Here is a 55676-nt window from a genome sequence, read left to right as displayed (position 1 = left end):
CGACGGGACGGCCACCGCAAGCGCACCAACCGCCGCAAGAAGAAAGCCAATCTTTTTCATCTCATCCTCCTCAAATAAGTGAAGAGAAAACCGTGCGAACTTTGAAACGTTCCTCAGGAACCAGAGGAGTTTTCTGAACAGTTGTTCAGCAACAACAGCCGTTGCGGCGCTCGCCGCGAGCAGGCTGCATAACCGACAGCGAGCGCCGCCGCCCCCTCTCGGCGGCCTTGCCTAACTTCGGCGTCCGACGCATCATCGCGTCATAAAAATCAATGTTCGGGGGGACGTTGCCGTGAGCGAATTTTCACGCCGGGATTTTTTGAAAGTGACGGGATCGGCCGCTGCCGCCGCCATCGCCGGGCCGGCCGCTGCGGCGATGGGGCCGGACGACAAGTTCGACCTCGTGATCAAGAACGGCGATGTCATCGATCCCAGCCAGTCGCTGCGCGGCAAGCGGGACATCGGCATCCGCTGGGGCATCATCGAGGCGATCGAAGACGAGATCCCGGCTGCCCGCGCCGCCAAGACCATCGACGCCTCGGGCAAGGTCGTGATGCCGGGCCTGGTCGATCTGCACTGCCACGTCTACCCGTATGGATCGGCGATCGGCATTCCCGCCGACGAGCTGGTGCAATTCCAGGGCACCACGACGGTGGTCTCGGCGGGCGACGCCGGTGTCAACAACCTCGCGGCGCTGCGGCGCTTCATCGTGGCGCAATCGCGGGCCCGGATCTACGCCTTCGTCCATATCGTCAACAACGGCCTGTCGGCATTCCCGGTGGCCGAGCTCTACAACATCGACAACGCCCAGGTCGAAGCCTGCGCGATGGCGCTGGCCGAGAACGCCGACTTCCTGATCGGGGTCAAGGTGCGGATGTCGGAAAACGTCATCTTCAAGCATGGCCTCGAGCCATTGAAGCGCGGCATCCAGGCCTGCGAGATGTGCGGCTGGCCGGCGCGGATGATGGTGCATATCGGCGGCGTCGAGACCAGGGAGCTGATGGCCGACATCCTCAATCTGCTGCGGCCCGGCGATATCCTGACCCATGCCTATTCCGGCGCGCCGAACATGTCCGGCGCTTTCACCAATATCGTGCAGGAGGGCAAGCTGTTGCCGGCTGCGCTCGCGGCCAAGCAGCGCGGCGTGCTGTTCGACGTCGGCCATGGCGGCGGCAGCTTCGATTTCACGGTGGCCGAAGTCGCGATCCCCGCCGGCTGCACGCCCGATACGATCTCCTCCGACATCCACGTCTTCTCGGGCAACTCGCCCGGCATCCCGTTCCTGCCGAACGTGATGAGCAAGTTCCTCGCGATGGGCTCCTCGCTGGATCAGGTGGTGGCGATGGCGACCTCGGTGCCGGCGCGGATCATCAACCGCACCCCGAAGATCGGCACGCTGCAGCGTGGCGCGCCCGGCGACGTCGCGATCATGGACCTCGTCGAAGGCCCGGTCTCCTTCGTCGACACCCGCAACAACAAGCGCGACGGCAATCTGCTGCTGAAGCCGGTGCAGACCGTGGTCAACGGCGTGCCGTTCGGCCGGCCCTATCAGGCGCCGTTCTCGGTGAGGTAGGCGCGCGGATCGGTAGAGCATGATGAGATCAGATCGAATGGCGACCGCAAGCGCGCTGCGCTCCCTCGCCCCGTTCTTACGGGGCGAGGGTTGGGGTGAGGGGCTGCCTCCGCGTATCCGGCGATAGCTGAGGTTGCGGAGGCTCCCCCTCACCCGGAACGCATCTGACGATGCGTCATAGCCGAAGCTCTGCTTCGGCGTTCTTGAGAACGGCCGCCAAAGGCGGCCTGCGCCTCTCCCCGCACGCGGGGCGAGGTGAAGCGGAGTCCGCAGCTCACTTCAGCGCAAAGTCATCATGATCTAGCCGCGCTTCTCCACATTGCTGCTGCGCGCCGGCACGCCGAACTCCTTGCGGCATACCTCCGCCAGCACGGCGACGCCCTCGCGGATCTGCTCGTGCGAGGGGCTGGCGAAGCAGAGGCGGAGCCGGCTGCCGGAATGGGCCTTGCTGGTCGACCATTCCGGTCCCGGATTGATCGAGACGCCGGCGGCAAGCGCCGCCTGATAGAGCTTCAGCGTGTCGACATTGTCGGGCAGCTTGACCCAGAGGAAGATGCCGCCCTTGGGCGCCGTGAACTCGGCCGCGGTGCCGAACTGCTCGTTCAGCGCCTCCATCAGCGTATCGAGCTTGGCGCGCAGGCCCTTGGTCAGGCGCGGCACGTGGGTCGAAAAATGCGGCGCGCAATATTCCGCGAGCACCATCTGCTCCAGTGCGCCGGAGCCGGCGTCGGTCTTCAGCGGCAGCATTCGCGACATGATCTCCCAGGGCGCGACGATGAAGCCGACCCGCAGCGCAGGCGCGATCGATTTGGAGAACGAGCCGATATGGATCACGCCGCCATGCTTGCTCATGGCATAGATCGCGGGCGGCCGTTCGCCGCTCCAGATCAAATCGGCATAGCAATCGTCCTCGAAGATCGGCACGCCGTATTCCCTTGACAGCTTCAGCATCTCGGCGCGGCGGCTCTCGGGAAGGATCGAGCCGGTCGGGTTCTGCACCGTCGGGATGGTGTAGATGTATTTCGGCGTGATGCCGCGCCGCTTGTGATCGGCGAGCGCCGCGGCCAGCGCATCGATCCTTATGCCCTCGCCATCGAGGGGAATGCCGACCGCATTGACGCCGAGCCGTGTCAGCCGGTTCAGCGAGCCCTGATAGGTTTCCTGCTCGATCAGTACGGTGTCGCCCTTGGCCAGCAATGTGTGATTGACCAGGTCGAGCGCCTGCAGCGAGCCGGAGACGATCATGATCTCGTCCGCCGTGCAGGCGATCCCGGCGTCGCGCTTCAGCTTCTCGGTCAGGAACTGGCGCAGCGGCAGATAGCCCTGCGGCCCGTGCGCGAGATTGTAGGTCGCGAGATTCCTGCCCTCGCGCTTCAACACGGCGTTGACCGCCTCCAGCAGCCCGTCGACCGGGACCTGATCGGGATCGTTGTTGCCGCCGACGAAGCTGTATTTGGCGAGCCCGGTCCAGCGTGCGGCCGGCGCAGGCAGGCCGGCCGGAAACAGCGGTGCAAAGTCGAACTGGGCTGAGGTGGACATGGACGTTTCGCTCCGTGTTGTTATCGTTGAGAAGGCCGCGGCAAGCGGCCTTCCATGAGGTTAGTTCTTGCCGACCAGGCGGATCGGCCGGCCCTGGCTGACGAAGGCGTAGTGCCCCGCGCCGACACTGCCGACCATCAGGGCCTCGACCGCCGGTTCCGCGATGTCGCCGGCGGCCGCCCAATCGACCACGAAATTCGCGCCGGTGCCGCCGCGGGTATCGGTCGTGGCGATCGCGACCTCGACCGTCGCAAACGGTTTTAGCGCGACCGGCGATTTGAGGTAGCTCTCCACCATCTTGCCTGATGTGTCGAAATAGGCGATCCGCTTCAGCACCAGCGGCTTCGTCTCGGAGGCGTTGTGCACGCTGAGCGTCACCGAAAAATCGGCCCTGAGCTTGCCCTGGCTCATCGACACGCTGGAATACACCGGCACGTAGAATGCACCGGACGCGGTGAGGCCCTCCGATGGCACCGCCGTCAACGAGTTCGCGAAATTTTGTTCAATACTTCCGGGGGATTGTGCTAGCGCCTCTGACATGCGCACGGTGAGCAGGCAGAGCAAAACTGCGAGAAAAATGCCGCCTGCGCGGATGTGACACATTGCTCGGTTGATCCTCACGCCCGGCCCTCTAGGTTGCGGCAACAGGAAGTCTTTGACGCATGCATGAACTGATTCCCGATATCACGCTCTGTATTCTCTTTGCTTGGGGGATCGGGCTGTTGGCCCACTTCTCCCGGCAACCGCTGATACTGGCGTACCTTATCGCCGGCTTTTTCATTGGTCCATTCGGCATGGGCTGGGTCAAGTCCCAGGAATCGATCAGCGTCATCTCCGAGCTCGGCCTGATCTTCATGCTGTTCATGATCGGGCTGGAAATCGACCTCAAGAAGATCATCCGTGCCGGCAAGGTCATCCTGTTCGCCGGTGCCGGCGAGCTGATCGGCGGCTGTCTGATCGGCGTGGCGTTCTTTGCCGCTATCGGGCTTGCGGTCGGCGGCGGCAAGTTCGACGCAATCTATCTCTGCGTCGCCTGCGCGCTGTCCTCGACCGTGATCATCGTCAAGGTGCTCTACGAGAAGCGCGAGCTGGACACGCTGCCGGGCCGCATCACGCTCGGCGTGCTGGTGCTGCAGGACATCTTCGCGATCCTGTTCCTGGCGGTGCAGCCGAGCCTGGACAATCTGCAGATCAGTGTCGTGCTGCTGTCGATTGCCCGCGTCGCGGTGCTGGTCGCGACCGCGCTGGTGCTGAGCCGCTACGTGCTGCCGCGGCTGTTCCACCAGATCGCGCGGCGGCCCGAGCTCGTGCTGCTCGGCGCGCTCGCCTGGTGCTTCCTGATCGGCGAGATCGCCGAGCGGCTGCATCTGTCGCGCGAGATGGGTTCGCTGGTCGCCGGCGTCTCGATCTCGACCTTTCCCTACGCGCTCGACGTCACCGCCAAGGTCACGACGCTGCGGGATTTCTTCATCACCCTGTTCTTTGTCGCGCTCGGCATGACGATCCCGATTCCGGGCCTCTCGGTGATCTGGCTTGCGCTTGTCATCGCGGCCTTCACGGTGGCGAGCCGCCTGATCACGACATTCACGCCGCTCTATCTGATGAAGCAGGGGCTGCGCGCCAGCCTGCTGCCGGCGATCAACCTGGCGCAGATCTCCGAGTTCTCGCTGGTGGTGATCCAGACCGGTGTCGCCGCCAACCACATCGGAACCGAAACCGCGAGTGCGGTCTCGTTCGCCTTCGTGGTGCTGGCGGTGCTCTCGACCTTCGCGATGGGACGCAGCGACCAGATCGTGCGCGGCCTGATCGGTCCGTTGAAGCGGATCGGGCTGCGCGACCTCGACCAGGAAGGCCAGGGCCGCGGCGAGGCTGGGCACGAGGGCGGACATGGCGAGATCCGGCGCATCGTCATCCTCGGCTTTTTCCGCGCGGCGAGCGCGCTGATCAGCCAGATCGAGCGGCAGAACCAGTCGCTGCTCGAGCAGATCAGCGTCATCGATTTCAACCCGCTGGTGTTCCGCACGCTGTCCGACCGCGGCATGCATGTGATCTATGGTGACATCAGCAATGTCGACACCCTGGTTCATGCCGGCATCGGCAAGGCCGAGATCATCATCCTGAGCGTGCCGGACTTCCTCTTGGTCGGCGCCGACAATGAGAAGCTGGTGCGCCACGTCCGCGCCCTCAATCCGACCGCGCGGATCGTTGCCACCGCGGACCTCCTGACCGGCGTCGACGACCTCTACAGCGCCGGCGCCGACTACGTGACCGTGACCCGGCTCAGCGACGCCGGCGAGCTCTATTCGGTGATCGAAGCGGCCGACGCCGGCCTGCTCGACGACAAGCGCGCCGAGCTGGACGTCCAGCTCAGCGACCGGCGCGAGGTGCTGCCATAGGGCGAGCCAGTTTTGTAGCCCGGATGGAGCCAACGGGTCGCGCGAACGCGCGCCCGATGACAGGCTCCGCGAAATCCGGGGATCGTGCACGCGGAAATGTCCCGGATTGCGCTTCGCTCCATCCGGGCTACGGAAGCCGCCGTCACCGCCCTGGTATGCCTGCCGGATGCATGGCGGGTTGCATAATGATACTGGCGCTGACATCGGAACCCGGCTAATCCACTGCCTGCATATAGCGAGATGTCAGGACAATGGCCGATACGATCCAGGAAGTGCTGCAAGCCTTTGCGAAGGGTGAACTCGTCGTCGTCACCGACGATGACGATCGGGAAGGCGAGGGCGATCTGATCGTCGCGGCGTCGTTCTGCACGGCGGAGAAGATGGCCTTCATCATCCGCCACACCTCCGGCATCGTCTGCGCGCCGATCACCACCGAGGACGCCCGCCGGTTGCGGCTCGACCCGATGGTGGCGCACAACGAGTCCAATCATACCACCGCCTTCACGGTCTCGATCGACTACAAGCCCGATGGCGGCACCGGCATCTCGGCCGAGGAGCGCGCCTCCTGCTGCCGCGCGCTCGCCAATCCCAACGCCGGCGCCAATGATTTTGCGCGCCCCGGCCACATCTTCCCGCTGATCGCGCGCGACGGCGGCGTGCTGCTGCGCTCCGGCCACACCGAGGCGGCGGTCGATCTGTGCCGGCTCTCCGGGCTGCCGCCGGTCGGCGTCATCAGCGAGCTGATGAACGACGATGGAACCGTGATGAAGGGCGAGCAGGTCGCGAAATTCGCCGCCGCCCACAAGCTCAAGCATGTCACGATCGCGGACATGATCGCCTATCGCCAGGCGCGCGAGAAGCTGATCGAGCGGGTCGCGACCTTTACCACCGAAAGCCCGATCGGTCCGCTGCAGGGCTACGCCTATCGCTCGCCGTTCGACGAGATCATGCACGCCGCCTTCGTCTATAACGGCATCGGCGACGGCCGGGACGTGCTGACGCGGCTGCACAAGCCCAACATCGTGAAAGACCTGTTCACCGGGCCGGCGCGAATGGAAGCCGTGTTGCGGCACTTCAAGGACGCCGGCCGCGGCGTGCTGGTATATCTGCGCGATGGTGCCGCCGGTGTTCCGGTCGAGCCGGTCGGCGAGCAGAAGACGGCGGAGGCCGATCGCCACAGGCAGTGGCGCGAGGTCGGCGTCGGGGCACAGATCCTGCGCGATCTCGGCGTTACCTCGATCCGGCACCTGACTTCGTCGGTGCACGACTATAAGGGATTGTCAGGTTTCGGCATCGAGATCGTGTCGAACGAGAAGCTGGAGACTTAACGTCAGTCATTCGGGGGATGCACAGCATCGAACCCTCGGGTGCGCGATTGCGCACCAGAATCTCGAAATTCCGGGTTCGCGCCAGTGCGCGCCCCGGAATGACGGTGAGAGGATCACCAATTGCGCTTCGCAGCATAGCGCTTTAATTTACCCGCCAATTTCCGATAGACGATGCGAAAGGATGTTTCATGAGCGTGCGCCCCCAGGCCAAGGACAAGCCGGCTGCCGCCAGCTTCCAGTGGGATGATCCGTTCCTGCTCGACGACCAGCTCACCGAAGACGAGCGCCTGATCCGCGACACGGCGCGGGCCTATGCGCAGGACAAGCTGCTGCCGCGGGTCACCAAGGCCTATCTGGAAGAGAAAACCGACCGCGAGATCTTCAACGAAATGGGCGAGCTCGGCCTGATCGGCGTGACGCTGCCCGAGGAGTATGGCTGCGCCAATGCGAGCTACGTGGCCTATGGCCTCGTGGCGCGCGAGATCGAGCGCGTCGATAGCGGCTATCGCTCGATGAACTCGGTGCAGTCGTCGCTGGTGATGTATCCGATCTATGCCTATGGTGACGAAAACCAGCGCAAGAAATATCTGCCCAAGCTCGCGACCGGGGAATGGGTCGGCTGCTTCGGCCTGACCGAGCCGGATGCCGGTTCCGATCCCGGCGGCATGAAGACCCGCGCCGAGAAAGTCGCTGACGGCTACAAGCTGAACGGCGCCAAGATGTGGATCTCGAACGCGCCGATCGCCGACGTATTCGTGGTGTGGGCCAAGTCGGCTGCGCACGACAACCAGATCCGCGGCTTCATCCTCGAGAAGGGCATGAAGGGCCTGTCGGCGCCGAAGGTCGGCGGCAAGCTCTCGCTGCGTGCCTCGATCACCGGCGAGATCGTGCTCGACAATGTGGTGGTGCCGGAAAGCGCGCTGCTGCCCAACGTCTCCGGCCTCAAGGGCCCGTTCGGCTGCCTCAACCGCGCCCGCTACGGCATCTCCTGGGGCGCACTGGGCGCTGCCGAGGACTGCATGCATCGCGCGCGGCAATACACGCTCGACCGCAAGCAGTTTGGCCGGCCGCTCGCCGCCACCCAGCTGGTGCAGAAGAAACTCGCCGACATGGAGACCGAGATCGCGCTCGGCCTGCAGGCCTCGTTGCGCGTCGGCCGCCTGATGGACGAGGGCAAGATGGCCCCCGAGATGATCTCGATCGTCAAGCGCAACAATTGCGGCAAGTCGCTCGACATCGCCCGCATGGCGCGCGACATGCACGGCGGCAATGGCATCCAGATCGAGTATCACGTGATGCGTCACGCGGCGAACCTCGAGACGGTGAACACCTATGAGGGTACGCACGACGTCCATGCGCTGATCCTCGGCCGCGGGATCACCGGCATCCAGGCGTTCTCGTAAATCCTTTCACAGTCATTCCGGGGCGATGCGTCAGCATCGAACCCGGAATCTCGAGATTCCGGGTTCAGCCCTGTCGGGCTGCCCCGGAATGACGTCGGAGTGAAATTCCAAAATGGCCGACAACGACGACATCCCGTTCAACCGCGATTTTCCGCTGAAGCCCGGCGTGGTCGAACAGGTCCGCCCCGGCGTTCGCCGTGTCCTCTGCAACAATCCGAGCCCGTTCACCTTCACCGGCACGGTCAGCTACATCGTCGGCGAGGGCAAGGTCGCGATCATCGATCCCGGTCCCGACGACGAGGCGCATGCCAGGGCGCTGCTCGATGCGGTCAAGGGCGAGACCGTGACGCATATCCTGGTCACCCATACCCATCGCGACCATTCGCCGAACACGCCGCGGATCAAGGCCGCGACCGGCGCGCCGGTCTATGCCGAGGGACCGCACCGCGCCTCGCGCCCGCGCTTCGAGAGCGAGAAGCACAATCCGGAATCCGGCGCCGACCGCGATTTCCGGCCCGATGTGCAGGTCAAGCATGGCGACGTCATCGAGGGGGCGGGCTTTGCGCTGGAGGCGGTCGCCACCCCCGGCCACACCGCCAACCATCTGGCGTTCGCCTGGGCCGAGCGCAGCATCAATTTCGTCGGCGACCATGTGATGGGTTGGTCGACCTCGATCGTGGCGCCGCCGGACGGCTCGATGATCGACTACATGGCCTCGCTGGAGCGGCTGGAGCAGCGGCCCGAGCAGCTGTATTTCTCCGGCCACGGCCCGGAGATTCCTGAAGGCCCGCGCTACGTCCGTTTCCTGGCGCGGCATCGCCGGGCGCGCGAGGCGTCGATCCTGCATCGTCTCGGCAAGGGCGAGGCCGACATCCCGACCATGGTGCGGGCGATCTATATCGGGCTCGATCCGCGCCTCGCCAATGCCGCCGGCTATTCGGTGCTGGCGCATCTGGAGGACCTCGTTGCACGCGGCATCGTGGCGACGGATGGCGATCCCGTGATCGGCGGGACGTACCGGATGGTCTAGTTCGTCATTCCGGGATGGTACGAAGCACCAGACCCGGAATCTCGAGATTCCGGGTTCATCGCTGCGCGATGCCCCGGAATGACGCTACCGCGTCACTTCTTCACCGTCTTCGCCGGCGGTGCCTTTGGCGCGACAGGAGCGGCCTTCTTCGCCGGCTTGGAATTGTCGCTCTCGGCGGCGGTGTTGAGGTCCTCGATCAGCTTCTTGACGCGAGCGGCGTTGCTGCCGAGATCGGTGTCGAAATAGCGCGATGCCGAGCGGATATCGACGCGGGAGTCCTCGTCGTCAGGCGTGACCCGGATCGAGACGTCCTCGCGGAAACCCATGATCGGCGTGCGCGCCACCGCCTCGATGCGGCCGATGCGGCGCGGCGGCTGCGGCGCGCGGGCGTCGATGACGAGCCATTTGCGGCGGTTCACCAGCCGCAGCGTCAGCTCATAGGCGCGGTCGACCGGGGTTTCGAGCTCGACGGTTTCGATATCGGGATAGGCCGCGCGCTGCTTCTCGGCCGAATAGAGGCCGGCATAGGCGGCAGGATTGGTGCCTTCCCCGGTGCGCAGCCGCGCCAGCGCCTCGAACCTCGGCGGGTCGATCGCGTCGGTGGTGACGTCGTAGATCCGCGGCAGCTTGCGGTACTGATAGATGAGGTAGGCCGGGTAGGCGAGGATCGCCGCGTCGATCAGCAGCGCGAGCAGGATCCGGCCCATGCCGCGGGTGCCGTTCTGCCAGATCGCGGCAAAGGCGGCCAGCCCAAGCAGGATCGACAGGCCGGCCAGGCCCAGCGCGCCGAAGAAGGTCGCCAGCGCCGGTTTGACCTCCAGGAACCCGAAGCGGACGATCAGGATCGAGACCACCACCGCGACGACGGAGAAGATGGCAAGGTTGCGCGACCAGGTGGCGAGACCGGACACGGGCTCCTGCTGGTAGGGAGCGGAAAACCTGCGCGCCATCGTCGAAAAATCTGCCGGTTGAGATGTCCTCAGGCGACCTCGGCCGCCGCGATCAGTCGTGTGAGACCACGGACCTGCGGCGAATTCAAGGGATTTGGGTGTCGAAGCGCCTTGGATGGGCCGTCGTGCCCGGGCCAACTGGCCGAAGACGCGCTTCACGCTCCTGCCGGGCTGCGGCGTCAACCCGGATCGTTCACGCCGCAGCAATTGTGTAGCCCGGATGGAGCCAACGGGTCGCGCGAACGCGCGCCCGATGACAGGCTCCGCGAAATCCGGGGGCAGGTCTTTCCGTCGATCGCCGAACCCCGGATTGCGCTTCGCTCCATCCGGGCTACGATCTCTCGTGTTGCCTCACGCGGCGGCGGTCGGGAAAGTGTAGTCCTTGAACTGGTCGCGCAGCGCCGTTTTCAGGATCTTGCCGGTCGCGGTGTGGGGGATGCCGTCGACGAAGGCGACGTCGTCGGGCATCCACCATTTGGCGATCTTGCCGTCCATGAACTTCAGGATGTCCTCGCGCGTGGCGCTCTGGCCCTGCTTGAGCTGCACGATCAGCAGCGGCCGCTCATCCCATTTGGGGTGATGGACGCCGATCACGGCGGCTTCCGCGACCGCCGGATGGCCGATCGCGAGGTTCTCGAGATCGATCGAGGAGATCCATTCGCCGCCGGACTTGATCACGTCCTTGGAGCGGTCGGTGATCCGCATGTAGCCGTGCTCGTCCATCGTCGAGACGTCGCCGGTGTCGAAATAGCCGGTATCGTCGAGGATGTTGCTGTCGACCCGGAAATAGGCCTTGGCGATCGCCGGGCCCGAGACCTTGAGACGGCCGAAGGTCTTGCCGTCCCACGGCAGCTCCTTGCCGGCATCGTCGGTGATCTTCATCTCGACGCCGAACGGCGGATAGCCCTGGGTCTGCAGGACGTCGAGCCGCTCCTCGCCGGTGCGCTCGGTGAACGGCGGCTTCAGCGTCGCCAGCGTGCCGAGCGGGCTCATCTCGGTCATGCCCCAGGCGTGGCGCACCTGGCTGCCCATGTCGAGGAACGCCTTGATCATCGAGCGCGGCATCGCCGACCCGCCGCAGATCACCATCTGCAGATCCGGCAGCTTGACGTTGTTGGCGGCCATGTATTGCAGCAGCATCAGCCACACCGTCGGCACGCCGGCGGTGTGCGTGACCTTCTCGGTCGACAGCAACTCGTACACCGAGGCGCCGTCGAGCTTCGGGCCCGGCATCACGAGCTTGGTGCCCATCGACGGCGCGGAGAAGGCGATGCCCCAGCTGTTGGCATGGAACAAGGGGACCACCGGAAGCATTGTGTCCGACGCGGAGGTGCCGAGCGCGTCCTTCGAGTTGGCCATCAGCGCGTGCAACACGTTGGAGCGGTGCGAATAAAGTACACCCTTGGGATCGCCCGTCGTGCCGGAGGTGTAGCACATCGCCGCCGCGGTGTTCTCGTCGAAGGTCTTCCACTCGAACTTGCCGTCGGATGCCGCGATCCAGTCCTCATAGGCGACCGCGTTCTTCAGCGTGGTCTGCGGCATGTGCGCCTTGTCGGTCAGCACCACGTAGCGCTCGACGCTCGGCAGCTGGCCTGCAATCTTCTCCAGCACCGGAACGAAGGTGAGGTCGGTGATGACGATGCGGTCCTGGGCGTGGTTGACGATCCAGGCGATCTGCTCCGGAAACAGGCGCGGATTGACCGTATGGCAGATCGCGCCGATCCCCATGATGCCGTACCAGACCTCGAGGTGGCGCCAGGTGTTCCAGGCGATGGTGGCGACGCGGTCGCCGAGCTTGATGCCGTCGCGTTCCAGGCTCTGCGAGACCTTCAGTGCGCGGGCATGGATTTGAGCGTAGGTGGTGCGATGAATGGGGCCTTCGACCGACCGCGTCACGACTTCCTGCGTGCCGTGATATTTGGCGGCGTGCTCAATAATCTTGTGACACAGCAAGGGCCAATCTTGCATCAAACCAAGCATACGCAAATCCCTCCTCGATCCTCACGCATGATCCGCCGGCATCTTGGACGGCCGGCAGTAAAATCATGGAACTGACATGAACTTTAGCGCGGAGAAAGCAAGCCGAAAATGGCCTGTTGGCGCGTTTCGTCGCGGGGGCGCGGCAATGGTTACCGCCGCCGCCCTGCTGCTTTGCCTTGGCATGCAAGCAGGCCCCGCCGAGGCCGCCCGCCGCGCGCCCAGCTTTCCGTGGGACGATCTGTTCGGCACCCGGCCGCAAAGGCCGCACAAGGCAGTCCGCCGCTCGGCGGTGCCGCTGCCGAAGCCGCGCCCGGCGCAGGCGCCAACCCACGCGCCGGCGGCAACCGAGCCCGAGCCGCCCGCGGCCGAGACGCAGTCTCCGGCCGCGCCTACTGAGGCGGCCAGGCCGAGCGAGAGGGCCAAGCCGGTTGAGGCGGCAAAGCCGGCCGAGCCCGCCGCGCCGCAGCTTTCGGCCTGCCGGCAGGCCCTGACCGAGGAGATCGCGATTGCCCCGAGCGTTCCGGATATTCACGGCGCCGGGGGCTGCGGCGGCGAGGATCTGGTGCGGCTCGAGGCGATCGTGCTGGCGGACAAGCGCAAGGTCGCGGTCAAGCCCGCGGCGATCCTCCGCTGCAAGATGGCCGCTGCGGTCGTCGACTGGGTCCGCACCGATATCGCGCCGCTCGCGCAGAGCCTCGGGGGCGGGATCAGCAATCTCGACAATTTCGACTCGTTCGAATGCCGCGGCCGCAATCGGGTCGCCGGCGCGCAGCTCTCCGAGCACGGCCGCGCCAATGCGCTTGACGTGCGCGCCCTCGGTCTCGCCAACGGCAAGTCGATCTCGCTGACTGACCGCAGCGTGCCGCGTGATCTGCGCGAGACGGTGCTGCACTCGGTTTGCGCCCGCTTCTCCACGGTGCTCGGGCCGGGCTCGGACTGGTACCACGAGGACCACATCCATCTCGACCTGATCGAGCGTCGCAACAATTACCGGATCTGCCAGTGGAACGTGGACGACCCGCTGCCGCAAGTCGCGCCGCTGTTGCCGGCCGAGCGCCCCGAAGAGGCGCCGCCGCGCGAGGTCGCCACCAAATCCGACGCGTCGAAGACGGACGCACCCAGAATTGACCAAGGCAAGGCTGACCACGGCAAGTCTGACGCTGGCAAGAAGCCGGACGGCACAAAATCAGATGATGCGGCTGCGCCTGACCGCAGCGCCGAGACCAAGACGCAGCCAACAAAAAAGCGCCGGCAAAGCCGGCGCTTTTGATCGCGATTGCGATGTGATCAGTAGGTCGTGCCGCCGCCGCCCTGCAGCGCCATCTGCGGCTTGTAGGGCGAGTCGCCGTGCTTCGGCTCCAGCACCACGACGATGGTGCCGAGCTTGACCCGGTTGTAGAGGTCGATGACGTCCTCGTTGGTCATGCGGATGCAGCCCGAGGAGATCGACGCGCCGATATATTCCGGCTGGTTGGTGCCGTGGATGCGGAACAGGGTGTCCTTGCCGCCCGAATAGAGATACATCGCGCGCGAGCCCATCGGATTGTCCGGGCCCGGGGCCACGAAGGTCGGGACGCCGAGGCGCGAGATTTCGCCGGGGGTCGGGTGCCAGGCCGGCCATTCGGTCATGCTGCCGACCTTGGCGATGCCGGACCAGGCCATGGCTTCCTCGCCGACGGTGATGCCGTAGCGGATCGCCTTGCCGTCGTTCAGCACGTAATAGAGGTAATGGTTGTCGGAATCGACCACGATCGAGCCGGGGGCTTCCTTGCGGTGATACTCGACGATGGCGCGGCGGAACGGTTCAGCCACCGGCGTCTTGACGTAGGTGGTCTTGGCCAGGAGTTCCTTGTCACGCGGCTTGAAGTTCGAGGTATTGGTTGCCTCATAGGTTGTGGCCTGCATGCAGCCTGACAACATCAGGCCCGCGGCCAGAATCCCGAAGGTAACTTTGAGCGACGACATGATTACATTCCAATCGAAAATCCGCGCCCGAAAGCGCCACTATTACGCCCCAAACGCCACGATTCCATGAGGGCAGTATTGCTGAAACGCGCCATTATTCCCAGACTTTAGATGCCTTTCCCGCATCGCGGGACGTCGTCTGTGGCTTTTTTGCCGCAACTGTTCTGGCGCCGGGTTGGTTTTTGTGCAAACAGGCAACGGTCGACGAGTCGGCGCACGTCACTGCCGCCTGGCCGCCACAAGTATGGATGCCCGGTTAATGCCCCGGTCATGAAGCGCCCCCCAGAATCGCGCTAAGTCGGCGGGTCCTGCCAGCCCTGTTTCGTGGAGTTCGTGATGCTGTCGGTGTTCGTTCCGTCCGAGTTTTCGCTCAAGAAGGCCACCGCGACCGACCTCGGCGCGCTGCCCGAGGGAGCGGTCTGGGTCGATCTGGTGAATCCGACGGTGGAGGAGGACCGGGCGGTCGAGAAGCTTGCGGGGATCGCGGTGCCGACCCGGGAAGACATGCAGGAGATCGAGATCTCCAGCCGCCTCTATATCGAGAACAGCGCCCGCTACATGACCGCGACGCTGATGTGCCAGTCCGACACCGACATGCCGCGCACCACGGCGGTCACCTTCATCCTGACCAGCCATCGCCTGGTCACGGTACGCTACGACTTGCCGAAACCTTTCGCGCTGGTCGAGAACAAGCTGGCGCGCGCCTGTGCTCCCGGCATCACCGGCGAGCAGGTGCTGATGGAACTGCTGGACGCTGTGATCGACCGTTGCGCCGATCTCCTGGAGCGCTGCGGAGCCGATATCGACCAGGTGTCTCACGACATCTTCGAGCCGGAGAGCGAGCGCCACGGCCACGCCAAGCAATATTCGCAGATCCTGATCGCGATCGGCCGCAAGGGCGACCTGACCTCGAAGGTTCGCGAAAGCCTGGTCTCGATCGGCCGCCTCGTCACCTTCCTCTCCGCGGTGGTCGAGGGCGTGAAATGGTCCAAGGACATGCGCGAGCAGCTCAAGACCATGCAGCGTGACGTGGCCTCACTGACCGACCACGCCTCCTATCTCTCCAACAAGATCACCTTCGTGCTCGACGCCATGCTCGGCGTGGTCAATCTGGAACAGAACAACATCATCAAGCTGTTCTCGGTGATGGCGGTGGTGCTGATGCCGCCGACGCTGATCGCCTCGATCTACGGCATGAATTTCAAGATCATGCCGGAACTCGAATGGGCGCACGGCTATCCGTATGCACTGGTGCTGATGCTGATTGCGGCCGTTGTGCCGTACTGGATCTTCAAGTGGAAGAAGTGGCTGTAAGCCGGTTCCACGCGTCGCGTTTTGGGACGCGTTTTCTGCCTTATTTCCTCTGCTAAAATTTGAGCGTTGCGCTGAACGTTTGGGCGAAACTTGTCTGCGATAACGCCCGCCTCGAAGCCGGAGGACAGCAATGGTTGAGAAGATCATAACGCCACGGCGTAACGTCATCGACTTTGCGCGCTATCAACAGGATCGCGCAGCAGGCAAGGTGCAGGCGATCTCGCCGACACTCTGCCGTTACTGTGGCGCTGCGTTGCTGGATGGCGAGGACGAAGACGAATGCTCCAGCGCGCTGAATGACGTCGCGCTGCGGCAGCCCGAGAAGAAGTCGCGTCGGTTCTACGCAGACTAGAGGCCGAAGCCTCGGAGGCAGAAGCCTCGTTTGCGTTTGTTACGCCTGCAAGTGAAGCAATCCCAATGACGGCCGCGGCGGCGGCCGGGATCGCCTCAAAACTTCCTTCCCCGAAATACGGCTCTTCCCAGCTTCAGACGTGCTGACCACCGTTGATGTGGATCTCCGCACCGTTCACGTAAGAGCTGGTTTCCGTGCAGAGAACGTAGATGATCTTGGCGACCTCGTCCGGCGTGCCCAGGCGATGCATCGGGATCTGCTGGTCGACGATCTTCTCGGTGCCCGGCGACAGGATCGAGGTATCGATCTCGCCCGGCGCGATCGCGTTGACGCGGACGCCGACGCGACCGAAGTCCGATGCCATCTCGCGCGTCAGCGCCGCGAGCGCCGCCTTCGACGTCGCATAGGCCGCGCCGGCAAACGGATGCACGCGCGAGCCGGCGATCGAGGTGACGTTCACCACCGCGCCCTTGGCGTGTTTCAACTCCTCGAGCAGCCCGCGCGCGATCATGATCGGTGCGAAGAAGTTGACGTGGAAAACGTGGGTCCAGGTCTCGATGTCGGTGTCCATGGTGCCGAGCCGGCCGCCGCCCGCAGCCTTCGGCGAGATCGCGGCGTTGTTGACCAGCGCGTGCAGTTCATCGTTCTCGAGCCGCCTGCGGATCTCGGAGATCGCGCGCACGGTGTCGTCATGGCTGCCGAGATCGACCTCGATGTGGTCTTCCGGCCCGGCGCCCCACGGGCAGACCTCGGGAAACGCATGCCGCGACAGCGTGATGACGCGCCAGCCGGCGGACGAGAACCGGATCGCGGTGGCATGGCCGATGCCGCGGCTTGCGCCGGTCAGGAGCAGCGTGCGCCGCGGCGCATTGGATGGGTGGGGCATCGGCGGTTTCTTTCGTTTTCGTCATGCGCGGCGGCGTGCTGGGCATCCACGCCTTCGAACGACTTGGGATGACTTGGGATCAAGACGTCGATGGCCGGGGTCATCCTATACGAAGACACGCTTCGCGCTTTCGCCCGGCTATGACGGTCGCAGCTTTCAGGGATAGAGCCGCACCTTCGACCAGGCGCTGCCGGCGCCGTCGCGGCGGAATTCGATGCGATCGTGCAGGCGGTACGGGCGGTCGTGCCAGAACTCGAAGCGCTGCGGCGTGATCCGCCAGCCGCTCCAGCCCGGCGGCCGCGGCACCTCGCCGATGACATATTTCGCACCGGTCTTGGCGATCGCCTGCTCGAAGGCGAAGCGGCTCTCCAGCTGCTGCGACTGTTTGCTGGCCCAGGCGCCGATCTGTGCCTGCTTCGGCCTCGTGGCGAAATAGGCGTCGGCCTCGGCATCGGTCACCGGTGTGACCGGTCCGCGGATGCGCACCTGGCGGCGCAGCGATTTCCAATGGAAGAGTAAAGCGGCCTTAGGATTTGCGGCCAATTCGCGGCCCTTGGCGCTCGCAATGTGGCTGTAGAACACGAAGCCGTCGGCATCGAAGCCCTTCATCAGCACCATCCGCACGTCGGGCAGGCCGTCGGGATCGACGGTCGCAAGCGCCATCGCATTCGGATCGTTCGGCTCGGACTTGACCGCCTCCGCAAACCATTCGGCGAACAGGGCGAACGGCTCCTCCGCCGCGGTGAAATCACCCGATGTTAACGGTGTCGGGTGTTTGATGGAGGTCGTGTCGGTCATGTCAGGAGTCCCGATTTGCATCCGCCCGCGTCCGAAAGCGCGTTACTAGCCCTATATAGGGCATGGGGGCGCGTTGGCCTATCGGCGATCCACCCCGCAGGCGCGGTGGTGACATTGGTCCTGATCGGCGTCGGCGCAAGCGGCTGCAGCCTGTCGCGCAGCGACGCCTTCGCCAAGATCGACGACAAGGATGTGACGGGCTCGATCAGCCCGACCCAGGTCAATGCGGTGATGCCGACCGACACCGATCTCGCCTTCGCCCGCAATGCCGCCTCCGACGTGCTGACCAAGGGCGACAAGGATTCCAGCCAGCCCTGGGAAAATCCGGAAACCGGCGCGCGCGGTTCGGTGACGCCGCTGGCCCAGGCCTATTCGGGCGAGGATGGCAAGACGTGCCGGGATTTCCTTGCCAGCTACGTCAATGGAGCCACCGAGAGCTGGCTGCAGGGCGCCGCGTGCAAGGCTGGACAAGGGCGGTGGGAAATCCATAGCCTGAAGCCCTGGAGAAAATCCTGAGAATTCCGGCGAAGCCGGACTAGTTGCAAAAATGCCACTGAGCCCCCACATGAAGGCAAAGTGGGCCCGGACGGGTTCCCGGCCAGGACTGATTTTTCCCGTGAAGGAGACGTGACGGATGCGCGACCCCTATGAGGTCTTGGGGGTGCAGCGGAGCGCCAGCGCTGCGACGATCAAGAGCGCCTATCGCAAGCTCGCCAAGAAGCATCACCCTGACAACAACAAGAATGATCCGAAGGCGGCGGCCCGCTTTGCGGAGATCAACACGGCCAACGAGATCGTCGGCGACGAGGACAAGCGCAAGCAGTTCGATCGCGGCGAGATCGATGCCGAAGGCAAGCCGCGCTTCCAGGGTTTCCCTGGTGGCGGCGCCGGCGGCCGTGCCGGTCCGGGCGGCTTCGAGTACAGTTTCCGCTCTGGGCCCGGCGGCGGCACGGGCGGCGGCAGCTTCGAGGACATCCTCAACAGCATGTTCGGCAATGCCGCTCGCGGCGGCGGCGGCGGCGGCGGCCGCGCGGGCCGGGCCAGTCCGTTCGAGTTTGACGGCGGCGGGGTCGGCGTCGACCTCGATCTTTCGGTCGCCATGACGGTGTCGCTGGAGGAATCGGTCAGGGGCGGAGACAAGCGCGTCCGCCTGCCGACCGGCCGCGAGCTCAACGTCAAGATTCCGCCCGGGGTCGCTGCGGGCCAACAGATCCGGCTAAAGGGGCAGGGTGAGACCGCGCAAGGCCATCCGCCCGGCGATCTCCTGATCACGATCTCGATCGCCCCGCACCCGTTCTTCAAGGTCGACGGCAACGATCTCCGGATCGACCTGCCCATCACCCTCTACGAGGCCGTGCTGGGCGGCAAGGTCCGCGTGCCGACGCTCGGCAGCGCGGTCGAACTGTCGATCCCCAAAAACACCTCGAGCGGCCGTACTTTCCGCGTCAAGGGCAAGGGGCTATCGAAGGCAGGCGTTGTCGGCGATCTCTACGTCACGACCCGCATCATCCTTCCCGACGGGAACGATGCCGAGCTTGAGGCATTGATGCAGACGTGGCGGGAGCGTAACCCCTATAATCCGCGCAGCGATCTCGGCTGACCGCCGAGAGCGCGCCCCAAAGACGCGAAGACGCGAAACTGCAACTACCCCGGAGTCTATCGGGGTAGACGCGGGCACTGCGAGCGCGTCACAAAGGATAACTGGCCGTCCGAGGTCTGCGGCGTGCAGATCGGATGACGGAAAAGGAGTGCGGCCTCGAGAGGGGGACCAGCGCGGTACACAAAACCCCAATCGAGGCCGCGTGCGCCGATCGGCGGATCGGGCGCGGATCATCTTCGCGTGAGCATCCGGTGCGATAATGAGACGCGTCGATGACGCGAATCGAAGTTTTCGATGTCGGAATTGGGACGCTGAGTGAGGCTGGATTCACTTACTCGAAATGAAGCAATTTCGACGACCTGATCTTCCGTAAAATTACGGAAGATCACCCGCCGCTCTTCTCCATCTGATCGTAGACGGCCTGCGCGACCTGGGTCAGGCGCGTGCGATCGGCGCCGCCGCTGACGACATAGGCGACGCCTCGATCGGCCCAGAACAGTGCGCCGTCGCTGCCCTGCACGGCATAGCGCATCTGGGTCGTCTCGGTCTTCACCTTGGCGGTGTAGACCGTGAAGCGCTCACCCGACGTGCTCTCATACATCAGGAACGATGCTGGGCCGCTCGGTCCGGGCAGCAGGCGGCCGCCGACCAGCTTCAGCCCGGTCAGCTCCGGCGCGCGGACGTCCCAGCCGCAGCGCTTGGTCAGCCATTGCTGCAGGTGGTCGCGCTCGCTGCCGGGCACCTCGACGGGATGCCGGACCTCGACCACGTAGAGCCGATGCGCATCGAGTGCATCGACCGTAAAGCTCTGGAACGTCGACGGCGTCGCCGCCGCTCCGCGCGCGATCCAGCCAGCGCCGCCGCCGGCGACGAAGGCCATGACCGTCGCCGCCACCGCGCCATAGATCCAGCGGCGCGGCTGGCGCACCAGCCGCTCGAGCTCGAGCCGTTTCGGTACCGCCTCGTCCAGCACGGTGTCGTAGCGTGCATGCAATGTCTCGGCCATCGCGCGCCATGACTGCACCCGCGCCGCGTCGTCAGGATGCGTGGCAAGCCACGCCTCGACATCACCACGGCGTTCGGCCGGCAGCTCGTTGTCGACGTAAGCGTGCAACTCGTCTTCGGTGACGGGAATGTTCGGGTCGGTCATATCAGTCGTCTCTGCCAAATCTTGTTCGAAAATCGTTCATGCATGATGCCGGCCATCGCGCACATTATCATTTCACCCGTCGCAGCGCCGGGCGCTGGCCCTCGATCGAAGCCCGGACATGGGCGCGGGCGCGGGCGAGGCGGGACATCACCGTGCCGATCGGCACGCCCTGGATATCGGCGACCTCCCGGTAGCTCATGCCCTCCAGCATGACGAGCAGCAGCACCGAGCGTTGCTCCTCGACCAGCGTCGACAGCGCGCGCTCGATGTCGCGTCCCTCGGCCTCGGTGCCGCTGGCGTCGGCATTGTTGTCGAGCAGCGGCACGAACGCCGGCCGCCGCGCCAGCGAACGCCGGCGATTCTTGTTCAGATTGGTCAGGATCGTGTAGAGCCAGCTCCTGACGTCGCCGCCGAGAAACAGCCGCTCCGAGCGCAGCGCCCGCACCAGCGTGTCCTGCACCAGATCGTCGGCGATATCCGTGTCACGCGCCAGCGCGCGCGCATAGCGGCGCAGCGCGGGAATCATGGCTTCGACACTTTGACGAAACGCGGTCATGCATCCCAGTCTTCGATGGTCGCGGCGATAGCCGCCTTGTCCAACATAACACCCTGGCGGCGTGGCTATTCCGTCTGCGCCGATCTGCGCGCATACCGCCCAAGCTGCGGCCGATTTGGGCTTGTCGCCGGCCGAAGTGCTGGTGTACCTCCGGGCCGAAAAAATTCGAAGCGTGGAAGCCTTGAGGCGGCCGACATCTCTCACTCAGCAGGGACCAGCCGTTACTGGAATGCCGGTACCGACGATCTATTACATCCGCCACGGCGAGACCGAGTGGAACGCCGAAGGCCGGCTCCAGGGCGTGCAGGACATCGCCCTCAATGAGCGCGGCCGCGCCCAGGCCGCGCATGCCGGGCGCATCCTCGCCGATCTCCTGGCGCGCGACGGCCGTGACAAGACGACGGTGCCGTTCGTCGCGAGCCCGCTGATCCGGGCGCGCGCCACCATGGAGCTGGTGCGCGCCGAGCTCGGCCTGCCGCCCGGCGACTACGCCCTCGACAGGCGACTGCGCGAGATCGGCTACGGGACGTGGGAGGGCTCGACCTTGGCGCAGGCGCAGGCTGCGGATCCCGCGCTGTATGCCCGCCGTTTGGCCGAGAAGTGGACGGTGTCGCCTGCCGGCGGCGAGAGCTACGTCGACGTCCAGGTGCGGATGACCGACTGGTATCGCTCGGTGACGGCAGACACGGTCGCGGTTGCCCATGGCGGCACGGCGCGGGCGCTGATGGTGGCGCTCGGCTTCGAGACCACGGCCTCGGCCGCCGAGCTCACTATCGAGCAGGGGGCGGTCTATGTGTTCGGCGCGGCGGGGTTGCGGAAGTATAGTTAAGGGCGCGCCGTGTCCCCATCTGTCATTCCGGGGCGATGCGGAGCATCGAACCCGGAATCTCGAGATTCCGGGTTCGCCCTTCGGGCGCCCCGGAATGACGGACGCGAAGTTTGACCCCGCTGCCTCTGCGCGTTACGACACGCCATGTCCTTCAATACTTTCGGCCATATGTTCCGCGTCACGACCTTCGGCGAGAGCCATGGGGTCGCGATCGGCTGCGTTGTCGACGGGTGCCCGCCGCTGATCCCCCTGACCGTGGAGGAGATCCAGCACGACCTCGACCGCCGCAGGCCCGGCCAGTCGCGCTTCACCACCCAGCGCCAGGAGCCGGATGCGGTGAAGATCCTGTCCGGCGTGATGGCGCATCCGGAGAGCGGGGTGCAGGTGACGACCGGCACGCCGATCGCGCTGCTGATCGAGAACACCGATCAGCGTTCGAAGGATTATTCCGAGATCAAGGACAAGTTCCGCCCCGGCCACGCCGACTTCACCTATGAAGCGAAATACGGCCTGCGCGACTATCGCGGCGGCGGACGCTCCTCCGCGCGCGAGACCGCTACTCGCGTCGCGGCCGGCGCGATCGCGCGCAAGGTCCTGCCCGAGGTGAAGGTGCGCGGCGCGCTGGTGCAGATGGGGCCGCACAAGATCGACCGCGAGAAGTGGGACTGGGACGAGATTGCGAACAATCCGTTCTTTTGTCCCGACAAGGACAAGGCCGCGTTCTTCGAAAGTTATCTCGACGGCATCAGGAAGAGCGGCTCCTCGATCGGCGCCGTCATCGAGGTCGTCGCCGAGGGCGTGCCGGCCGGGCTCGGCGCGCCGATTTACGCCAAACTCGACAGCGACCTGGCGGCGGCGATGATGAGCATCAACGCGGTCAAGGGCGTCGAGATCGGCGCCGGCTTCGGCGCCGCCGAATTGTCGGGCGAGGAGAACGCCGACGAGATGCGGACCGGCAACAACGGAACGCGTTTCCTGTCCAACCATGCCGGCGGCGTCCTCGGCGGCATCTCGACCGGCCAGCCGGTGGTGGTGCGCTTTGCGGTCAAGCCGACGTCCTCGATCCTGACCACGCGCCGGACCGTGGACCGCAAGGGTGCCGATACCGACATCCTGACCAAGGGCCGCCACGACCCCTGCGTCGGAATCCGGGCGGTGCCGGTCGGCGAGGCCATGATGGCCTGCGTGCTGGCCGATCATTTTCTGCGCGACCGCGGGCAGACCGGGCGCTGATCCCCTATATAGTGGCGGTCGCCAGACCGCCCTGGGGGAATGCCATGAATGCGTCGGAGCTTCGGGACATCATCGAGTGGATGATCGGCGGCGCGCGGTCGGCGCCGACCCCGCCGCAGATGATGGCGGAATGCTGCGAACGGCTGGTGCGGGCCGGATTGCCGCTGTGGCGCATCGGCGTCTTCGTGCGCACGCTGCATCCGGAGATCTATGGCCGCCATTTCTTCTGGAAGCCCGGCGCCGAGGTCGAAACCGGCACCGTCGATCACAACATCCTGGACTCTCCGGAATTTGCCGTCAGCCCGCTGTCGACCGTCTTCAGGCAGGGCATTGAGGTCCGCGCGCGGCTCGACGATCCCGCAAGCGCCCGGTTTCCGATCGTCGTGGACCTGCAGGCCGAGGGCGTCACCGACTACATCGCCGTGCCGCTGGTCTATACCGACGGCTTCGTCAATGCCTCGAGCTGGACCACCAGGCAGCCGGGCGGCTTCACCGACGAGCAGGTCGATGCGATCCGGTCGATCGCCGTGCCATTGGCGCGCTATATCGAGATCATCACCCTGCGCCGCACCGCCTCGCTCTTGCTCGACACCTATGTCGGCAACCGTGCCGGCGAGCGCATCATGGGCGGCCAGATCCGGCGCGGCCATGCCGATACGATGGATGCCGCGATCTGGCTGTCGGACCTGCGCGGCTTCACCGCGCTGTCGGACCGCTTGCCGGCCGAGACGGTGGTGGAGATCCTCAACCTCTATTTCGATTGCCAGGTCACCGCGATCCGCGACCATGGCGGCGAGGTGCTCAAATTCATGGGCGACGGCCTGCTCGCGGTGTTCCCGGTCGACGAATATCTCGGCGACGAGGTGCAGGTCTGCTCACGCGTGCTGGAAGCCGCGCGCGCGTCCCGCGCCGGCGTCGAGGCGCTGCAATTCGCCAATGGTGATGCCGTCGAACGCTTCCGTTTCGGCCTCGCGCTGCATCTCGGGCGCGTGCTTTATGGTAATATCGGCGGCGGCAACCGGCTCGACTTCACCTGCATCGGTCCGGCGGTCAATCTCGCCGCGCGGCTGGAGAAGATCGCCGGCCGTCTCGGCCGCACCGTGGTGGCCTCGGAGCGCTTCGCCGGCATCAGCGACGGCGGCTGGAGCGATCTCGGCGAGTTTCCGATCGCGGGATTTGCCAAGGCCGAACGGGTCTACGGCCTGTTCGACGAGGCGCCGGTCGCTGCTGCGAGCTAGCGGCGGCGGGCGTAAGACTGCTTCAGGCCGAAGGTCAGGATCGACAGCGTGATCCACAGCCGCAGCATGGCGAAGCCGAAGATGAAGACGACGTAGATCAGGTTCTTGAGCGGCTGCTCCACCATCGAGATTTGCCAGAAGTGCCAGATCGCGGTGCGCACAAGCGCCTGCCCGTAGCCCAGCGCAACGTTGATCGTGCCCAGCACGAGCACCGCCGCGCCAAGCCAGAGCGCGTGCCGGCCAAAGTCCTTGACGGCGGCAAACAGCGCGACGCGACCGCCATTGCCTTCCGCATTGACGATGATCAGCAGCACCAGCGCCGCGATCGCCGCACTCCAGAACCGGCCGAGATGGGTGACCTGATCGAAGGCCATGCCGTCGAGGCCCGACAAGAGATACGGTGCAAACGACGAGAAGCCGATCGCGGCGGTGCCGAGTGCCGCCATGATCATCACGAGCACGATCCGCCACAGGATCGACAGCGACAGTCTGATCTGCTCGGCCAGCGTCAATTCGCGGAGCGACGATCGGCCGCCGGAAGCCTGGATCGAGTCCCGTGCCGTCGCGAAGAAGGCGAGCAGCACGCAAGCGTTGGCCAGCGCCAGCGCGGGCACAATCAGGCCGAGATTGCCGTAGCCGACGATCCGCAGCGCCGCCGCCATGATCAGCCAGGGCAGGGCGGGCAACGGGCGAAACGGCCCGAACGAGGTCTCCGGGCGAGTTTTCCGCAGGGACAGTTGTTGGCGCAGCGCGACGGACATGCCGCGTAGGTACCATGCGATCCCTAAAGCACCGGTCGCCGCGATCGCTAAAATACTGGCAAGGCCCGCGGCAATCTGGCGCCGGCGCGCTATTCCTCGGGTTCGGTGGTGAACAGCAGCGGATAGCCCTTGGCGCGGCCGGCGTCGGTGGCGCGCGTCGCCTTGGTCTCGGCGATGTCCCTGGTGAACACAGCGACGACGCAGACGCCGCGCTGATGCGCGGTCAGCATCACCTTGTAGGCCTGGTCGTCGGTCATGCGGAATTCACCCTTCAGCACGGTGACGACGAATTCGCGCGGCGTGTAGTCGTCGTTGACCAGGATCACCTTGTGCAGGCGCGGCCGCTCGACCTTGGTCTTCGTCCTGGTATTCGGCTTGACGACGGTATCTGGCATCGCACTCCCTCGCGATTGCCCCGTAAGAATACCGTCTTCGGGCGCGGCTTGGAACCGTTCGATTTGCACGGCGTCATTGCGGCAACGGCACGGCGCGTGTCGCCGCATTCGAGACAAGCGAAGTCTGACTTGAGTGTGGACGTCTAACCTGAATGTGAAGGACAGCTGATATCTGCGCTTTTCGCCGCCTGAATTGCGTGTCACGATGACACTCATACGACGGGAGGGCCGCAATGCGCTGGTATGTCTCGATCGGAGCGGTGCTTGTCGCGGGCATGCTGGCCAGCGGCGATGTGGCCGGTGTTGCCGCGCCCGGCCCGGGAACCCAGCCCGGCCATCGCCTGGCTGAAAAGGAATCCACACCGAGCGTCGACATCGAGTTGATCATCGCGGTCGACGTCTCCTATTCGATGGACATGGACGAGCTCGCGATCCAGCGCGAGGGCTATGCGCAGGCCATCGTTTCCAAGGATTTCCTGCAGGCGCTGAAGGCCGGTCCGAACGGCAAGATTTCGATCACCTATTTCGAATGGGCCGCCTCCAACGATCAGAAGATCATCATCCCCTGGCGGGTGATCGACGGCCCTGAATCCGCCGATGCGGTCGCCGCCGAGATCATGAAGACGCCGGTGCGCCGCGCCTCGCGCACCTCGATCTCCGGCGCGATCTATTTCGCGATCCCGATGTTCGACGAGAATCCGCATCGCGGCCTGCGCCGCGTGATCGATATTTCCGGCGACGGGCCCAACAACAACGGCACGCCGATCACGCCCGCGCGCGATGCGGCGCTCGACAAGGGCATCGTCATCAACGGCCTGCCGATCATGGTGAAGGAGCCGTCCTACTCGACGATGGATATCGAAAATCTCGACTATTACTACGAGGACTGCGTGATCGGCGGACCGGGCTCCTTCGTGGTGACGATCAAGGATCGTGAGAAGTTCAAGGAGGCGATCCGCACCAAGCTGCTGCTCGAAGTCGCCGGCCGCACCCCCGAGCGCCCGATCATGCGGACCGCCGAGAAGGAGCCGCGGGTCAATTGCCTGATCGGCGAGAAGATCTGGCAGGACCGCTGGGGGCGGTAGCCGATCATATGGATCTCGTAGGATGGGTAGAGCGAAGCGAAACCCATCAATTGATATCCGCGGCGCGAATGATGGGTTTCGCTGCGCTCTAGCCATCCTACGGTTCTAACTCGTCCTACAGATCTTCTGGAGCTCACTCTCCAGCATGCGCAACGTCTGCAACGCGGCGGCGTGCTCGGCCGCGCCGATCTGCCGCCAGACCTCCGTGGCGCGGCCAGCGAGACCGCGAACCGTCACCGGAAAATTCGCGGCCTGCGCCAGCGCGCCCTTTTCGTTGATCAGATACGCCCCGTTCAGCGCAAACAGCACCTGCGCGATGCAGGCCAGCGCGCGATAGGCGCAGCCGGCGATATGCGTGCTGTCGCCGCGCGGCAGGGCAAGCTCGGCATTCTCGATGCTGAACAGGATTTCCCATTGAAAGCGCCGCACCAACGCATCGCGCAGGGCCGGCGGGTAGGGCGCGGTCCTCGCCTTCAGCGCCGCGACGAGGCCGTCGGGATCGTGCAGCTGATAGCACAGCGCGACCTCGCCCATCCAGATCGCCGAGCAGAAGCCGTGCGGATGGCCCGGCTGATAGTGCATGCTGATCTCGCCGTTCCGGCAAGCATCGATGACAGCGGAGACCTGATCGATGCTGCGGTAGAGCAGGTCGACCTTGCGGCCGCCGATCGTGAGCCAGGCGCCGCCGACGATCCACGGTCCCCATTCGCCGACCGGCGTGACATGCGCAGCAGCGGGATCGTCGACCAGACCCGTTACAGCTTCGCGCAGCCGATCGATATCCGGCGCGGCGCCATCCCGATAGTAGAGGCCGATATCGGTGTCGGAGGCGTCATGCGCCGTGCCGCGCGCCCGCGAGCCGCCGAGCACGATGGCGGCGACGCCCGGTACGGCGGCGAGAACGGGAATGATGCGTGCGAGCAGCGGATCGTCGGACATGGAGCGCAGACTATAGCGGGAGCGCCCGCGCTCAGCGATCGTCGCTGCGTCCTGTCAGCGCGCGAACCGCGCCACCAGCTCGACATGCGCCGTGTGGCGGAACTGATCGACCGGAGTGACATCCGCGATCTTGTAGCCGCCGTCGATCAGGATTTTCGCGTCGCGCGCAAACGTTGCGGCGTTGCAGGACACCGCGACGATCACCGGCACCTTGCTCGCCGCCAGCTGGGTGACTTGCGCCTGTGCGCCTTGCCGCGGCGGATCGAACACGACGGCGTCGTAGTCGCGCAATTCCTGCGGCATCAGGGGGCGGCGGAACAGGTCGCGCGCCTCGGCCTTGAGCGGCTTCAGCCCCGACGTCGATTGCGCGGCCTTCTGTAGTGCCGTGATGGCGCCGGCATCGCTGTCGAAGGCCGCGATCCGCGCCTTCTCCGCGAGGCGCAGCGCGAACGGACCGACGCCGCAAAACAGGTCGGCGATATGCTTGGCGCGTCCGCAATGCTCGCGAACCAGCGCGGCCAACGTCTCCTCGCCCTTGACGGTCGCTTGCAGGAACGAGCCGGGCGGCAGCACGACCTTCGCCTTTCCGATCGCAATCTCGGGGGAGCCGCGCTGCAGCACCAGCTCGCCGTGGCGTGTCAGCCGCGCCAGCCGGTGCTTCTGCGCGACCCGCGACAAAGTGGTGATCAGGCTGGTCGGCAGCGCGCCGGAGCCGCGCACATCGATGTCGAGGCCGTTGACGGTTGCGGTGACCTGGATGTCGAGCGGCTTGCCGATCGCAATCAGCGGCTCGGCTGTGGCCCAGGCCGCCTCGAGCGCACCGTCGAGCGCAGGATCGAGGATCGGGCAGCGATCGACCGGGATGATGTCGTGCGAACCTGCCGCGGCGTAGCCGACCTTGAGGACCTCATGGGTGCCCATGCGCCCGTGCAGCGTGATGCGGCGACGGCCCGCGCCATGGGCATCGACCAGTGCTGTGACGTCCGCCGCAATCTTCGCCTGCGCCAGCGTCTCGACCACGATGTTGCGCTTCCAGGCGTCGTAGGACGCGTCGTTCCAGTGCTGGATCGCGCAGCCGCCGCAGACGCCGAAATGCGGACAGAACGGCGCGATGCGCTCGGGACTTTCCTGCGCGACCCGCAGCAGCCGCCGCCGGTCGGGATGATTGCCCGGGACGTCGTCGACCTCGACCGTTTCGCCGGCCAGCGCATAAGGCACAAAGATCGATTGCGATCCCTCGATCGCGACGCCGTCGCCGCGGTGGCCGACATGGTCGATGGTGAGAAGCTCAGCCACGGCGCGCGCCGAGGAAGAATTCGATATTGCCGTCGCCGCCCGAGATCGAGGACGGGAACACCTGAATGTCGGTGCAACCCTGCGAGGCGGCAAAGGCGGCGATATCGTCGCAGATCTCCTGGTGCACCATCGCGTTGCGGATGACGCCGCGCTTGGAGTGTTTGCGCGCCGCCTCGAATTGCGGCTTGATCAACGCCAAAAGATGCATCGGGGCGGCCGCCAGCGACAGCGCAACCGGCAGCACCAGCTTCAGCGAGATGAAGCTGACGTCGATCACCACGATGTCGGGCCGCGCCGGCAGGCGCTTGCCCTCGAAGCTCCTGATGTCGGTCGCCTCCATGGAGACGATCTTCGGATGTCCCTGCAGCGAGGGATGCAGCTGGCCGTGGCCGACATCGATGGCGAACACGAGGCTTGCGCCGTTGGCGAGCAGCACCTCGGTGAAGCCGCCGGTCGAGGCGCCGACATCGAGGCAGACGTGGCCCTCGACGTCGATCGGATAGTGCTCGAGCGCGCCGGCGAGCTTGACGCCGCCGCGCGAGACATAGGGATGCGCCGGCTCGGCCGAGAGGGCCGCGCCCGGTGCGACGATCTCTGACGCCTTCGCGATCTGCTTGCCGTCGGCGGTGACGAGGCCGGCGTCGATCGCGGCGCGTGCCCGCGCCCGGCTTTCGAACAGGCCGCGTTCCACCAGCAGCACGTCGATGCGCTTGCCGGCGGATGCGTTATTGTCGTTGTCGCCCGCTCTGGTCACTTCGCCGCCTGCCGGCGCTGCGCGGCAGCGAGCCGCACGCAGGCCTCGAAGGAGGTGAGGTCGTGCCAGAGGTCGGCCGACGGCTCGCGCGGGGTCACCAGCGGGCTGCCGTGCAGGTCGAGCGCGTGCATCATCATCAGATTGTCCGGTAATCCAAACTCTTCCACCGTCAGCCCCTCCGCATCGATCAGGCGTCCGTCGGATGCCGGCACAACCTGGCTCAACCGCGCCACGCGATTGGCGTAGGACGTGGGATCGTTGGAATAGGCGAGGCACAGTTTGCCGCGTCCCGCCATGTAGCCGAGTTCGTAAACCGTGCCTGCGTCGGCACTGGGGCCGCGAAACGGCGTCAAATTGGCGATGATGGCGTCGGCAGACTCCATCATCGCCTCGTTGCTCTTGAAGATGGCGAGCGAGGCGCCGGCGGCGGTGGGATCGATGCTGCTGTCGAGCGGATACAGCCCGGTCAGCCCGTGATAGGCGCAAACCTCCGCCTTGCGGCGGCCGATCTCCACGGCATCCGGCAGGAACACGTCAGGACCTGCCAGATAGATCTTCATGGACGTGCCGGGGCTGGTGCGTTTTCGAGCGAGAACCTGGAGCTTCGGTTCTGATTCAATCAGAACCGAAAATGCTCCAGTGAGCGCCGCCCGTAACGATTAGGCGAGCTTGACGGTCTCGGTCTTGTAGTCCTTGCCGAGGGTCTCGAACACCTTGGCAACGATGCTCTTGGCGTCGAGACCGGCGCGGGCATACATCGCCGCCGGCGTGTCGTGGTCGAGGAACACGTCGGGCAGGATCATCGAGCGGAACTTGAGCATGCCGCTGTCGAGCATGGCGTTGTCCGACAGGAACTGCATGACATGCGAGCCGAAGCCGCCGATCGAGCCTTCCTCGATCGTGATCAGGATCTCGTGGTCGCGCGCGAGCTTCATGATCATCTCTTCGTCGAGCGGCTTCATGAAGCGCGCGTCGGCGATCGTCGCGGAAAGGCCGTGGGCGGCGAGTTCGTCGGCCGCCTTCTCGCACTCGGCAAGACGGGTGCCGAACGACAGCAGCGCGACCTTCTTGCCCTCGCGGATGATGCGGCCCTTGCCGACTTCCAGGGCAACGCCGACTTCCGGCATCTCGATGCCGCGGCCTTCGCCGCGCGGATAGCGCAGCGCGCTCGGACGATCGTTGATCGCAACCTGCGTTGCCACCATGTGGACCAGTTCCGCCTCGTCGGCGGCGGCCATGATCACCATGTTCGGCAGACAGCCGAGATAAGCGCTGTCGAACGAACCCGCATGCGTCGCGCCGTCGGCGCCCACCAGGCCGGCGCGGTCGATCGCGAAGCGGACCGGAAGGCTCTGGATCGCGACGTCATGGACCACCTGGTCATAGCCGCGCTGCAGGAAGGTCGAATAGATCGCGCAGAACGGCTTGTAGCCTTCGGTGGCGAGGCCGGCGGCGAAGGTCACCGCGTGCTGTTCGGCAATGCCGACATCGAAGGTGCGGTCCGGGAACGCCTTGTTGAAGATGTCGACGCCGGTGCCCGACGGCATCGCCGCGGTGATGGCGACGATCTTGTCGTCCTTCTCGGCTTCCTTGACGAGGCTCTGCCCGAATACGTTCTGGTAGGCCGGCGCATTCGGCTTGGCCTTGGCCTGGGTGCCGGTCGCGACGTCGAACTTGACCACGGCGTGGTACTTGTCGGCGGAGGCTTCGGCCGGGCCGTAGCCCTTGCCCTTCTGGGTCACGACGTGAACCAGGATCGGGCCGGTCTCCATGTCGCGGACATTCTTCAGCACCGGCAGCAGATGGTCGAGATTGTGACCGTCGATCGGGCCGACATAGTAGAAGCCGAGTTCCTCGAACAGCGTGCCGCCGTCCATCATGAAGCCGCGGGAATATTCCTCGACGCGGTTGGCGCGATTGGCGAGGATCTTCGGCAGGCGCTTGTTGATCTGCTTGGCGGCCTCGCGCAGCGAGCGGTAGGTCTTGCCGGAGTAGAGGCGCGACAGATAGGCGCTCATCGCGCCGACCGGCGGGGCGATCGACATGTCGTTGTCGTTCAGGATCACGATCAGGCGCGAGTTCATCGCGCCGGCGTTGTTCATCGCCTCATAGGCCATGCCCGCCGACATCGCGCCGTCACCGATCACGGCGATAACGTTGTTCTTGCCGCCGGAGAGGTCGCGCGCCACGGCCATGCCGAGGCCGGCCGAAATCGAGGTCGAGGAGTGCGCGGCGCCGAACGGATCGTAGTCGCTCTCGGTGCGTTTGGTGAAGCCGGAGAGGCCGCCGCCGGTGCGCAGCGTGCGGATGCGGTCGCGGCGTCCCGTCAGGATCTTGTGCGGATAGGCCTGGTGGCCGACGTCCCAGATCAGGCGGTCGCGCGGGGTGTCGAAGATGTAGTGGATGGCGGTGGTCAGTTCGACCACGCCGAGGCCGGCGCCGAAATGGCCGCCGGTCACCGACACCGCGTCGATGGTTTCCTGGCGGAGCTCGTCGGCAACCTGCCGCACCTGCTCGACCTTCAGCTTGCGCAGGTCATCGGGCGTGTGAATAGTGTCAAGAAGCGGCGTCTTACTAAATGTGGTCACAGCGAATTTCCAATTTTTGCCTGTCGGAACGAACCGCCCGACGCGAGATGGGATGGCGCGCACACCGCGCAGCGAATGCCAGACACTGGGTGCCGCCCCGGCATGCCGGTGCCTGGTTGTAAGCCTAGATTCACTCCGGATTGGACCACGTGATATGCATCACCTTGGTCGCTCTTCACCCGTCCCGGTTCAGTTTTGTCGAACCATTTGAGATGCTTGCCGCCCGAAAAATTCGGGCCGCCCGCCACCTTCAAATGCCCATAGAACTGGAAGCATTACACCAAAGCTGTAGCCAAAGCCAACCCGATAGGGGGTGCAGGGTTCCTATGCACTGTCTCGAAAAACCTAGACTTTTCAATGCCTGGGTCGGACCTGGGTTCCAGTAATGGCCATTTTAGCGGCGGCCGGTCGATACCGAGCGGGCTGATTCGCACGCCGCACCGATCGCCGCGGTCGCTCCGCGGCGTGATGGATTGCCGGAAATAAGCAGCAACAATTGCCCGCCGGGGCGGACATTCCGTCGCATGATCGTGGGGGCCCCGACGCCCGGAGCCTACTCCGTTTCGATGGAATCGGAACGGGGCTCTACTGCACGTCGAGCGGCTCGGTCCCGGTCGGCTGGCCCGAGGCGTCGGTGGTGATCTTGTCGACGCGGGCTTCGGCCTGGCGCAGCAGTTCCTCGCAGCGCCGTTTCAGTGCCTCGCCGCGCTCGTAGATCGCGACCGATTCCTCAAGCGGGACCTTGCCGTCCTCGAGCCGCTTGACGATCGATTCGAGTTCCTCGATCGCGCGTTCAAAGGAGAGCTTCTTCACGTCGGCTTGGGTGTTGTCGGCCATTTGCGTTCCCGATTGCGTGGATCAGATCGCAACCTGATCTTGTCGTCCAAACATGACCTGTCGCAGGCCATGCTCGCCCCGGCGCAGAATCAATCGAATTTTTGCGGGCGTATTGTGGCGGGGATTTACCCGTCCATCAATGCGGTGACGTGAGATGCTACCGACTCTTTCAGGCCCTGCAGGTCGTAGCCGCCTTCCAGGACGGAGACGACGCGGCCGCCGGCGCTCTTGTCGGCGAGATCCATCAGCTTGCGCGTGACCCAGCCGAAATCCTCGCCCGTCAGGTTGATCGAGGCCAGGGGATCGCGGTGATGCGCGTCGAAGCCCGCCGAGATGACGACGAGTTCGGGGGAGAACCTCTCTAGTTGCGGCAAGATCAGGTTCTCGAAAGCGGAGCGGAACTTGGCGCCGCCGTCGCCGGGCGCCAGCGGCGCGTTGACGACGGTGTCGTGCTCGCCGCGCTCGCCGGCGGCCCCGGTGCCGGGGAACAGCGGCATCTGGTGCGTCGAGCAATACATCACGGTCGGGTCGGCCCAGAAGATATCCTGCGTGCCGTTGCCGTGATGGACGTCGAAATCGATGATCGCGGCGCGCTTGATGCCGTATTTGCGCTGCGCGTGGCGTGCGGCGATCGCGGCATTGTCGAAGAAGCAGAAGCCCATCGGTGTCGATTTCTCGGCGTGGTGCCCGGGCGGGCGCACCGCGACGAAGGCGTTTTGATGCTTGCCCTCCATCACCGCATCGGTGGCGGCCACCGCGCCGCCGACGCCGCGCATCACTGCTTCCCAGGTGCCCGGCGACATCGAGGTGTCGCCGTCGATATAGATCATGCCGGAGGTCGGCGCGATGTGGCGGAGTTCGCTGACATAGTGCTCGCCGTGACAGAGCAGCACGGTGTCGAGGTCGCCTTCCGGGGCGGAATCGCGCACCAGTGCCTTGAAGCGATCCTCGCCGAGCACCTCGGCGACCGCCCGCAGCCGGTCGGGGCGTTCGGGATGTCCGGGAGGGGTCAGGTGGTCGAGACAGGCGGAATGCGTCAGAAGCAGTGTCATGCAAATTCCCGGCGCAATGGATGCGCATGCGAGGACGCATGATCCGGAAAAGTGCGCAGCGGTTTTCCGACCAAGATCATGCAAGAGCAGGCCCTAATCTAGGCCGTTAGCGGCGTTCCGGAAAGGGCCGACATCATCTCTGTTCCCGTCCTTTCAAAGCCGGGGCGTTTTCCACGTCATTGCGAGCGGAGCGAAGCAAGCCATGCTGCCGCATGTTCGGAGACGATGGATTGCTCCGCTCCGTTCGCAATGACGCGAGGGGCTGCGTACGCCATCCCCACACCTCACTCAATTGATCCGCTCGATCCGCTTGCCTGCCGTCGGGCCCACCGGGCTGTTGGCCTTGAAGTAGGTATAGAGCGCATCGACGTCGTAGATGCCGAACTGCTGCGCGGTTCCTTGCTTGAACACCGTGAAGCCGTCGCCGCCCTCGGCGAGATAATTATTCACGGTGACGCGGTAGCTCGCGGCCGGGTCGATTGGTTTGCCGTCCAGCGACATCCGTGTGGCGATGATGCGCGCGCCATCGGGCTTGCTCGCATCCCACGCATAGGAGAACCCCTTCGAGACCTGGAGGGCGCGCGGCCGCTTCGGGTCGGCCCATTGCTGCTCCAGCGCGTCCTTGAGCTGCTTGCCGGTCAGCGTCATCGTCACGAGCTGGTTGCGGAACGGCTGGCTGGCGAAGATATCGGCATAGGTCACCGCGCCGTCCTCGCGCTTGACAATGTCGGTGCGCACGCCGCCCGGATTGGTGAAGGCGATCACCGCGCCGCCATTCGGCTCGGCGCTGGTTGCAAGCAGCTGCGCGTCGGCGACGATGTCGCCGAGCGGGCTCTCGCCGGTTTCGGCAGGCGTACGCGACAGCGTTTCGGTGACCGAGCCTGCCGCGCGGCTCGCGATCGGCGCGGCTAGCCGGTCGTAGGATTCCAGTAGCGCGCTCTGCTCGGGATCCTTGGCGGTGCCGGCGATCCGCACGATGGTGTTGGCGGCCTTGGCGCTGATCACATCATGGCTGTTCGGATCGAGCTGAAGATCGATCGCGGTGACCAGGGTGCCGTATTTGTCGCCGGAGGTGACGAGCCGTCCGTCGATCTCGCAGACATAGGCCTGGTGGGTGTGGCCGGAGATCACGACGTCGACCGCGCGATCGAACTTCTTGACGATGTCGACGATCGGCCCGGAGATCCCCGGACATTCATTATAGTCGCCGGTCGGAAAACCGCCTTCGTGGATCAGCACCACGATCGCCTCGACGCCCTTCGCCTTCAGCTCGGGGACCAGCGCATTGACGGTCTCGGCCTCATCGCGGAAGTCGAGGCTCGCGACGCCGGCCGGCGACACCAGGTTCGGGGTGTTCTTCAGCGTCAGCCCGATGAAGGCCACTGGAATGCCGTCGAACTGCTTGATCTCGTAAGGCGGAAACACCGGTTTGCCGGTCGCCTTGTCGATCGTGGAGGCGGCGAGATAGCGGAATTTGGCCCCTGTGAACGGGTGCGGCCCCTGGCATTTGTCGACCGGATGGCAGCCGCCATTCTGCATCCGCAGCAGCTCGTCCTTGCCCTCGTCGAATTCGTGATTGCCGACCGAGGAGATCGCAAGTCCCATCAGCGAGAGCGACTCGATGGTCGGCTCGTCGTGAAACATCGCCGACAGGAACGGGCTCGCGCCGATCAGGTCGCCGGCCGCAACGAAGATGTTGTTCTTGTGGCCCTCGCGCAGCTGCTTGACGACGGTGGCCATCCGCTCGGCGCCGCCGGCGGGCTCCATGATCTTCCTGGTCGCATCAGCGGGATCGGTGATGCGGATGCCGCCCGGCGGCGGCCGCAGATAGCCGTGGAAATCGTTGATCGCGAGAATGCGCAGGCTCACCGGCTCCGCGGCCTGCGCCAGGCAGGGGCTTGCTGCGGCCAGTCCGAACGCGCAGAGCGCGGCGAGAGGGGAAAGGCGGGGCTGTCTCATGACCTGTCCATGGAGCACGGGATCATGGCGCCGCGCCACTACAATTTTGCGACGCTTCGTTTCAATCCTTCGGGCGAGCCATGAATGCCTTGAACGCCTCGACAGCTTCCTTGGAGCGCATCCGTTCGCTGAACAGATGGTTCTCCTGCTCGATGCGGCGGGTGACGTCCTCCGGCGGCAGCCGGATCAGGCGCCGCGAGATCGCCACCGCCTCGGCCGGCAGCGCGCAGATCTCGCGCGCCACCTTGTGCGCCTCCACCTCGGCGTGCCCCGGCGCCACCACGGTGTTGACGAAGCCGGCGACGCGGGCGTCGTCGGCCGACATGGTGCGGCCGATCACCAGCATCGCGAAGGCGCGCTGGTGGCCCATCATGCGCGGCATCAACAGGCTTGAGGCGCCTTCCGGCACCAGGCCGAAATTGGAGAACGGCGTCGAGAACAGCGCGGTCTTGCTGGCGAGCACATAGTCGCAGTGAAACAGCATGGTGGTGCCGATGCCCATCGCGACGCCGTCGACGGCGGCGATGATCGGCTTCACATTGTGGGCCAGCGAATACAGGAACTTGACGAGGTCGGAGGCCGGCGGCGTCTCGCCGGTCGAGGTGCCCTGCGCGAGCAGATCCTCGATGTCGTTGCCCGCGGTGAACACGCCGGAGCCGCCGGTGATGATCAGGCAGCGGATCTTCGGATTGTTCTGCGCCTTGTCGATCGCGTCGCTGATCGCGCGAAACATCTCCTGGGTGATCGCGTTCTTCTTCTCGGGCCTGCGCAGCCGGATCACGCGCGTGGCGGCTTCGTCGGTCACTATGACATGCGCGGTCATCGAGCGGTCCCAGGGTCGGCCGGCATCGTCGCCGGTGGAGGTCGTAGCGCCATCCTACATGATCCGGTGCAAGCCCCAAGAGCTCCAGCGTGTTCCGGGCCGCTTTTCCCCGTGGGCGAGCATGAGGACGGCGCAATGCAGCTAACCGGAATTTCGCGACTCCGGGCAGGGGACGTTGGTCGTAGGCCGGACCTGTACGGCGATGCTGCCGCGGAGGCCGCCCGCGCCTGATGGCGCTACTGCCTCCCGGGAGCGGCCGCGGCGCTCGCGACGAGTTTAACTTCCCCGCGAGAAACATTCCGCCGTTCGCGGCATTCCCCCCTTTGCTGACAGGCCGAGCAGACCTCGACACGTCGTTGTCGTGGTTCCGCGTCCGGCTGACTTGAGGAGAGCAGCGGCATGCAGATCTCCGGACGTTTGGAACTATCGCGGCGCCATCTGTTGATTGTTGGAGCCGCCTCGCTTGCGGCGTCGTCGATCGCGACGCCTCCGCCTGCGGCCGCCCAATCTGCCCCGACCGGAGCGCCCGTGATGACGAGAGTATCCTTTGACGTGAACGGCGAAAACCACCAGCTGGAGCTCGACACCAGGACCACGCTGCTCGATGCCCTGCGCGAGCACCTGCATCTGACCGGCACCAAGAAGGGCTGCGACCACGGCCAATGCGGCGCCTGCACGGTGATCGTCGACGGGCGGCGGATCAATTCCTGCCTGACGCTCGCCGTGATGCATCAGGGCGACGAGATCACGACGATCGAGGGCCTCGGCACGCCGGACGGGCTGCATCCGCTGCAGGCGGCATTCGTCGAGCATGACGGCTATCAATGCGGCTATTGCACGCCGGGCCAGATCTGCTCGGCGGTCGCCGTGCTTGCCGAAGTCAAGGCCGGCATCCCGAGCCATGTCACGGCGGATCTGAATGCGCCGGTGCGACTGACCAATGCCGAGCTCCGCGAGCGCATGAGCGGCAACATCTGCCGCTGCGGCGCCTATTCCAACATCGCCGAGGCGATCAGCGAGGTCGCCGGGAGGAGCGCATGAGATCATTCAGCTATGAGCGCGCCGCCTCGCCGGGCGCGGCGGCCGCAGCCGCCGCCGGCACCGCGAACGCCAAGTTCATCGCCGGCGGCACCAATCTGCTCGACCTGATGAAGCTCGAGATCGAGACGCCGGCGCATCTGATCGACGTCAACGACCTGGCGCTCGATCGCATCGAGGAGACCGCGGACGGCGGCTTGCGGATCGGCGCGCTGGTGCGCAACACCGATCTTGCCGCCGATATACGCGTGCGGCGCGACTATGGCGTGCTGTCGCGCGCGCTGCTCGCCGGCGCTTCCGGCCAGTTGCGCAACAAGGCGACGACCGCGGGCAATCTGCTGCAGCGGACGCGCTGTCCTTACTTCTACGACACCAATCTGCCCTGCAACAAGCGCAAGCCCGGCAGCGGCTGCGCCGCGATCGGTGGCTTCAGCCGCCAGCATGCGGTGGTCGGTGTGAGCGATGCCTGCATCGCGACCCATCCGAGCGATATGGCGGTGGCGATGCGCGCGCTCGACGCGACCGTGGAGACGGTGCGGCCCGACGGCACCACGCGCAGCATCCCGATCGCCGAGCTGCATCGTCTGCCCGGCGACAGCCCCGAGATCGAAACCAGCCTGGAGCCGAGCGAGTTGATCACCGCGGTGGTGCTGCCGAAACCGGTCGGCGGCGCGCAGGCCTATCGCAAGGTGCGCGACCGCGCCTCTTACGCCTTTGCGCTGGTCTCGGTTGCCGCGATCGTGCAGCGCGACGGCACCGGCCGCGTTGCGCTCGGCGGTGTCGCGCACAAACCATGGCGCGTCGAGGCGGCGGAGGCGGAGCTGCCTGCTGGCGCCAAGGCCGTCACCGCGCGCCTCTTCGCCGATGCGAAGCCGACCAAGGACAATGCGTACAAACTGCCGCTCGCCGAGCGAACGCTGGCGGCGGTGCTGCGCGAGGCCAGAGCTTGAAACGAAGGCTTAAGATGAGGGCCTGACATCATGCGTTTTGAATATCCCGCGACCTTCAATCCGATCGACCAGCTCAAGGTGATCGGCCACCCGACCAGCCGGATCGAGGGACCGCTGAAGACGACCGGCACCGCGCCTTACGCCTATGAACGGCACGACGTCGTGGCCAACCAGGCCTATGGCTACGTGGTCGGATCGGCGATCGGCAAGGGGCGGATCGGTTCGATCGATCTCGAGGCGGCGAAGGCTGCGCCCGGCGTGCTCGCCATCGTCACGTCGGACAATGCCGGCAAGCTCGGCAAGGGCGAGCGCAACGCGGCGCCGCTGCTCGGCGGGCCCGAGATCGCGCATTATCACCAGGCCGTCGCCATCGTCGTCGCCGGGACCTTCGAGCAGGCGCGGGCCGCGGCGCAGCTGGTCCGGATCGACTACGTCAAGGGCGACGGCAAGTTCGATCTCGCCGCGGAGCGGGACAAGGGCATCACGCCGCACCCGTCATTCGGCGGCCCGGCCGACACCGCCGTCGGCGATTTCGCTTCCGCCTTCGCTGCTGCGCCCGTGCAGCTCGATGCCACCTACACCACGCCCGATCAGGGCCACGCGATGATGGAGCCGCACGCTTCGATCGCGGCCTGGGACGGCGATAAGCTCACGGTCTGGACCTCCAACCAGATGATCGCCTGGGGCGCCGAGGACATGGCGAAGACGCTTGGCATTCCCAAGGAGAACGTCCGTCTGGTGTCGCCCTATATCGGCGGCGGCTTCGGCGGCAAGCTGTTCCTGCGCGCTGAGGTGCTGCTCGCCGCGCTCGGCGCCCGCGCGGCCGGCCGGCCGGTCAAGGTCGCGCTGCAACGTCCGCTGATGTTCAACAACACGACGCACCGACCGGCGACGATCCAGCGCATCCGCATCGGCGCCGAGCGCGACGGCAAGATCACCGCGATCGGCCACGAGAGCTGGTCCGGCAACGTCAAGGACGGCGAGCCCGAGATGGCGGTGAGCCAGACGCGGCTGCTCTATGCCGGCGCCAGCCGGATGACAGCGACGCGGCTTGCGGCGCTCGATCTGCCGGAGGGCAATGCGATGCGCGCGCCCGGAGAAGCCTCCGGCATGATGGCGCTCGAGATCGCGATCGACGAGCTCGCCGACAAGCTCGGCATCGACCCGGTCGCGCTGCGCATCAGCAACGACACCCAGGTCGATCCCGAGCATCCGGAGCGGCACTTCTCGCAGCGGCAACTGGTGCAGTGCCTGAGCGATGGCGCGGCGCGGTTCGGCTGGGACAAGCGCAACCCGAAACCCGGCGAGGTCCGCGACGGACGCTGGCTGGTCGGGATGGGCGTCGCCGCGGCGTTCCGCAACAATCTCGTGACCAAATCGGCGGCCCGCGTTCGTCTCGACCAGAACGGCATCGTGACCGTCGAGACCGACATGACCGACATCGGCACCGGCTCCTACACCATCATCGCGCAGACTGCGGCCGAGATGATGGGCGTGCCGCTCGAGAAGGTCGCGGTGCGGCTCGGCGATTCCGACTTTCCGGTGTCCTGCGGCTCGGGCGGGCAGTGGGGCGGCAACAATTCGACCGCCGGCGTCTATGCCGCCTGTACCAAGCTGCGCGAGACCATTGCGCAGAAGCTCGGCTTCAATTCCGAGGAGGCGGTGTTTGCCGACGGCGTGGTCCGCTCCGGCAATCGCAGCGTGCCGCTGGCGCAGGCCGCCGGCGGCGGCGACCTCGTCGCGGAGGATGCCATCGAATATGGTGATCTCGCGAAAACCTACCAGCAGTCGACCTTCGGCGCGCATTTCGTCGAGGTCGGCGTCGATGCCGATACGGCGGAGATCCGGGTGCGGCGGATGCTTGCGGTTTGCGCGGCGGGCCGCATTCTCAATCCGAAGGCGGCGCGCAGCCAGGTGATCGGCGCGATGACCATGGGTGTCGGGGCGGCGCTGATGGAGGATCTCGTGGTCGACAAGCGTCACGGTCTGTTCATCAATCACGACCTTGCTGCCTATGAGGTGCCGGTCCATGCCGACATCCCGCATCAGGAGATGATCTTTCTCGACGAGACCGACCCGATGTCGTCGCCGATGAAGGCCAAGGGCGTCGCCGAACTCGGCATCTGCGGCGTCGCCGCCGCGGTCGCCAATGCGGTCCACAACGCGACCGGCGTTCGCGTGCGCGACTATCCGATCACGCTCGACAAGCTGCTCGCGGAGATGCCGAAGCCGGCGTAGCGCGGAACGCTTCACCTCGCCCCGCATGCGGGGAGAGGCATAGGCCGCCGTTGGCGGCCGTTCAGAAGAACGCTGAAGCAGAGCTTCAGCTATGACGCATCGTTAGATGCGTTCCGGGTGAGGGGAAGTCTCCATAAAGACAACTATCACCGGATATGCGGAGACGGCCCCTCACCCCAACCCTCTCCCCGTGAAGAACGGGGAGAGGGAGCACAGCGGAGTCGGGGGCGCTGTTCTACCTAAGCGCTCTAGCCGCGCCCGACGAACGAGCCGATGCCCCGGCCGATCGCGGCGCCGTGCTGAAACAGTGCGCCGAGGTGATCGCCGGGCACCGACATCGCGTCGAGGCCGTTCTCCGCGGCGAAGCGCTGCATCGGCGCATGCGGTCCGTCGTCCTGTCCGTTCCACAGCAGCACCGGCACGCGCGAGGACAGCACCGCGTCCTTTGCCCCATCGACCTGGCCGAGCGCATTGAAGCAGGCGCGCACGCCGCCTTCGAGATCCGGCGTCACCCATTCGGCGAGCTCCGGCACGGTGCGGCGGGCAAAGGTGATGAAGGCGCCATAGGTCAGCGGGCCGGCATTGCCGCGCGGCAGTCCGGTGAGGAAGTCCCAGCCGCCAATCGCCAGCGACGCCAGCCGCGCCGGGAAAAACCGGGCGACACCAACTGCGACCCAGCCGCCCATCGAGTGGCCCACCACATGGGCGCGCTCGCCGCCGAGATCGTCGATCACGGCGACGATGTCGCCGGCGCGCTGCGCCTGATTATAGAGCGCTGGATCGGCGGGCTTGTCGCTCAGGCCATGTCCGAGCGAATCGACGCACACGACACGAAAGCGATCGGCAAGCGCGTCGACCACGCCGCATTGTTTCCAGCTCGCGGCGTCCAGCAGGAGACCGTGCTGCAGCACGATCAGCGGCCCGAACCCCTCGACGGTGTAATGGATGCGCTGGCCCCGGTGATTGGCGAATGGCATTGATAGAGTTCCCCATGTTTCACGACAGGTGAGCGTGGCAGCGCCCGGATTCAAGACCTCGTTCCGGAACGGGAACCGTTCCACACCGTCCGATCGCGGGCGGAACCTCGCCTTCAGCCGCCCCACACGGTGGCTTCGCTCCAGCCCAGATCCCTGAACTCGGCCGCCCGGAGCGGCGCTTCGCCGGCGGCGAAGAATTCGTCGAGCTGCGGCGGCTTCACTGTGGTCTCCGAAAGCATCGCATGGGCCTGGCCGCGATGATGGATCTGGTGCTGAAACAGATGCATCAGCAGGCGGTCGCGCCGCTCGGTCTGCACGCTCGTGTCACGATTGATCTTCACCACGTCATCGAGCCGCTCAGGCGTCAGCGCATCGCAGTGCGCGATCAACCGCTGGTCGATCGCGCGCTGGGCGTCTTTCAGCTGCGCCACCGACGGGTAGGGCACCTCGTTCGCCCACGCCTTCGGCCCGAGCCAGCCACCTTCGAGCGCGTCGACATAAAACAGGTCGATGACATGAATGTGGTTCAGCGTCGCCTGCAGGCTCGGGAAGAATCCGGTCCGCGCCGCGGCGAACTCCGCCTGGCTGAGACCGGCGCAGGCCGTGAGCAGGCGATGATTGGCCCAGGCATTATTGTACGCAAAGGCGCGAAAAGTCTGGACGAGGCCTGCTTGCATATCGGTCCTCACTGGATTGACTGTTTCAGGCGGGCGCGGCGGCCAGCCGGCCGATCCGCCACAGTGATCGTGGTGCTTGCGTTGGTGACTTGATCCTCGCATAGCTAATCCATCGTGGTGCACTTCATCCCAGGGCGGCAGCAGATGCAACTGGCAAAGAACGTGATCGACGTCGGCCTTTCCTCCAACGATCTCGAGCCGATGCTGCGGTTCTGGCAACAGGATGCCGGACTTCGCGGTGCGCGACCTCGCCGCGCATTGCAGGTTCTACGGCGACATCCTCGGCTTCACCGAGCAATCATGGTCAGGCGGTCCGGCGTTTCGCCTCGGCGACAGCCTGATCCTGCTCAAGGAATATGCTGCCGCGACGGTCGATCCGGTTCGGCAGGCGCGCGGCTGGCGCTACATCACGCTGCAGGTCGCCGACATCGACGCCGTGCATGACAAGCTGCGCGCCAAGGGCGTGCGGGAAGGCCTTGCGCCGGTGACGCTCGGCGAGGTCGCACGGATCTCCATGATCCTCGCTCCCGATGGCAACTGGATCGAACTGTCGCGTCGCGCATCGATCGTTGGGAGCCTGTCCAACCGCTAGGCAGCAAATTTTCTGGCCGCCCGGTCGGCGCCGATGATATGATTCGGCGAATGCATCCAATTTGATGATCGCTTTATGCAGTCGATTTTCAGGCCGCGGCGGGTTCATCGATCGATTTTGCCAGCGTTTATCGGCTCGGCTTGCCTGCTGCTGTTTGTCCCCGTCGCAAGCGCCCAACCTCTCAGCAATCCAGCGACGCCCGCCGCGCAGCGCGCAGAGCCGGCGCAGACAGAAACATCGCAAACCGAAACGTCTCGTCCGGTTACCGACGCCGGAGTGCGCAACGCTGAGGCCGTTCCGTCGGCGTCCGACCATCAATCCTCATCCGCTCTGTCTCCGGCGGCCACACCGTCGCCTCCAAAGCTCGATGGCCCGCAGCAATACTGCAAGGCGTTGGAGGAGGCTGCATTAGAGAGCGGCTTGCCGCCGGATTTCTTCGTCCGGCTGATCTGGCAGGAAAGCAATTTCGATCCCAACTCGGTCAGTTCGGCCGGTGCCCAGGGGATCGCCCAGTTCATGCCCGGCACTGCGCGATGGCGCGGTCTGGCCGACCCATTCGAGCCATTGCCTGCCTTGCAGGAATCCGCGCGCTGGCTCCGCGAGCTGCGCGAGCAGTTTGGCAATCTCGGTCTTGCGGCGGCTGCCTATAATGGTGGTCCGCGGCGGGTTCAGGATTGGTTGGCGGGACGTGGAAACCTGCCCGGCGAAACACGCGCCTATGTCCGGATCATCACCGGCAAGTCTGCCGAGGAATGGGCGCAGGGTTCGCTCGAGGACCGAGTCCACACCGACGCGGCGATGGCCTGCGGCGACATCGTGCGCGGCATGCTCGTTCGGGCGCTTCCCGCGGGCCCAAGAGAGTCCGTGACAATCGCACAGCAAGCTGCGTGGGGACCCTGGGGACTTCAATTGGCCGGCGGCCCGTCGCAATCGAGGGTCCTCGCCGACTACCAGCAACTTCAGAAACGATTTGCATCCGTGCTCGGCGATCGCGCACCGCTCGTTCTGAGATCGCGCATGGCCGGGCCAGGCTCGGCCACCTGGTATCTGCTCCGGGTCGCCGAGACGACCCGTGAGCGGGCTAACCAGCTGTGCGCCCGATTAGAGGCAGTCGGCGGGCGCTGCCTGGTGTTTCGGAATTAGGTGGCGCACCTTGCAGGTCGCTGCGATCGACGGCGTGATGAGGGCTAATTGGCGACAGAGCCCTCGACTGCAAATGTGTGGTACCTGGCGTATTTCTCGCCGACGGCCCGAACCTGCACGTAGGCTGGATCGTGCCGCCAGGCCCAAAGCGCCTCCATGCTCGGATACATATAGAGGACGACGCGCTTGGGTGGATTTCCATCAACGGCAACGACCTGCGAACCGGTTGCCGCCGCGCCTGCAGCCGCAATCAGCTTGCCGCCATGTGCCTTGATGATCTCCTTCGCTTTCGGGAGATATTCCCTGGCATAACCATCGGGATCGGTGACCTCGATCTGGCCGATCAAATAGGCGGGCGGCCTCGCTTCGCCATGCAGTGCTTCGCTGCCAAGAGCGCCGATCGCGGTACAACCCAACATGACCAGAGCCATCTTGCCTCCAGAATTCATGGGAGCCTCCTCCGCTGCAGTGCCGGTGCCGCAAGCCGCAGCCTGACAGGACTTTCCACGAGGCTTCGAAATACGTCCAATACATATATTTTCTCAAGTCTTATGCTTGAATGGTATAAGCGAGCATGAACCTCCAACAGGCCCTCACGTTCCTGACGGTGGCCGAGCTCGGCACCGTTTCAAAGGCTGCATTGCGGTTGCGTGTCGCCCAACCCGCCCTGTCCAGGCAAATCATCGGTCTCGAACGGGAGCTCGGCTTGCAGCTCTTCGACCGCGTCGGGCGCCGGCTTCTGTTGACTGGCGAAGGCGAGCAGTTGATTGCGGGCTGCCGTCTGCTGCTCAACAGTGTCAGTTCACTGAAAGAGCAGGCTCAGCTGCTCCGTCAAGGAGATACCGGGGTCCTGAGGATCGCTGGCTCGCCGCAACACATCGAGAGCGTGCTGTCGGAATTTCTCCACCGCTACGCGGAGCGATATCCCAGGGTCGAGATCAGGATCAGGGAGGGGACGGGCAGCGAGATATTGGCGATGCTCGAACGCGGGGAAGTTCATCTCGGCCAAAATTTGCTGCACGCCGTCAGACTGAATGAACAGCACTTCGGCAGTCTTCCGCTTGGATCGGTACAGTTGCTGGCTGCTTGCCATCCGTCGATGCCACTTGGTCCCCGTCGCACGATCGAGATCGCTGACCTCGCCGAACTTCCGCTGCTGCTGCTGGACAGCGGGTTCGGATTTCGGCGTGCTTTCGATGCAGCAAGCCGTATGGCGGGGCTGAAACCGAAGATCACGTTCGAGAGTCGCAGTCCGCACACCTTGCTGGCACTGGCCGAGGCGGGGCACGGCGTCGCGATCGTTCCCTCCCAGCTTCAGTGCTGGCGCTACGGACTAAGGATTGTCGGTCTCACGCACAGGCGCCGTGTGTTGCAGGAGCCCCTGACCATCTCATGGGACAAGCGGCGTCCGTTGCCTCGTTTCGCGACTGACTACTGTGCAATGCTGGCAGCGCATATGCGGAAGACGTTTCCGATCACGCGCCCCACGGAGCCGGCTGTAGCAAGAGCAAGCGTTCAGTCCCGCGCAAGGCGAGTTCCACGCAAGGCGAAAAGTCCGGGCGGTTGAATGCTGCGATTTGCGCCGCGCCAACAAGTTCCCAGACGGCGCAAGCCCTTACGCGAAACATGGTTCGGTTTATCGGAACGACGGCCCGGTGCAACTCCGCTCACCCGATCGACGGCGCTTCCGAGCTTGCCCTAGCGGATTAAGTGTGTATGCTTGCAGCGTTCGATTTGCCGTTGTGCCTTGTTGAATGGTCAAAGCGGCCCTTTTCCAAAGAACATCGTCGGTTGAAGGATGATGCGGACCAAGCGCGAATTTACGTGCGTCCGCTTTGGAGAAGACAAATGCCTACAGGTACTGTGAAGTGGTTCAACGGCCAGAAGGGCTTCGGTTTCATTCAGCCCGATGATGGCACGAATGACGTGTTCGTTCACATCAGCGCTGTCGAGCGGGCCGGACTTGGCGGTCTCGCCGAGGGCCAGAAGTTGTCGTTCGAACTCAAGGTCGACAAGATGCGTGGCAAGACCAGCGCCGAAGATCTTCGGCTGGCTTGAAATCGACCTGTCATTCCACGGATGTACTGGGATGACAGCTGCGGCCCGCTCGATCCCCTGATGGGTTGAGCGGGTCTCGTGCTTTTCAAAGGGCTCATTCGCTCATGGCCAAGAAGCCGGAAGAACTTTCCGCCGAGCGCCTGGCCAAGGCCCAGCGCCAGCGGCTTGCCGCCGAGGCCGGTGCGCAGGCCATCGCCGAGGTCGAGCGCGATGCGATCGCCGTGCGCAAGAACATGGTGCGTCTGCGGGCTCTCCGTGAAGCGCGTGACGCCGAGGTGGCCGCGCAGGCCGGCCCTGCACCATCAGCGCCTGCGGCCAAGAGGACCAGACGGATCAAGCGCATCGTGCGCTGAGTTGCGCACTCCCCGCATTCTCGATCACGTCGCTGAAGCTGCCCTGTTTTTTGACCGCCACGCTGGGATCGCTATGGGAAGCAGCGTGGACTGGTCATGCCTCTCGGGGGCGACTCTCGCCGCCTGCATCGAACTTCGTCGCCACATTTCGCAAGGTCGGCAGGAACGATCGAGAGCCGGGCCATATTATCATGGCGATGAAGTACTATTTCGATCTCCGTGACGGTTGCGGCTTGGCCCTCGACGAGGAAGGTCTGGTGCTGTCCGATCTCGCGGCGGTTCAAGAAGAAGCCGCGCGTGCTTTGGCCGACATGGTTCGCGATTCCGTTCGCGGTCACAATTTCGATCAGATTGCGATCGAAGTCCGGGACGACGACGGGCCCGTGCTTGAAGTGCGGATTGCATGGCGCATTCGCCGCTCGAATTCCTGAGTTTGGTTGCGCGCCAACGCCCTAGCACCTCGTTATGCCCAGACTGAGACTGACCTGAAACAATGGCCCTTCGTCCGTGCGGACCTCGAACGCCAGCAGCCTTTGCTTGTCCAAAGACGGGTTGTCTTTGGCTATGCTAAGCAGTGACTGCATCGCTTCGTGCGCGGCAGTTTCCTCGTCGCGTAGCTCGATGCCCTGTCTGTCGGCATAAAGTTCCTCGCCGTTGCGGATATCGAAATAGAAGCGGGTTGCCATTTGCGGCTCCCTTTTGTGACGGGAGCTGCCCAGGCTCTCGAGTGCCGGCGCTCCAAGATCATGCGGCAGCGCCGCACTCTGCGCCTGTTGGAGCGAATTTGCTACTCGGCAACGATGCAGATTTGGGGAACCGCTTTTCGTGTTCGCCATCACCGTTCAGCCATGATCTCGGCGTTGCTTGCACCGTCGGACATAATTCTCACGATTTGCGATTGTGTCTTGCATAGCCGAGATAAGTGCATAGCTTTAGTAGATCGACTGGCCTTGAGCCTTGTAGATCGGTCCCGGTGGGACCCTTTTCCAAAGACATCGTCGGATGAAAGCGAGGACGCGTGCTTGTGGCACCGCGGCTGAAGCTTCCGCGACGTTGTTGGTCGGCTGCCGTTCCACGGATGTACTGGAATTGCAGTGCGGCCCGCTCTGTCGCTGAGAGAGCGGGCTCTCGTATTGTTCATTCAATGTGCGTTGTACCGCGAGAGAGGTGATCCGTTGCAAGTTCTTGTCAGGGACAACAACATCGACCAGGCGCTTCGAGTTCTAAAGAAGAGGTTGCAGCGCGAGGGCGTCTTCAGAGAGATGAAGCGCCGCAGATCGTTCGAAAAGCCATCGGAAAAAAGGGTTCGAGAGAAATCCGAGGCCGTGCGGCGAGCCCGCAAGCTTGCCCGCAAGCAAGCGATACGGGATGGATTGATCGCGGCTCCTCCGCGGAAGCCCAAGTTCCCGGCGTCCAAACCTTCGGCGCCAGGGCAATCACCACAATCGCCACAGCAAGCAGGCGGCACACGGGAGACCTAGCCCGTACCGATCCTGCTGGAAGGATCGTGCAAGATGACGCGGCGATCTTATCGAGGCAACGGATGCCTCCAGGAACGTATCGCCGATGAGATCTGTCGTCGGCGAGCCGTGGATCGGAATGTTCGATCGCGGCACGACGACCGACGGCGACGTGCGCAAAACCTGGCCGGCACGGCCATTAACGCAATGGCGGATCATGCCGCCAGCCAGTTCGATCAGGCCGCTCGCAAGCGTGACTTGCTCGACGGCCCCGAGGAGTTTCGCGCGTTTCGCGCGGACCGCTGACAAACGTATGATCCGGCGGTAGACGCAAAACTCGATGTCGTCCCGGGCAAGCGAAGCGCGACCCGGGACCCATTACCAGAAATGCCGATTGGTTTGCAAAGCTGGAGCCACAGCTCGTTTAAAACGGAAGGCTGTGGTTATGGGTCCCTGCTTTCGCAGGGAGTGATGAGGCACGTCGTGTGCATCAAACGAGCGAGGAGGACCCTTGGCGAGCACAGCGCTTTGGGCCCTCTCACCTCGCAATGACGGTGGAAAGTATCTTACCCCGCCAGCACCGCATCCGCGCCGGTCACCGCCTCGGCGCTTTCGGTCACGGTCTTTTCCAGCGACGGCGCCTGCACGGCGATGTTCTCGGCGAAGAAGCGCGCCAGCGCGACGTAGCGCTGCGGCTCGGCTTCGCCGTTCGCCTTGGCGGCCAGCGCCTCGCCGGCGAGCATGCAGCCGCCGAGCGTTGCGGCGAACAGCCGCAGATAGGGCGTTGCGCCGGCGAGTGCCTCGTTCGGCGCCGAGGCGAGGCGCTCGAGCAGCCATTTGCTGGTGCGCTCCAGCGCGGCGTGCGCGTCGCGCAGCTTGGCGCCCGTGGTGCCGAACGCCGGATCGTTGGAGGTCTCGACCTGCTTGATGACGGCAGCGAGCTCGTCGAGCAGCGCCCAGACCGAGGCGCCGCCATTGGCGCCGAGCTTGCGGGTGACGAGGTCGATCGACTGGATGCCGTTGGTCCCCTCGTAGATCGAGGTGATGCGGGCGTCGCGATAATGCTGCGCGGCGCCGGTCTCCTCGATGAAGCCCATGCCGCCATGGATCTGCACGCCGAGATAGGCGACCTCGTTGCCGATGTCGGTGGAGAAGGCCTTGGCGATCGGGGTCAGCAGCGCGCCGCGGGCCGATGCCTCGGCGCGCACCTTGGCGTCCTTGGCGCGCACCGAAACGTCGAGCGCGACCGCGGTGGCGTAGCAGATCGTGCGCGCCGCGGCCGTCATGCTGCGCATCTGCATCAGCATGCGCTTGACGTCGGGATGCACGATGATCGGATCCATCCCGTCGCCCTTGTGGCCGATAGCCTTGCCTTGCCGGCGCTCCTGCGCATAGGCCAGCGCCTGCTGATAGGCGCGGTCGGCAATGCCGACGCCTTCGAGGCCGACGCCGAGGCGGGCCTGATTCATCATCGTGAACATGCAGCGCATGCCCTGGTTTTCCTCGCCGATCAGATAACCGATCGCGCCACCCTTATCGCCCATCGTCATGGTGCAGGTCGGCGAGGCGTGCATGCCGAGCTTGTGCTCGACGCCGCTGGCATGGATGTCGTTGCGCTCGCCGAGCGAGCCGTCGGCATTGACCAGGAATTTCGGAACCAGGAACAGCGAGATTCCCTTGGTGCCCGAGGGGGCATCGGGCAATCGCGCAAGCACGAAATGCACGATGTTGTCGGTCATGTCGTGCTCGCCGTAGGTGATGAAGATCTTGGTGCCCTTGATGCGATAGGTGCCGGCATCAGCGCGTTCGGCGCGGGTGCGCAGCGCGCCGACGTCGGAGCCGGCATTGGGCTCGGTGAGCTGCATCGTGCCGGTCCACTCGCCGGTGACGAGCTTCTCGAGATAGATCTTCTTCAGCTCGGCGCTGCCATGGGCATCGAGCGCCTCGATCGCCGACAGCGTCAGCAACGGGCAGAGGCCGAAGGCGACGTTCGACGCGCTCCAGATCTCGGTGCATGCGGCGTTGACCGCGAGCGGCAGGCCCTGGCCGCCGAACGCTTCCGGCCCCGAGACCGCGTTCCATCCCGCTGCGGTCCAGCGCTGATAGGCGTCGGGCCAGCCCGGCGCGGTCGTCACCTTGCCGTTGTCGAGCTTGATGCCGTGCTCGTCGCCGACACGATTCAACGGCGCCAGCACATCGGAGGCGAACTTGCCGGCTTCTTCCAGCACCGCAGCGGTGATGTCGCCGTCGAAATCGCCGTAGTGGCCGGCCTCCACGGCGGCAGCGAGCCCCGCACCGTGATTGAGGGACAGCAGGATATCGTTGATCGGCGCACGGTAGGTCATGGCGTTACTCCCGACGAGGCGTTTGAAATTGTCATCCCATGAAACCGGCGGCCTCTCAACAGTCCGAACGGACATCGCACGGTCTGTTTCGGCCACCGCGGCGTCGTCTTATAAGAAGAGTACCGTCATCATCCTGCGGCTTTCGTGCCTTTTCGATCGCCGCCCTGTTGAAATGGCGGGACTCACCCTATAGACCGACGTGGCCTTCGATCGGCGCGTTGGGGCGTAGCCAAGCGGTAAGGCAGCGGATTTTGATTCCGCCATTCGGAGGTTCGATCCCTCCCGCCCCAGCCACTCTAACGCCTTGATTTTATTACTGTAATCGGTACGGCTTCGGTCGCCGCTTCGGGGCATTTGGAAACGGATTTGCCCCGTCATTTGGAAATCTGTGCCCATTTTGTTTCGCCGCGGGTGTTGAGACAAGGCGCTGTGAGCGGCGTTCAAATTTTTTGGCTATTAGATGAGAATCGAATGGGCGTGCGGCTTGCTATGACGCATTCCGTCGCATCACGCCGTCACCGTTCGTCGCGTTTTGGTCGCCGGCGCCGGGATCCGCTTGTTCGAGCTGCTTCTGCGCCAAAAGGTGCGCGTGACGTTTGCGTGTTGCTGCCAGCGCCCGCTGCATCGTTTCTTTGGCGTAGCCCCGATAGGCCTGCGCGGTCTTGTGTCCGGAGAGTGCTCGGCCCTGACCGTCGGTCAGTTCGGCTTCCTCGAGTTCGGTCATGCCGCCATGCCGGCAGGCATCAAGCGTGAACAGCTCCGATACGCCATCGATCTTCTTGCGCATCTGCTGCACAACTTTTTCCATGCCAGGATAGGACCACACCTTGGCATCGCCCTTGCGCTCGCCTCTTTCGATCTTGCGCATGATCATCGGAATTCCGAGCCTCGGCAGATGGCCCAGGATCTCTTCTGCTTCGGCGTAAAATTTCACTGCTTCGCCGTCGACGATCTCCTCAAGGGGGTGCCACACCAATGATTTGTTCTTGTGGTGCTCGATCCGCACTGCGTGCGGCCAGTTCTTGCTGCGATAGTCCGGCCAGCTCAAGAAGCCGGCGACCACGTTCTCGGGCCGCTGCAGCCACTCAAAGCAGATGACGGCGACAGCCGCCGGCTCCGGTCGTGCCTCCTTGATGCAGCCCCAGGCGAACTTATACACTTCCTCACGGCTGACGGCGTGCTTCTTGCTCTTCGTGCGGCTCTTGAGCGTAAAGTCGTCCCAGGGGTTCGGATGTTTCTTGTCGAATAGATCCGGGTGGAGGCGACGCATGATCCGCCAGACCTTGCGGCAGAGGGCCACAACCTTTTCGCCTTGCCGCAGTCTCAGCCCGTTTGGACCATGAATGATCCGGTCGTAGATCTTGTCAGCAGCTCGCGGCGTAACCTCTCTGATCTGTCGTTCACCGATACGGCGCCCGCTCTTGCCGACCGTATCACAGATCAATTGCATGATGCGTTCGTAGTCCGGACGTGAACGCGGCGAGACTTTCTCGGTGTACGCCTTCTCTGTCTTGTACTGCCGGAACAGCCAATCGATGCTGCCGTAGCGCGCGATCTTGCCTTGCTCGATCGGCTCGCCCTTGCGCCAGCCGTTCCATTCATCGAACAATGCGTTGAGTGTGGCGGCGCGTCCGCCCTTACTGTCATCGCCACACGCGGGTTCATAGCTCGTGCCCAATGGCTCATTCGCCATCTCGCAGCCGAGCTTGCGGTAGTGCGTCGGGATACGGAAGTAAAAGCCGATCGAGCCGCTAGCCAACCGGCGCACTTCTACGAACCGCGGAAGCGGGCGCTCCAAAATCACAAATCCTCGGCGAGGTCGCCTGGCACGAGATCCGGGGCTATGGCCCGGTCCAGATCGTCTCTCAACCACAGTTGGCGCCTTCCTTCCTTGACCCGTGGTTGAGGATACTCGATGCCGACTCGTTTGAGAAATGCTTCGACGGAAGTTTCTCCGCAGTATCCAGCTGCGAACGCCGCTGGCATACGACGAGGCCAGGAACCGATTGGAATGATGGCAGAGCGTCGCATCGCGCAAACCAGAACCCTGACGTTACATGAAGCAGATCATGAGCGGCGTCGGGAATGCCGACGGCTGCGTGCTCATAGAAGAGTCTATCGGTGCTTTTCCTATGGCCGAGCTGTTGATCGCCATCAAACATCGCGCGCGTGAATTGCTCAACTTCTGGCAAAGCAAGGTTGCTGCATCTTCCGCCCAAGTCGGGCCGCTTGCGTCACCCCGGTATGACTAGCCGCTGTTAGGTCAAACCGATCATATTCGTGTTATCTCACCGCTTGCTGCGACTTGTTTGCATGGCGTGTGCGGCTGTCGCCCCAGCGGGCTCTCGTCAACCGAGCCGCATCGCGTCTCGGCCATTCGGCTTCGATCCCTCGCGCGAGAAGAAGATATATAATGTGTCGCTCGCCGGAGGCACTCGCCCGCGGGCCCGCCGTCATTGCATGCCGGCGCCGCTGTCACTGTCCCGCGCTCGGGTGCCTTGTTAACCGGTCTTGCGACCGCAGTCGCCTCGGTGCCCGCGGTCATTGCATGCCCGCGTCGCTATCACTGCCCTGTCGGCGGCTACCTCTTTGATTTTGTCACTCTTGGCTTGATTTCCCTTCTTTCGGGTTACGCAAGGTTCTCATCGTCGAAGCTATGGGGTGCTGCCCCTCGCGCGCGCCAGGGTGAAGCGCCGGCTGGCGCCGACGCCGACCCGAGCGGTCTCCTCGGTCTTCCGCGCTGTTCTCGCTCTGACAACGTTGGACGAGATGGCACGCGCTTGTGCAGACCCGCTTCTTGCGAAGCGGCCCTTCAGGCGGGCGATCCCTGTTCCAATCACGATGCTCCTCACGGGGCTATCGTCGGCCTACGGGCTGATTCGTTGGGAGCCACCTGGCGATCCTGCGCCGTGAGCGCCTAGAGGGGACGAGTGCCCCAACGGATGAGCTGCGATTGACGCCCCGTGGGGAGTTGCGCCTTCGAGCGCCAGAACAGGGCCGGCGAGGATCGCAGCTGCCCGACCACGCAGAAAGGAAGGGGAATGATGGAAGACATAGCTGCATACGTCGGCGTCGATTGGGCATCGGCGACGCACTACGCCTACGCGTTGGATGCCCACGGAGCGAAGCTCGGCCATCGCTCATTCAAGCATAGCGGGGAAGGTTTGGCTGAACTGGCAGGCTGGATTCAGCAAACGACGGGTGTCGAACCAGGTCGTATCGCCATTGGCATTGAAGTCCCGCACGGACCCGTCGTCGAAAGCTTGATGGACGCTGGCTTTCTCGTTCATGCGTTGAATCCAAAGCAGCTCGATCGCTTTCGAGATCGCTTTACCATGGCGGGCGCCAAAGATGATCGGCTCGACGCATACGTGCTTGGAGATGCCCTGCGAACTGATCGGCGTTTCTATCGATCCCTGGAGCCGGTGCATCCGACGATCATTCAGCTGCGTGAGTGGTCCCGCATGACAGAGGACTTGTCTGCCGAGCGCAATCGCCTGGCGAACCGCTTTCGTCACCAGCTCTGGCGCTATTTTCCGCAAATGCTCGAGATCGCAGAAGATTGGTCGCAGCAGTGGATTCTGGATCTTTGGGATCTGGTCCCCACACCTGCGAGAGCGCGGACCGTGAGGGTGTCGACGATCGAGAGGCGCCTTAGGGAAAGCAGGGTGAAGAAGTGGACCGCCGATAGTTTGCTCAAGCTTCTCCGCGGCACCCCGATATCGGTGGCGTCAGGTGTCACGGAGGCCTGTGTCGCGCATTGCCAGCTGATTTTAGGCCGTCTGCGGCTGGTTATGCAGCAGATGAAGCAAGCGATGAGGGAACTGGAACGCTTGTGCTCGGCTGTCGCCGAGCTCCCATCGGCAGCCGACGTCGGTCCAAATACAAAGGCTGACCCTGAGGTCTTGCGCTCGATGCCTGGGATTGGGACGATTGTTCTCGCTGCGCTTTTATCCGAGGGGCACGACGCAATCGTTCGCCGAGATGCCCAGGTGCTTCGGGCATTATCGGGTGTCGTACCCGTTACGCGGCGCAGCGGGAAACAAATTGTTGTGGTCATGAGACAATCTTGTCCACACCGGCTAAGGACGGCGGTCCATCATTGGGCGCGTGTTGCGGTGTTGCATGATTTTCAGACGCGCAATCGATATGCCGCCTTACGAAAGCTCGGGCATTCCCATGCTCGCGCGCTTCGATCAATCGGCAGCCGGTTGATTGGTGTGGCTTGCGCCATGCTCAAGACTGGCGAATTGTTTGACAGAGATCGAATGCCGCATTCCGTGACAGCCTGATCCTGTCGTCGGCGAGGCGCGAAGCTTCCAAATTGCGTAGCGTCGCGACGACGACAGGCCCGGACATAACCGATCGTTCTTCACTCGGCGAGCGACGAGGCTGACGAGCATTGTCGCCGTGCCGGCGTCATTTTGCGCGTCGCTCCGCTCCCTCGGCGAAGGCTTAGGGCTCTGCCCTCGGCGCGCTTCGGAGTGCCTTCCGCCCAGCTTCGGTCGCTTTTCACTTACGCGGTCGGCGACAGATATCCACGCTCCCTGCAGCCGGTTCCCCGCGAAGGCACTCGCTCCGCTTGCACACCCGCTGCTCGCCGCGAGGCAGGGCCTCGAGCGCGATGTTGCGCTCGTAACCCTGCCCAAAAGGTGAGGACGGGAAGCCGCAAATGTTTGGTCGACCTTGCGAGCAAAAGCTCTTGCAAAAGGTGGGGAGTCCCCACCGCCCGGGTCGCCCTGGCACTTGCTACCCCCGGTCTCGCCGACGGGCAGGGGCGCAGGCGCGGAGTGCGCCTTGCACCCATGAAGCCAAAAAGGAGATCGGTCATGTCGGCCAAATCAGTTGGAATACCTGATGGAACAGAGGTTAGCATTCCGCTCAGCAAGCTCAAGAAGTCGCCGAAGAATGCGCGCAGGGTGCCGCACAGCGAGGCGGCGATCGAGGCGTTGGCGGCGAGCATCGCCGTTAAAGGCATCCTGCAGAATCTGGTCGTCGAGCCGGAGGTCGATGGCGAGGGGGCGGCGACGGGGTTCTTCTGTGTGACCATAGGCGAGGGCAGGCGGCTGGCTCAGTTGCTGCGGGTCAAGCGCAAGGAGATCAAGAAAAACGAACCGATCCGCTGCGTCATCGATACCGCCAACGACCCCCACGAGATCAGCCTGGACGAGAACGTCACTCGGGAGAAGATGCATCCGGCCGACGAGTTCGAAGCGTTTCGGAAGCTTGCGGACGA

The 55676-nt window shown here is 64.6% G+C and carries 55 protein-coding genes and 1 tRNA gene (1 of these 56 running past the window's edge); 28 read left to right on the top strand and 28 right to left on the bottom strand.

Annotated features, from left to right (window positions below):
* Window positions 1-60, bottom strand: partial view of a hypothetical protein gene (locus PMN64_RS12930; protein ID WP_411780965.1) — the beginning only. 171 nt of this gene lie to the left of the window's left edge; only the first 60 of its 231 coding nucleotides appear in the window; it begins with the start codon at window positions 58-60; its stop codon lies beyond the left edge, outside the window.
* A 232-nt stretch (window positions 61-292) separates the two neighbouring features.
* Here PMN64_RS12930 and PMN64_RS12925 point away from each other — a divergent pair, with 232 nt between their 5' ends.
* Complete coding sequence (locus PMN64_RS12925; protein WP_411780964.1) at window positions 293-1573, top strand: amidohydrolase family protein; 1281 nt, start codon at window positions 293-295, stop codon at window positions 1571-1573.
* Window positions 1574-1873: 300 nt separating this feature from the next.
* Here PMN64_RS12925 and PMN64_RS12920 read toward each other — a convergent pair whose 3' ends face one another.
* Window positions 1874-3112, bottom strand: coding sequence for a PLP-dependent aminotransferase family protein (locus PMN64_RS12920; protein WP_411780963.1), 1239 nt, complete (start codon window positions 3110-3112; stop codon window positions 1874-1876).
* A 60-nt stretch (window positions 3113-3172) separates the two neighbouring features.
* Entirely contained in the window at window positions 3173-3715 is a 543-nt protein-coding gene (locus tag PMN64_RS12915; protein WP_411780962.1) for a DUF3124 domain-containing protein, read from the bottom strand.
* A 59-nt stretch (window positions 3716-3774) separates the two neighbouring features.
* Between PMN64_RS12915 and PMN64_RS12910 the strand changes: the two genes are divergently transcribed.
* The 4 genes from PMN64_RS12910 to PMN64_RS12895 all read left to right on the top strand — a co-directional run bounded on the left by PMN64_RS12910 (window position 3775) and on the right by PMN64_RS12895 (window position 9269).
* A complete protein-coding gene (locus PMN64_RS12910) occupies window positions 3775-5508 on the top strand; it encodes a cation:proton antiporter (protein ID WP_028339524.1) in 1734 nt (577 codons plus the stop codon).
* 251 nt (window positions 5509-5759) lie between these two features.
* Window positions 5760-6836, top strand: coding sequence for a 3,4-dihydroxy-2-butanone-4-phosphate synthase (gene ribB, locus PMN64_RS12905; protein ID WP_028334516.1), 1077 nt, complete (start codon window positions 5760-5762; stop codon window positions 6834-6836).
* 188 nt (window positions 6837-7024) lie between these two features.
* The gene (locus PMN64_RS12900) at window positions 7025-8239 is read left to right on the top strand and encodes an acyl-CoA dehydrogenase (RefSeq protein ID WP_411780961.1); all 1215 of its coding nucleotides are present in this window, start codon (window positions 7025-7027) and stop codon (window positions 8237-8239) included.
* A 112-nt stretch (window positions 8240-8351) separates the two neighbouring features.
* On the top strand, window positions 8352-9269 hold the full coding sequence (locus tag PMN64_RS12895) for an MBL fold metallo-hydrolase (protein WP_411780960.1): 918 nt from the start codon (window positions 8352-8354) through the stop codon (window positions 9267-9269).
* A 92-nt stretch (window positions 9270-9361) separates the two neighbouring features.
* Here PMN64_RS12895 and PMN64_RS12890 read toward each other — a convergent pair whose 3' ends face one another.
* Window positions 9362-10219: a DUF1499 domain-containing protein gene (locus PMN64_RS12890; RefSeq protein WP_411780959.1), complete on the bottom strand. Its 858-nt coding sequence runs from the start codon at window positions 10217-10219 to the stop codon at window positions 9362-9364.
* 351 nt (window positions 10220-10570) lie between these two features.
* On the bottom strand, window positions 10571-12199 hold the full coding sequence (locus PMN64_RS12885) for a fatty-acid--CoA ligase (protein WP_411780958.1): 1629 nt from the start codon (window positions 12197-12199) through the stop codon (window positions 10571-10573).
* Between the two features lie 76 nt (window positions 12200-12275).
* Here PMN64_RS12885 and PMN64_RS12880 point away from each other — a divergent pair, with 76 nt between their 5' ends.
* On the top strand, window positions 12276-13469 hold the full coding sequence (locus PMN64_RS12880) for an extensin family protein (protein WP_411780957.1): 1194 nt from the start codon (window positions 12276-12278) through the stop codon (window positions 13467-13469).
* A 17-nt stretch (window positions 13470-13486) separates the two neighbouring features.
* Here PMN64_RS12880 and PMN64_RS12875 read toward each other — a convergent pair whose 3' ends face one another.
* On the bottom strand, window positions 13487-14164 hold the full coding sequence (locus PMN64_RS12875) for a L,D-transpeptidase (RefSeq protein ID WP_028339518.1): 678 nt from the start codon (window positions 14162-14164) through the stop codon (window positions 13487-13489).
* A 336-nt stretch (window positions 14165-14500) separates the two neighbouring features.
* On the opposite strand from PMN64_RS12875, the gene PMN64_RS12870 reads away from it, so the two are divergent.
* A complete protein-coding gene (locus PMN64_RS12870) occupies window positions 14501-15478 on the top strand; it encodes a magnesium transporter CorA family protein (protein ID WP_304499071.1) in 978 nt (325 codons plus the stop codon).
* Between the two features lie 130 nt (window positions 15479-15608).
* Entirely contained in the window at window positions 15609-15830 is a 222-nt protein-coding gene (locus PMN64_RS12865; RefSeq protein ID WP_063607063.1) for a hypothetical protein, read from the top strand.
* Between the two features lie 133 nt (window positions 15831-15963).
* Here PMN64_RS12865 and PMN64_RS12860 read toward each other — a convergent pair whose 3' ends face one another.
* Together PMN64_RS12860 and pdxH are read right to left on the bottom strand one after the other, a co-directional pair.
* Window positions 15964-16716 carry an SDR family NAD(P)-dependent oxidoreductase gene (locus PMN64_RS12860; RefSeq protein WP_028339516.1) on the bottom strand — a complete coding sequence of 251 codons (753 nt, stop codon included), beginning with the start codon at window positions 16714-16716 and terminating at the stop codon, window positions 15964-15966.
* Window positions 16717-16872: 156 nt separating this feature from the next.
* Window positions 16873-17514 carry a pyridoxamine 5'-phosphate oxidase gene (gene pdxH, locus PMN64_RS12855; RefSeq protein WP_411780956.1) on the bottom strand — a complete coding sequence of 214 codons (642 nt, stop codon included), beginning with the start codon at window positions 17512-17514 and terminating at the stop codon, window positions 16873-16875.
* Window positions 17515-17619: 105 nt separating this feature from the next.
* Here pdxH and PMN64_RS12850 point away from each other — a divergent pair, with 105 nt between their 5' ends.
* Together PMN64_RS12850 and PMN64_RS12845 are read left to right on the top strand one after the other, a co-directional pair.
* Window positions 17620-18030 (top strand): RT0821/Lpp0805 family surface protein, encoded by a 411-nt coding sequence (locus PMN64_RS12850; RefSeq protein ID WP_411780955.1) that lies wholly within the window; start codon window positions 17620-17622, stop codon window positions 18028-18030.
* A gap of 118 nt (window positions 18031-18148) precedes the next feature.
* Complete coding sequence (locus PMN64_RS12845) at window positions 18149-19114, top strand: DnaJ C-terminal domain-containing protein (RefSeq protein WP_411780954.1); 966 nt, start codon at window positions 18149-18151, stop codon at window positions 19112-19114.
* A gap of 385 nt (window positions 19115-19499) precedes the next feature.
* Here the strand turns inward: PMN64_RS12845 and PMN64_RS12840 are convergent, their stop codons facing one another.
* Together PMN64_RS12840 and PMN64_RS12835 are read right to left on the bottom strand one after the other, a co-directional pair.
* The gene (locus PMN64_RS12840; RefSeq protein WP_411780953.1) at window positions 19500-20264 is read right to left on the bottom strand and encodes an anti-sigma factor family protein; all 765 of its coding nucleotides are present in this window, start codon (window positions 20262-20264) and stop codon (window positions 19500-19502) included.
* A 67-nt stretch (window positions 20265-20331) separates the two neighbouring features.
* Window positions 20332-20820 (bottom strand): sigma-70 family RNA polymerase sigma factor, encoded by a 489-nt coding sequence (locus tag PMN64_RS12835; RefSeq protein ID WP_016844579.1) that lies wholly within the window; start codon window positions 20818-20820, stop codon window positions 20332-20334.
* A gap of 229 nt (window positions 20821-21049) precedes the next feature.
* On the opposite strand from PMN64_RS12835, the gene PMN64_RS12830 reads away from it, so the two are divergent.
* From PMN64_RS12830 to PMN64_RS12820, 3 genes are all read left to right on the top strand, one after another.
* Complete coding sequence (locus PMN64_RS12830) at window positions 21050-21649, top strand: histidine phosphatase family protein (RefSeq protein WP_411780952.1); 600 nt, start codon at window positions 21050-21052, stop codon at window positions 21647-21649.
* A 144-nt stretch (window positions 21650-21793) separates the two neighbouring features.
* Window positions 21794-22882 carry a chorismate synthase gene (gene aroC / locus PMN64_RS12825; RefSeq protein WP_411780951.1) on the top strand — a complete coding sequence of 363 codons (1089 nt, stop codon included), beginning with the start codon at window positions 21794-21796 and terminating at the stop codon, window positions 22880-22882.
* 44 nt (window positions 22883-22926) lie between these two features.
* Complete coding sequence (locus PMN64_RS12820) at window positions 22927-24120, top strand: adenylate/guanylate cyclase domain-containing protein (protein WP_411780950.1); 1194 nt, start codon at window positions 22927-22929, stop codon at window positions 24118-24120.
* Here PMN64_RS12820 and PMN64_RS12815 read toward each other — a convergent pair.
* Together PMN64_RS12815 and clpS are read right to left on the bottom strand one after the other, a co-directional pair.
* On the bottom strand, window positions 24117-24881 hold the full coding sequence (locus tag PMN64_RS12815) for a hypothetical protein (RefSeq protein ID WP_411780949.1): 765 nt from the start codon (window positions 24879-24881) through the stop codon (window positions 24117-24119). The genes PMN64_RS12820 and PMN64_RS12815 overlap by 4 nt on opposite strands.
* Before the next feature lie 89 nt (window positions 24882-24970).
* Window positions 24971-25276, bottom strand: a complete 306-nt coding sequence (gene clpS / locus PMN64_RS12810; protein ID WP_028339507.1) for an ATP-dependent Clp protease adapter ClpS — start codon at window positions 25274-25276, stop codon at window positions 24971-24973.
* Between the two features lie 233 nt (window positions 25277-25509).
* On the opposite strand from clpS, the gene PMN64_RS12805 reads away from it, so the two are divergent.
* Window positions 25510-26361 (top strand): DUF1194 domain-containing protein, encoded by an 852-nt coding sequence (locus PMN64_RS12805; RefSeq protein ID WP_028339506.1) that lies wholly within the window; start codon window positions 25510-25512, stop codon window positions 26359-26361.
* 105 nt (window positions 26362-26466) lie between these two features.
* Here PMN64_RS12805 and PMN64_RS12800 read toward each other — a convergent pair whose 3' ends face one another.
* From PMN64_RS12800 to PMN64_RS12760, 9 genes are all read right to left on the bottom strand, one after another.
* Window positions 26467-27300, bottom strand: coding sequence for a nucleotidyltransferase domain-containing protein (locus tag PMN64_RS12800; RefSeq protein WP_411780948.1), 834 nt, complete (start codon window positions 27298-27300; stop codon window positions 26467-26469).
* Window positions 27301-27354: 54 nt separating this feature from the next.
* Window positions 27355-28596 (bottom strand): class I SAM-dependent RNA methyltransferase, encoded by a 1242-nt coding sequence (locus PMN64_RS12795; RefSeq protein ID WP_411780947.1) that lies wholly within the window; start codon window positions 28594-28596, stop codon window positions 27355-27357.
* Window positions 28589-29350 carry a TlyA family RNA methyltransferase gene (locus tag PMN64_RS12790; RefSeq protein WP_411780946.1) on the bottom strand — a complete coding sequence of 254 codons (762 nt, stop codon included), beginning with the start codon at window positions 29348-29350 and terminating at the stop codon, window positions 28589-28591. Before PMN64_RS12790 ends, PMN64_RS12795 begins: the two co-directional genes overlap by 8 nt.
* Complete coding sequence (locus PMN64_RS12785; protein ID WP_028339502.1) at window positions 29347-29910, bottom strand: nucleoside 2-deoxyribosyltransferase; 564 nt, start codon at window positions 29908-29910, stop codon at window positions 29347-29349. The genes PMN64_RS12790 and PMN64_RS12785 overlap by 4 nt, the downstream gene beginning before the upstream one ends.
* Before the next feature lie 99 nt (window positions 29911-30009).
* Window positions 30010-31938 (bottom strand): 1-deoxy-D-xylulose-5-phosphate synthase, encoded by a 1929-nt coding sequence (gene dxs / locus PMN64_RS12780; RefSeq protein ID WP_304499083.1) that lies wholly within the window; start codon window positions 31936-31938, stop codon window positions 30010-30012.
* Window positions 31939-32523: 585 nt separating this feature from the next.
* The gene (locus PMN64_RS12775; RefSeq protein WP_028339500.1) at window positions 32524-32775 is read right to left on the bottom strand and encodes an exodeoxyribonuclease VII small subunit; all 252 of its coding nucleotides are present in this window, start codon (window positions 32773-32775) and stop codon (window positions 32524-32526) included.
* 125 nt (window positions 32776-32900) lie between these two features.
* A complete protein-coding gene (locus tag PMN64_RS12770) occupies window positions 32901-33827 on the bottom strand; it encodes a histone deacetylase family protein (RefSeq protein ID WP_028339499.1) in 927 nt (308 codons plus the stop codon).
* Between the two features lie 288 nt (window positions 33828-34115).
* Entirely contained in the window at window positions 34116-35786 is a 1671-nt protein-coding gene (locus PMN64_RS12765; protein ID WP_411780945.1) for a bifunctional metallophosphatase/5'-nucleotidase, read from the bottom strand.
* 61 nt (window positions 35787-35847) lie between these two features.
* Window positions 35848-36609, bottom strand: a complete 762-nt coding sequence (locus PMN64_RS12760) for a crotonase/enoyl-CoA hydratase family protein (protein WP_028339497.1) — start codon at window positions 36607-36609, stop codon at window positions 35848-35850.
* 399 nt (window positions 36610-37008) lie between these two features.
* Here PMN64_RS12760 and paoA point away from each other — a divergent pair, with 399 nt between their 5' ends.
* Genes paoA through paoC form a run of 3 tightly spaced genes read left to right on the top strand, consistent with a single transcriptional unit; the run spans window position 37009 to window position 40835 of the window.
* Window positions 37009-37650: an aldehyde dehydrogenase iron-sulfur subunit PaoA gene (gene paoA / locus PMN64_RS12755; RefSeq protein ID WP_411780944.1), complete on the top strand. Its 642-nt coding sequence runs from the start codon at window positions 37009-37011 to the stop codon at window positions 37648-37650.
* On the top strand, window positions 37647-38597 hold the full coding sequence (locus PMN64_RS12750) for an FAD binding domain-containing protein (RefSeq protein ID WP_411780943.1): 951 nt from the start codon (window positions 37647-37649) through the stop codon (window positions 38595-38597). The genes paoA and PMN64_RS12750 overlap by 4 nt, the downstream gene beginning before the upstream one ends.
* Window positions 38598-38627: 30 nt before the next feature.
* On the top strand, window positions 38628-40835 hold the full coding sequence (paoC, locus tag PMN64_RS12745) for an aldehyde oxidoreductase molybdenum-binding subunit PaoC (RefSeq protein WP_411780942.1): 2208 nt from the start codon (window positions 38628-38630) through the stop codon (window positions 40833-40835).
* A gap of 248 nt (window positions 40836-41083) precedes the next feature.
* On the opposite strand, the gene PMN64_RS12740 is transcribed toward paoC, so the two are convergent.
* Entirely contained in the window at window positions 41084-41812 is a 729-nt protein-coding gene (locus PMN64_RS12740) for an alpha/beta fold hydrolase (RefSeq protein WP_028339493.1), read from the bottom strand.
* Window positions 41813-41925: 113 nt separating this feature from the next.
* Window positions 41926-42489 (bottom strand): DinB family protein, encoded by a 564-nt coding sequence (locus PMN64_RS12735; RefSeq protein WP_028339492.1) that lies wholly within the window; start codon window positions 42487-42489, stop codon window positions 41926-41928.
* Between the two features lie 223 nt (window positions 42490-42712).
* Here PMN64_RS12735 and PMN64_RS12730 point away from each other — a divergent pair, with 223 nt between their 5' ends.
* Window positions 42713-43081 (top strand): VOC family protein, encoded by a 369-nt coding sequence (locus PMN64_RS12730; protein WP_245288665.1) that lies wholly within the window; start codon window positions 42713-42715, stop codon window positions 43079-43081.
* A 75-nt stretch (window positions 43082-43156) separates the two neighbouring features.
* Window positions 43157-44224 carry a lytic transglycosylase domain-containing protein gene (locus PMN64_RS12725; protein ID WP_411780941.1) on the top strand — a complete coding sequence of 356 codons (1068 nt, stop codon included), beginning with the start codon at window positions 43157-43159 and terminating at the stop codon, window positions 44222-44224.
* Window positions 44225-44268: 44 nt separating this feature from the next.
* Here the strand turns inward: PMN64_RS12725 and PMN64_RS12720 are convergent, their stop codons facing one another.
* Window positions 44269-44673, bottom strand: a complete 405-nt coding sequence (locus PMN64_RS12720) for a DUF1330 domain-containing protein (RefSeq protein ID WP_411780940.1) — start codon at window positions 44671-44673, stop codon at window positions 44269-44271.
* Window positions 44674-44798: 125 nt separating this feature from the next.
* On the opposite strand from PMN64_RS12720, the gene PMN64_RS12715 reads away from it, so the two are divergent.
* The 4 genes from PMN64_RS12715 to PMN64_RS12700 all read left to right on the top strand — a co-directional run bounded on the left by PMN64_RS12715 (window position 44799) and on the right by PMN64_RS12700 (window position 47066).
* A complete protein-coding gene (locus PMN64_RS12715) occupies window positions 44799-45791 on the top strand; it encodes a LysR family transcriptional regulator (protein WP_411780939.1) in 993 nt (330 codons plus the stop codon).
* 281 nt (window positions 45792-46072) lie between these two features.
* Window positions 46073-46282 carry a cold-shock protein gene (locus PMN64_RS12710; RefSeq protein WP_028339489.1) on the top strand — a complete coding sequence of 70 codons (210 nt, stop codon included), beginning with the start codon at window positions 46073-46075 and terminating at the stop codon, window positions 46280-46282.
* Window positions 46283-46386: 104 nt separating this feature from the next.
* Window positions 46387-46635 (top strand): hypothetical protein, encoded by a 249-nt coding sequence (locus tag PMN64_RS12705; RefSeq protein WP_411780938.1) that lies wholly within the window; start codon window positions 46387-46389, stop codon window positions 46633-46635.
* Between the two features lie 191 nt (window positions 46636-46826).
* Window positions 46827-47066 (top strand): DUF6894 family protein, encoded by a 240-nt coding sequence (locus tag PMN64_RS12700; protein WP_016844536.1) that lies wholly within the window; start codon window positions 46827-46829, stop codon window positions 47064-47066.
* Window positions 47067-47087: 21 nt separating this feature from the next.
* On the opposite strand, the gene PMN64_RS12695 is transcribed toward PMN64_RS12700, so the two are convergent.
* Window positions 47088-47321, bottom strand: a complete 234-nt coding sequence (locus PMN64_RS12695) for a DUF6894 family protein (protein ID WP_028339486.1) — start codon at window positions 47319-47321, stop codon at window positions 47088-47090.
* Window positions 47322-47810: 489 nt separating this feature from the next.
* Between PMN64_RS12695 and rpsU the strand changes: the two genes are divergently transcribed.
* Entirely contained in the window at window positions 47811-48116 is a 306-nt protein-coding gene (rpsU, locus tag PMN64_RS12690; RefSeq protein WP_411780937.1) for a 30S ribosomal protein S21, read from the top strand.
* Here rpsU and PMN64_RS12685 read toward each other — a convergent pair.
* Together PMN64_RS12685 and PMN64_RS12680 are read right to left on the bottom strand one after the other, a co-directional pair.
* Entirely contained in the window at window positions 48072-48404 is a 333-nt protein-coding gene (locus PMN64_RS12685) for a hypothetical protein (RefSeq protein ID WP_411780968.1), read from the bottom strand. The genes rpsU and PMN64_RS12685 overlap by 45 nt on opposite strands.
* A 257-nt stretch (window positions 48405-48661) precedes the next feature.
* Window positions 48662-50440, bottom strand: a complete 1779-nt coding sequence (locus tag PMN64_RS12680; RefSeq protein ID WP_028339485.1) for an acyl-CoA dehydrogenase — start codon at window positions 50438-50440, stop codon at window positions 48662-48664.
* A 219-nt stretch (window positions 50441-50659) separates the two neighbouring features.
* On the opposite strand from PMN64_RS12680, the gene PMN64_RS12675 reads away from it, so the two are divergent.
* Window positions 50660-50734: transfer RNA gene (locus tag PMN64_RS12675), tRNA-Gln, on the top strand.
* Between the two features lie 193 nt (window positions 50735-50927).
* On the opposite strand, the gene PMN64_RS12670 is transcribed toward PMN64_RS12675, so the two are convergent.
* On the bottom strand, window positions 50928-52244 hold the full coding sequence (locus PMN64_RS12670) for a hypothetical protein (RefSeq protein ID WP_411780936.1): 1317 nt from the start codon (window positions 52242-52244) through the stop codon (window positions 50928-50930).
* A 253-nt stretch (window positions 52245-52497) separates the two neighbouring features.
* Here PMN64_RS12670 and PMN64_RS12665 point away from each other — a divergent pair, with 253 nt between their 5' ends.
* The 3 genes from PMN64_RS12665 to PMN64_RS12655 all read left to right on the top strand — a co-directional run.
* Window positions 52498-52692: a hypothetical protein gene (locus PMN64_RS12665; RefSeq protein WP_411780935.1), complete on the top strand. Its 195-nt coding sequence runs from the start codon at window positions 52498-52500 to the stop codon at window positions 52690-52692.
* Between the two features lie 789 nt (window positions 52693-53481).
* The gene (locus tag PMN64_RS12660; RefSeq protein ID WP_411780934.1) at window positions 53482-54732 is read left to right on the top strand and encodes an IS110 family transposase; all 1251 of its coding nucleotides are present in this window, start codon (window positions 53482-53484) and stop codon (window positions 54730-54732) included.
* Between the two features lie 537 nt (window positions 54733-55269).
* Window positions 55270-55676: ParB/Srx family N-terminal domain-containing protein (locus PMN64_RS12655; RefSeq protein WP_411780933.1), on the top strand; the 407-nt coding region annotated here is incomplete at its 3' end.

It is taken from the genome of Bradyrhizobium sp. UFLA01-814, assembly GCF_046718885.1.
GTDB lineage: Bacteria > Pseudomonadota > Alphaproteobacteria > Rhizobiales > Xanthobacteraceae > Bradyrhizobium > Bradyrhizobium elkanii.
This window is presented reverse-complemented; position numbering and strand designations above follow the sequence as displayed.

What these genes read in the sequence shown, in the direction of transcription:
- PMN64_RS12920 (WP_411780963.1), bottom strand. Translation starts at nt 3,112, where the DNA reads ATGTCCACCTCAGCCCAGTTCGACTTTGCACCGCTGTTTCCGGCCGGC.
- PMN64_RS12915 (WP_411780962.1), bottom strand. Translation starts at nt 3,715, where the DNA reads ATGTGTCACATCCGCGCAGGCGGCATTTTTCTCGCAGTTTTGCTCTGC.
- PMN64_RS12910 (WP_028339524.1), top strand. Translation starts at nt 3,775, where the DNA reads ATGCATGAACTGATTCCCGATATCACGCTCTGTATTCTCTTTGCTTGG.
- ribB (WP_028334516.1), top strand. Translation starts at nt 5,760, where the DNA reads ATGGCCGATACGATCCAGGAAGTGCTGCAAGCCTTTGCGAAGGGTGAA.
- PMN64_RS12900 (WP_411780961.1), top strand. Translation starts at nt 7,025, where the DNA reads ATGAGCGTGCGCCCCCAGGCCAAGGACAAGCCGGCTGCCGCCAGCTTC.
- PMN64_RS12895 (WP_411780960.1), top strand. Translation starts at nt 8,352, where the DNA reads ATGGCCGACAACGACGACATCCCGTTCAACCGCGATTTTCCGCTGAAG.
- PMN64_RS12890 (WP_411780959.1), bottom strand. Translation starts at nt 10,219, where the DNA reads ATGGCGCGCAGGTTTTCCGCTCCCTACCAGCAGGAGCCCGTGTCCGGT.
- PMN64_RS12885 (WP_411780958.1), bottom strand. Translation starts at nt 12,199, where the DNA reads ATGCTTGGTTTGATGCAAGATTGGCCCTTGCTGTGTCACAAGATTATT.
- PMN64_RS12880 (WP_411780957.1), top strand. Translation starts at nt 12,276, where the DNA reads ATGAACTTTAGCGCGGAGAAAGCAAGCCGAAAATGGCCTGTTGGCGCG.
- PMN64_RS12875 (WP_028339518.1), bottom strand. Translation starts at nt 14,164, where the DNA reads ATGTCGTCGCTCAAAGTTACCTTCGGGATTCTGGCCGCGGGCCTGATG.
- PMN64_RS12870 (WP_304499071.1), top strand. Translation starts at nt 14,501, where the DNA reads ATGCTGTCGGTGTTCGTTCCGTCCGAGTTTTCGCTCAAGAAGGCCACC.
- PMN64_RS12865 (WP_063607063.1), top strand. Translation starts at nt 15,609, where the DNA reads ATGGTTGAGAAGATCATAACGCCACGGCGTAACGTCATCGACTTTGCG.
- PMN64_RS12860 (WP_028339516.1), bottom strand. Translation starts at nt 16,716, where the DNA reads ATGCCCCACCCATCCAATGCGCCGCGGCGCACGCTGCTCCTGACCGGC.
- pdxH (WP_411780956.1), bottom strand. Translation starts at nt 17,514, where the DNA reads ATGACCGACACGACCTCCATCAAACACCCGACACCGTTAACATCGGGT.
- PMN64_RS12845 (WP_411780954.1), top strand. Translation starts at nt 18,149, where the DNA reads ATGCGCGACCCCTATGAGGTCTTGGGGGTGCAGCGGAGCGCCAGCGCT.
- PMN64_RS12840 (WP_411780953.1), bottom strand. Translation starts at nt 20,264, where the DNA reads ATGACCGACCCGAACATTCCCGTCACCGAAGACGAGTTGCACGCTTAC.
- PMN64_RS12835 (WP_016844579.1), bottom strand. Translation starts at nt 20,820, where the DNA reads ATGACCGCGTTTCGTCAAAGTGTCGAAGCCATGATTCCCGCGCTGCGC.
- PMN64_RS12830 (WP_411780952.1), top strand. Translation starts at nt 21,050, where the DNA reads ATGCCGGTACCGACGATCTATTACATCCGCCACGGCGAGACCGAGTGG.
- aroC (WP_411780951.1), top strand. Translation starts at nt 21,794, where the DNA reads ATGTCCTTCAATACTTTCGGCCATATGTTCCGCGTCACGACCTTCGGC.
- PMN64_RS12820 (WP_411780950.1), top strand. Translation starts at nt 22,927, where the DNA reads ATGAATGCGTCGGAGCTTCGGGACATCATCGAGTGGATGATCGGCGGC.
- PMN64_RS12815 (WP_411780949.1), bottom strand. Translation starts at nt 24,881, where the DNA reads ATGTCCGTCGCGCTGCGCCAACAACTGTCCCTGCGGAAAACTCGCCCG.
- clpS (WP_028339507.1), bottom strand. Translation starts at nt 25,276, where the DNA reads ATGCCAGATACCGTCGTCAAGCCGAATACCAGGACGAAGACCAAGGTC.
- PMN64_RS12805 (WP_028339506.1), top strand. Translation starts at nt 25,510, where the DNA reads ATGCGCTGGTATGTCTCGATCGGAGCGGTGCTTGTCGCGGGCATGCTG.
- PMN64_RS12800 (WP_411780948.1), bottom strand. Translation starts at nt 27,300, where the DNA reads ATGTCCGACGATCCGCTGCTCGCACGCATCATTCCCGTTCTCGCCGCC.
- PMN64_RS12785 (WP_028339502.1), bottom strand. Translation starts at nt 29,910, where the DNA reads ATGAAGATCTATCTGGCAGGTCCTGACGTGTTCCTGCCGGATGCCGTG.
- PMN64_RS12775 (WP_028339500.1), bottom strand. Translation starts at nt 32,775, where the DNA reads ATGGCCGACAACACCCAAGCCGACGTGAAGAAGCTCTCCTTTGAACGC.
- PMN64_RS12770 (WP_028339499.1), bottom strand. Translation starts at nt 33,827, where the DNA reads ATGACACTGCTTCTGACGCATTCCGCCTGTCTCGACCACCTGACCCCT.
- PMN64_RS12765 (WP_411780945.1), bottom strand. Translation starts at nt 35,786, where the DNA reads ATGAGACAGCCCCGCCTTTCCCCTCTCGCCGCGCTCTGCGCGTTCGGA.
- PMN64_RS12760 (WP_028339497.1), bottom strand. Translation starts at nt 36,609, where the DNA reads ATGACCGCGCATGTCATAGTGACCGACGAAGCCGCCACGCGCGTGATC.
- paoA (WP_411780944.1), top strand. Translation starts at nt 37,009, where the DNA reads ATGCAGATCTCCGGACGTTTGGAACTATCGCGGCGCCATCTGTTGATT.
- PMN64_RS12750 (WP_411780943.1), top strand. Translation starts at nt 37,647, where the DNA reads ATGAGATCATTCAGCTATGAGCGCGCCGCCTCGCCGGGCGCGGCGGCC.
- paoC (WP_411780942.1), top strand. Translation starts at nt 38,628, where the DNA reads ATGCGTTTTGAATATCCCGCGACCTTCAATCCGATCGACCAGCTCAAG.
- PMN64_RS12740 (WP_028339493.1), bottom strand. Translation starts at nt 41,812, where the DNA reads ATGCCATTCGCCAATCACCGGGGCCAGCGCATCCATTACACCGTCGAG.
- PMN64_RS12735 (WP_028339492.1), bottom strand. Translation starts at nt 42,489, where the DNA reads ATGCAAGCAGGCCTCGTCCAGACTTTTCGCGCCTTTGCGTACAATAAT.
- PMN64_RS12730 (WP_245288665.1), top strand. Translation starts at nt 42,713, where the DNA reads ATGCCGGACTTCGCGGTGCGCGACCTCGCCGCGCATTGCAGGTTCTAC.
- PMN64_RS12725 (WP_411780941.1), top strand. Translation starts at nt 43,157, where the DNA reads ATGCAGTCGATTTTCAGGCCGCGGCGGGTTCATCGATCGATTTTGCCA.
- PMN64_RS12720 (WP_411780940.1), bottom strand. Translation starts at nt 44,673, where the DNA reads ATGAATTCTGGAGGCAAGATGGCTCTGGTCATGTTGGGTTGTACCGCG.
- PMN64_RS12715 (WP_411780939.1), top strand. Translation starts at nt 44,799, where the DNA reads ATGAACCTCCAACAGGCCCTCACGTTCCTGACGGTGGCCGAGCTCGGC.
- PMN64_RS12710 (WP_028339489.1), top strand. Translation starts at nt 46,073, where the DNA reads ATGCCTACAGGTACTGTGAAGTGGTTCAACGGCCAGAAGGGCTTCGGT.
- PMN64_RS12705 (WP_411780938.1), top strand. Translation starts at nt 46,387, where the DNA reads ATGGCCAAGAAGCCGGAAGAACTTTCCGCCGAGCGCCTGGCCAAGGCC.
- PMN64_RS12700 (WP_016844536.1), top strand. Translation starts at nt 46,827, where the DNA reads ATGGCGATGAAGTACTATTTCGATCTCCGTGACGGTTGCGGCTTGGCC.
- PMN64_RS12695 (WP_028339486.1), bottom strand. Translation starts at nt 47,321, where the DNA reads ATGGCAACCCGCTTCTATTTCGATATCCGCAACGGCGAGGAACTTTAT.
- PMN64_RS12680 (WP_028339485.1), bottom strand. Translation starts at nt 50,440, where the DNA reads ATGACCTACCGTGCGCCGATCAACGATATCCTGCTGTCCCTCAATCAC.
- PMN64_RS12665 (WP_411780935.1), top strand. Translation starts at nt 52,498, where the DNA reads ATGAAGCAGATCATGAGCGGCGTCGGGAATGCCGACGGCTGCGTGCTC.
- PMN64_RS12660 (WP_411780934.1), top strand. Translation starts at nt 53,482, where the DNA reads ATGATGGAAGACATAGCTGCATACGTCGGCGTCGATTGGGCATCGGCG.